Annotated in this window: 61 protein-coding genes and 6 tRNA genes (1 of these 67 running past the window's edge); 52 read left to right on the top strand and 15 right to left on the bottom strand. The window is 48.5% G+C overall.

From position 1 onward, the window contains the following. From AAHB90_RS25535 to AAHB90_RS25475, 13 genes are all read right to left on the bottom strand, one after another. Positions 1-196, bottom strand: partial view of a relaxase/mobilization nuclease domain-containing protein gene (locus tag AAHB90_RS25535; protein WP_342088059.1) — the 5' end (the start) only. 650 nt of this gene lie to the left of the window's left edge; the window shows 196 of its 846 coding nt (coding positions 1-196); the start codon lies at positions 194-196; the stop codon falls past the left edge of the window. Beyond that, complete coding sequence (locus AAHB90_RS25530; RefSeq protein WP_342088058.1) at positions 193-558, bottom strand: hypothetical protein; 366 nt, start codon at positions 556-558, stop codon at positions 193-195. The genes AAHB90_RS25535 and AAHB90_RS25530 overlap by 4 nt, the downstream gene beginning before the upstream one ends. Before the next feature lie 16 nt (positions 559-574). Continuing rightward, complete coding sequence (locus tag AAHB90_RS25525; RefSeq protein ID WP_342088057.1) at positions 575-1555, bottom strand: Arm DNA-binding domain-containing protein; 981 nt, start codon at positions 1553-1555, stop codon at positions 575-577. Between the two features lie 249 nt (positions 1556-1804). Further along, positions 1805-1891, bottom strand: a tRNA-Ser gene (locus AAHB90_RS25520). A 54-nt stretch (positions 1892-1945) separates the two neighbouring features. Beyond that, entirely contained in the window at positions 1946-3019 is a 1074-nt protein-coding gene (locus tag AAHB90_RS25515) for an asparaginase (RefSeq protein WP_342088056.1), read from the bottom strand. Then, on the bottom strand, positions 3019-3786 hold the full coding sequence (locus tag AAHB90_RS25510) for a TatD family hydrolase (RefSeq protein WP_342088055.1): 768 nt from the start codon (positions 3784-3786) through the stop codon (positions 3019-3021). Before AAHB90_RS25510 ends, AAHB90_RS25515 begins: the two co-directional genes overlap by 1 nt. Before the next feature lie 151 nt (positions 3787-3937). Then, positions 3938-4561 (bottom strand): polysaccharide deacetylase family protein, encoded by a 624-nt coding sequence (locus tag AAHB90_RS25505; RefSeq protein ID WP_342088054.1) that lies wholly within the window; start codon positions 4559-4561, stop codon positions 3938-3940. A gap of 111 nt (positions 4562-4672) precedes the next feature. After that, positions 4673-6181, bottom strand: a complete 1509-nt coding sequence (locus AAHB90_RS25500) for a glutamate synthase subunit beta (RefSeq protein ID WP_342088053.1) — start codon at positions 6179-6181, stop codon at positions 4673-4675. Positions 6182-6230: 49 nt separating this feature from the next. Beyond that, positions 6231-10811, bottom strand: a complete 4581-nt coding sequence (gene gltB / locus AAHB90_RS25495; RefSeq protein WP_342088052.1) for a glutamate synthase large subunit — start codon at positions 10809-10811, stop codon at positions 6231-6233. Between the two features lie 398 nt (positions 10812-11209). After that, complete coding sequence (locus AAHB90_RS25490; protein WP_342088051.1) at positions 11210-11632, bottom strand: STAS domain-containing protein; 423 nt, start codon at positions 11630-11632, stop codon at positions 11210-11212. Between the two features lie 50 nt (positions 11633-11682). Next, entirely contained in the window at positions 11683-12618 is a 936-nt protein-coding gene (locus AAHB90_RS25485) for a phosphoribosylaminoimidazolesuccinocarboxamide synthase (protein ID WP_342088050.1), read from the bottom strand. Between the two features lie 15 nt (positions 12619-12633). Beyond that, entirely contained in the window at positions 12634-13353 is a 720-nt protein-coding gene (locus AAHB90_RS25480) for a tetratricopeptide repeat protein (protein WP_342088049.1), read from the bottom strand. 39 nt (positions 13354-13392) lie between these two features. Further along, positions 13393-14355, bottom strand: a complete 963-nt coding sequence (locus tag AAHB90_RS25475; protein WP_342088048.1) for a vWA domain-containing protein — start codon at positions 14353-14355, stop codon at positions 13393-13395. A 132-nt stretch (positions 14356-14487) separates the two neighbouring features. Here AAHB90_RS25475 and AAHB90_RS25470 point away from each other — a divergent pair. From AAHB90_RS25470 to AAHB90_RS25460, 3 genes are all read left to right on the top strand, one after another. After that, a tRNA-Ser gene (locus tag AAHB90_RS25470) sits at positions 14488-14574 on the top strand. Positions 14575-14630: 56 nt separating this feature from the next. Further along, a tRNA-Pro gene (locus AAHB90_RS25465) sits at positions 14631-14704 on the top strand. Between the two features lie 107 nt (positions 14705-14811). Continuing rightward, positions 14812-14885, top strand: a tRNA-Arg gene (locus AAHB90_RS25460). Between the two features lie 136 nt (positions 14886-15021). Here the strand turns inward: AAHB90_RS25460 and AAHB90_RS25455 are convergent. Continuing rightward, positions 15022-15573, bottom strand: a complete 552-nt coding sequence (locus AAHB90_RS25455) for a hypothetical protein (protein ID WP_342088047.1) — start codon at positions 15571-15573, stop codon at positions 15022-15024. Positions 15574-15702: 129 nt separating this feature from the next. Continuing rightward, positions 15703-16212 (bottom strand): hypothetical protein, encoded by a 510-nt coding sequence (locus AAHB90_RS25450; RefSeq protein WP_342088046.1) that lies wholly within the window; start codon positions 16210-16212, stop codon positions 15703-15705. 258 nt (positions 16213-16470) lie between these two features. Between AAHB90_RS25450 and AAHB90_RS25445 the strand changes: the two genes are divergently transcribed. From AAHB90_RS25445 to AAHB90_RS25205, 49 genes are all read left to right on the top strand, one after another. Then, positions 16471-16779 carry a hypothetical protein gene (locus tag AAHB90_RS25445; protein ID WP_342088045.1) on the top strand — a complete coding sequence of 103 codons (309 nt, stop codon included), beginning with the start codon at positions 16471-16473 and terminating at the stop codon, positions 16777-16779. Positions 16780-17129: 350 nt separating this feature from the next. Further along, positions 17130-17203: transfer RNA gene (locus AAHB90_RS25440), tRNA-Pro, on the top strand. A gap of 144 nt (positions 17204-17347) precedes the next feature. Beyond that, positions 17348-17614: a hypothetical protein gene (locus AAHB90_RS25435; protein WP_342088044.1), complete on the top strand. Its 267-nt coding sequence runs from the start codon at positions 17348-17350 to the stop codon at positions 17612-17614. Further along, complete coding sequence (locus AAHB90_RS25430; RefSeq protein WP_342088043.1) at positions 17611-17817, top strand: hypothetical protein; 207 nt, start codon at positions 17611-17613, stop codon at positions 17815-17817. The genes AAHB90_RS25435 and AAHB90_RS25430 overlap by 4 nt, the downstream gene beginning before the upstream one ends. Then, entirely contained in the window at positions 17810-18106 is a 297-nt protein-coding gene (locus tag AAHB90_RS25425; protein WP_342088042.1) for a helix-turn-helix domain-containing protein, read from the top strand. Before AAHB90_RS25430 ends, AAHB90_RS25425 begins: the two co-directional genes overlap by 8 nt. A gap of 104 nt (positions 18107-18210) precedes the next feature. Next, a complete protein-coding gene (locus AAHB90_RS25420; RefSeq protein ID WP_342088041.1) occupies positions 18211-18471 on the top strand; it encodes an HNH endonuclease signature motif containing protein in 261 nt (86 codons plus the stop codon). 19 nt (positions 18472-18490) lie between these two features. Continuing rightward, a complete protein-coding gene (locus AAHB90_RS25415; protein ID WP_342088040.1) occupies positions 18491-19348 on the top strand; it encodes a DUF7833 domain-containing protein in 858 nt (285 codons plus the stop codon). Then, positions 19345-20262, top strand: a complete 918-nt coding sequence (locus tag AAHB90_RS25410) for a hypothetical protein (RefSeq protein WP_342088039.1) — start codon at positions 19345-19347, stop codon at positions 20260-20262. Before AAHB90_RS25415 ends, AAHB90_RS25410 begins: the two co-directional genes overlap by 4 nt. A 205-nt stretch (positions 20263-20467) precedes the next feature. Further along, entirely contained in the window at positions 20468-20722 is a 255-nt protein-coding gene (locus AAHB90_RS25405) for a hypothetical protein (RefSeq protein WP_342088038.1), read from the top strand. Then, positions 20691-21875, top strand: a complete 1185-nt coding sequence (locus AAHB90_RS25400; RefSeq protein WP_446717927.1) for a DNA cytosine methyltransferase — start codon at positions 20691-20693, stop codon at positions 21873-21875. Before AAHB90_RS25405 ends, AAHB90_RS25400 begins: the two co-directional genes overlap by 32 nt. 183 nt (positions 21876-22058) lie before the next feature. Next, entirely contained in the window at positions 22059-22436 is a 378-nt protein-coding gene (locus AAHB90_RS25395) for a hypothetical protein (protein WP_342088036.1), read from the top strand. A gap of 38 nt (positions 22437-22474) precedes the next feature. Continuing rightward, positions 22475-23227 carry a hypothetical protein gene (locus tag AAHB90_RS25390; RefSeq protein WP_342088035.1) on the top strand — a complete coding sequence of 251 codons (753 nt, stop codon included), beginning with the start codon at positions 22475-22477 and terminating at the stop codon, positions 23225-23227. Between the two features lie 446 nt (positions 23228-23673). Continuing rightward, positions 23674-23943: a hypothetical protein gene (locus AAHB90_RS25385; RefSeq protein WP_342088034.1), complete on the top strand. Its 270-nt coding sequence runs from the start codon at positions 23674-23676 to the stop codon at positions 23941-23943. Continuing rightward, positions 23940-24404 carry a hypothetical protein gene (locus AAHB90_RS25380; RefSeq protein ID WP_342088033.1) on the top strand — a complete coding sequence of 155 codons (465 nt, stop codon included), beginning with the start codon at positions 23940-23942 and terminating at the stop codon, positions 24402-24404. Before AAHB90_RS25385 ends, AAHB90_RS25380 begins: the two co-directional genes overlap by 4 nt. Beyond that, a complete protein-coding gene (locus tag AAHB90_RS25375) occupies positions 24401-24829 on the top strand; it encodes an ASCH domain-containing protein (RefSeq protein WP_342088032.1) in 429 nt (142 codons plus the stop codon). Before AAHB90_RS25380 ends, AAHB90_RS25375 begins: the two co-directional genes overlap by 4 nt. A gap of 249 nt (positions 24830-25078) precedes the next feature. Next, the gene (locus tag AAHB90_RS25370) at positions 25079-25360 is read left to right on the top strand and encodes a hypothetical protein (protein WP_342088031.1); all 282 of its coding nucleotides are present in this window, start codon (positions 25079-25081) and stop codon (positions 25358-25360) included. Next, positions 25357-25608: a hypothetical protein gene (locus AAHB90_RS25365; protein ID WP_342088030.1), complete on the top strand. Its 252-nt coding sequence runs from the start codon at positions 25357-25359 to the stop codon at positions 25606-25608. Before AAHB90_RS25370 ends, AAHB90_RS25365 begins: the two co-directional genes overlap by 4 nt. Positions 25609-25696: 88 nt before the next feature. After that, complete coding sequence (locus tag AAHB90_RS25360) at positions 25697-26146, top strand: hypothetical protein (RefSeq protein ID WP_342088029.1); 450 nt, start codon at positions 25697-25699, stop codon at positions 26144-26146. A gap of 7 nt (positions 26147-26153) precedes the next feature. Next, positions 26154-26229, top strand: a tRNA-Met gene (locus AAHB90_RS25355). Positions 26230-26317: 88 nt separating this feature from the next. Continuing rightward, positions 26318-26590: a hypothetical protein gene (locus AAHB90_RS25350; RefSeq protein WP_342088028.1), complete on the top strand. Its 273-nt coding sequence runs from the start codon at positions 26318-26320 to the stop codon at positions 26588-26590. Beyond that, complete coding sequence (locus tag AAHB90_RS25345) at positions 26587-26826, top strand: hypothetical protein (protein WP_342088027.1); 240 nt, start codon at positions 26587-26589, stop codon at positions 26824-26826. Before AAHB90_RS25350 ends, AAHB90_RS25345 begins: the two co-directional genes overlap by 4 nt. Positions 26827-26836: 10 nt before the next feature. After that, a complete protein-coding gene (locus tag AAHB90_RS25340; RefSeq protein ID WP_342088026.1) occupies positions 26837-27403 on the top strand; it encodes a terminase small subunit in 567 nt (188 codons plus the stop codon). Beyond that, complete coding sequence (locus AAHB90_RS25335; RefSeq protein WP_342088025.1) at positions 27378-28688, top strand: PBSX family phage terminase large subunit; 1311 nt, start codon at positions 27378-27380, stop codon at positions 28686-28688. The genes AAHB90_RS25340 and AAHB90_RS25335 overlap by 26 nt, the downstream gene beginning before the upstream one ends. Then, the gene (locus AAHB90_RS25330) at positions 28688-30118 is read left to right on the top strand and encodes a phage portal protein (RefSeq protein ID WP_342088024.1); all 1431 of its coding nucleotides are present in this window, start codon (positions 28688-28690) and stop codon (positions 30116-30118) included. The genes AAHB90_RS25335 and AAHB90_RS25330 overlap by 1 nt, the downstream gene beginning before the upstream one ends. A 211-nt stretch (positions 30119-30329) precedes the next feature. After that, entirely contained in the window at positions 30330-30761 is a 432-nt protein-coding gene (locus tag AAHB90_RS25325) for a hypothetical protein (protein ID WP_342088023.1), read from the top strand. After that, entirely contained in the window at positions 30758-31642 is an 885-nt protein-coding gene (locus AAHB90_RS25320; RefSeq protein ID WP_342088022.1) for a phage minor head protein, read from the top strand. The genes AAHB90_RS25325 and AAHB90_RS25320 overlap by 4 nt, the downstream gene beginning before the upstream one ends. 78 nt (positions 31643-31720) lie before the next feature. Further along, a complete protein-coding gene (locus tag AAHB90_RS25315) occupies positions 31721-32455 on the top strand; it encodes an HK97 family phage prohead protease (RefSeq protein ID WP_342088021.1) in 735 nt (244 codons plus the stop codon). Continuing rightward, positions 32442-33698 carry a phage major capsid protein gene (locus tag AAHB90_RS25310; protein WP_342088020.1) on the top strand — a complete coding sequence of 419 codons (1257 nt, stop codon included), beginning with the start codon at positions 32442-32444 and terminating at the stop codon, positions 33696-33698. The genes AAHB90_RS25315 and AAHB90_RS25310 overlap by 14 nt, the downstream gene beginning before the upstream one ends. 75 nt (positions 33699-33773) lie before the next feature. Then, positions 33774-34016 (top strand): hypothetical protein, encoded by a 243-nt coding sequence (locus tag AAHB90_RS25305; protein WP_342088019.1) that lies wholly within the window; start codon positions 33774-33776, stop codon positions 34014-34016. Between the two features lie 3 nt (positions 34017-34019). Next, the gene (locus tag AAHB90_RS25300) at positions 34020-34565 is read left to right on the top strand and encodes a head-tail connector protein (protein WP_342088018.1); all 546 of its coding nucleotides are present in this window, start codon (positions 34020-34022) and stop codon (positions 34563-34565) included. Beyond that, complete coding sequence (locus AAHB90_RS25295) at positions 34562-34891, top strand: head-tail adaptor protein (RefSeq protein ID WP_342088017.1); 330 nt, start codon at positions 34562-34564, stop codon at positions 34889-34891. Before AAHB90_RS25300 ends, AAHB90_RS25295 begins: the two co-directional genes overlap by 4 nt. Further along, the gene (locus AAHB90_RS25290) at positions 34888-35355 is read left to right on the top strand and encodes a hypothetical protein (protein WP_342088016.1); all 468 of its coding nucleotides are present in this window, start codon (positions 34888-34890) and stop codon (positions 35353-35355) included. Before AAHB90_RS25295 ends, AAHB90_RS25290 begins: the two co-directional genes overlap by 4 nt. Further along, positions 35355-35786 carry a hypothetical protein gene (locus tag AAHB90_RS25285; RefSeq protein ID WP_342088015.1) on the top strand — a complete coding sequence of 144 codons (432 nt, stop codon included), beginning with the start codon at positions 35355-35357 and terminating at the stop codon, positions 35784-35786. The genes AAHB90_RS25290 and AAHB90_RS25285 overlap by 1 nt, the downstream gene beginning before the upstream one ends. A 20-nt stretch (positions 35787-35806) precedes the next feature. Beyond that, the gene (locus AAHB90_RS25280) at positions 35807-36226 is read left to right on the top strand and encodes a hypothetical protein (protein ID WP_342088014.1); all 420 of its coding nucleotides are present in this window, start codon (positions 35807-35809) and stop codon (positions 36224-36226) included. Beyond that, a complete protein-coding gene (locus AAHB90_RS25275; RefSeq protein WP_342088013.1) occupies positions 36226-36720 on the top strand; it encodes a hypothetical protein in 495 nt (164 codons plus the stop codon). Before AAHB90_RS25280 ends, AAHB90_RS25275 begins: the two co-directional genes overlap by 1 nt. A gap of 2 nt (positions 36721-36722) precedes the next feature. After that, positions 36723-37019: a hypothetical protein gene (locus AAHB90_RS25270; RefSeq protein ID WP_342088012.1), complete on the top strand. Its 297-nt coding sequence runs from the start codon at positions 36723-36725 to the stop codon at positions 37017-37019. 1 nt (position 37020) lies between these two features. Continuing rightward, positions 37021-39201 (top strand): hypothetical protein, encoded by a 2181-nt coding sequence (locus AAHB90_RS25265; protein WP_342088011.1) that lies wholly within the window; start codon positions 37021-37023, stop codon positions 39199-39201. After that, positions 39201-44573, top strand: a complete 5373-nt coding sequence (locus tag AAHB90_RS25260) for a hypothetical protein (RefSeq protein ID WP_342088010.1) — start codon at positions 39201-39203, stop codon at positions 44571-44573. Before AAHB90_RS25265 ends, AAHB90_RS25260 begins: the two co-directional genes overlap by 1 nt. A gap of 91 nt (positions 44574-44664) precedes the next feature. Continuing rightward, positions 44665-45165 (top strand): hypothetical protein, encoded by a 501-nt coding sequence (locus AAHB90_RS25255; RefSeq protein ID WP_342088009.1) that lies wholly within the window; start codon positions 44665-44667, stop codon positions 45163-45165. A gap of 12 nt (positions 45166-45177) precedes the next feature. Beyond that, positions 45178-48459, top strand: a complete 3282-nt coding sequence (locus AAHB90_RS25250; protein WP_342088008.1) for a hypothetical protein — start codon at positions 45178-45180, stop codon at positions 48457-48459. Next, positions 48459-48608 carry a hypothetical protein gene (locus tag AAHB90_RS25245; protein WP_342088007.1) on the top strand — a complete coding sequence of 50 codons (150 nt, stop codon included), beginning with the start codon at positions 48459-48461 and terminating at the stop codon, positions 48606-48608. The genes AAHB90_RS25250 and AAHB90_RS25245 overlap by 1 nt, the downstream gene beginning before the upstream one ends. After that, a complete protein-coding gene (locus AAHB90_RS25240) occupies positions 48605-48871 on the top strand; it encodes a hypothetical protein (protein WP_342088006.1) in 267 nt (88 codons plus the stop codon). Before AAHB90_RS25245 ends, AAHB90_RS25240 begins: the two co-directional genes overlap by 4 nt. A gap of 37 nt (positions 48872-48908) precedes the next feature. Further along, on the top strand, positions 48909-51698 hold the full coding sequence (locus AAHB90_RS25235; RefSeq protein ID WP_342088005.1) for a serine hydrolase domain-containing protein: 2790 nt from the start codon (positions 48909-48911) through the stop codon (positions 51696-51698). A 162-nt stretch (positions 51699-51860) separates the two neighbouring features. Continuing rightward, a complete protein-coding gene (locus AAHB90_RS25230) occupies positions 51861-52274 on the top strand; it encodes a hypothetical protein (protein WP_342088004.1) in 414 nt (137 codons plus the stop codon). 7 nt (positions 52275-52281) lie between these two features. After that, positions 52282-52602: a hypothetical protein gene (locus AAHB90_RS25225; RefSeq protein WP_342088003.1), complete on the top strand. Its 321-nt coding sequence runs from the start codon at positions 52282-52284 to the stop codon at positions 52600-52602. 270 nt (positions 52603-52872) lie between these two features. Beyond that, positions 52873-53319 (top strand): M15 family metallopeptidase, encoded by a 447-nt coding sequence (locus tag AAHB90_RS25220; protein ID WP_342088002.1) that lies wholly within the window; start codon positions 52873-52875, stop codon positions 53317-53319. Positions 53320-53329: 10 nt separating this feature from the next. Then, complete coding sequence (locus tag AAHB90_RS25215; RefSeq protein WP_342088001.1) at positions 53330-54094, top strand: hypothetical protein; 765 nt, start codon at positions 53330-53332, stop codon at positions 54092-54094. Continuing rightward, entirely contained in the window at positions 54094-54942 is an 849-nt protein-coding gene (locus tag AAHB90_RS25210) for a hypothetical protein (RefSeq protein ID WP_342088000.1), read from the top strand. The genes AAHB90_RS25215 and AAHB90_RS25210 overlap by 1 nt, the downstream gene beginning before the upstream one ends. 1 nt (position 54943) lies before the next feature. Further along, positions 54944-56158, top strand: a complete 1215-nt coding sequence (locus AAHB90_RS25205) for a hypothetical protein (RefSeq protein WP_342087999.1) — start codon at positions 54944-54946, stop codon at positions 56156-56158. Positions 56159-56266: the final 108 nt, after the last annotated feature.

The raw sequence follows: 56266 nt of genomic DNA, 5'->3' as shown, positions 1-56266 counted from the left end.
ACTGCCGGGCAAGGTAATCCAGATCCAGCGTCCCATCGGGCCCTGTTTTAAGGGCAAGGTTCTGAATGTAAATCAGCTCCCCTCTGATGTTTTGTCCCTGGATTTGCTCGTCTGCCGTTGTTTGCTGACTTTTCTGATAATAGCAATACTCCAAAATTCCTTTGGCGTAACTGCCCAGTCCTGCTTTTCCGATCATCTGCTGGTTTGCTGGATGAATTCTTTGATGGCATTTTCAATCTCGTAGTGGACAGAGGCGATATCTGCCGCCTCGTTTTTCCAGGCAGGCGCAAGTTCCTCTAGGGGCCCTGCGTAGTAGCTTTCATATTTTGAAAGCAGCTCGCGCGCCGACCGGGACATGCCCAGGGCCTCCCTAAGAATTTGCTCTTTGCTTTCCCCGGCCCCAAGGACATGGCCCAGATAATCCGACAGAGAGGAAATCCATGCATCGATTTCAGTAAGCGTCTTTTGAAAGCTGCGGATCTCAAAGCTTTCAAAAACCCAGCGGGTAATAAGGTCAGCAAGCAGCCGTACCCGCTGGCTGCTTTGTTGCCACTGCATAGAGAGCATCTGAATACTACTCGGCCCCAAGCGGAACCAGCACACGTTTGCCCTGGGAGTCATAAATGTAGTGCTCACCGATCTGGACTTTCCCTTTTTTAGGCAAAGGCATTAGTTGCAGGTAGAGCATTTTGTCGTACTCGACGATTTTTCCTTGCTCCATGATCTGCTTGTAAGCCGGTGCAGTTTGGTACTCGTCCAAAATTCTTTGCCGCTCCGCATACTGCTGCCCATGGCGTATCAATACATAGAACAAGACGGCAATGATGATTCCTGCAACAGAGTAAGGAGCACTTACGCCCAAACCATAGAATAGCGCTTGGCTCCGGTCTTGAAACTGCAGGAAACGTTTCCTGCCTTTCAGCTCCAATGTAGCCCGGTCGATGGCTGCAATGGATTTACCGACTCTGATTTCCAGGCTTTGAAAATGCTCCTGGGTTTCGGTCAGAAACAGCGCCGACCAGTCATCGATCTCGTGGCCGTACGCATATTCTGATATGAAATCGTAGTCAAGCTTTGTGATATCAAATTCAGTCGTTTTATATTTCCACTCAATGAATGCCTTTGTGTGGTCGAACGAGGTTTTGTATCGTCCAAGCGTTCCCAAGGCATAGTCAGTGCCTACCATCCGCGCCAATTTCTCATTGTGATCCCGAAAAATTTCAAGGATATCTTTCGATTTGTCCGACACTCCATTAATTCTGTTCCGAAGTTTTTCAGCACTCAGATCGATGTTCGCTTCCAGCATCTGCTTTTGGATGTCATACACTTTGAGTTGCATGGCGTCAAGATAGCTATTCAAAACTCGTGCATCTTCCCTTGTCCCGTTTTTGCGCCCGGTAACCGAATTCCATTTTTCGGGCTCGCATTCTCTCTTTGTGGAAATCTCAAATCGTTCGCCATTGGTTGTTATCCGCAGATATATCGGTAACGGGCCCTTAACATAGCCGCTTCTTTTTTTTAGATAAAAGAGCGTTGTGAGGTTTCTAGATAACATAATGATAGTTTTAAGTGAATTAAATCTACTATCAATGCCGTCAAAAAATCAAGATGTTTCCTTCGTAAACAGGTTGTAATTCAGTGTGTTATATCGGTTCTGGTGAGCATATTTTTTACTTTGACAATGCTCACCAAATGCTCACCAGAATATTGCGAAAATTTGAATATTTTCGGTAACTCATGAAAAAGAAAAAGCCTGTAAATGAATCATTTACAGGCTTTTGTTGCTTTTTGTTACTCTTATCAGCAGAGAGGAAGAGATTCGAACTCTCGATGCAGTTACCCACATACTACCTTTCCAGGGTAGCCCCTTCAACCACTCGGGCACCTCTCTATCGGGCTGCAAATATAGTGAACAGATTGTGGTTTCCAAATGCTGCAGTGAAAATCAGATACTCATTTCGCCACGTAGCGGCCTGCCAAGCATTTCGATACAGGCGCCGCCGCGGCTTTCGCAGGCGAAGACATACATCATTTTGGTGATGGCCGCCTCGGCGGTGATGTCCGAGCCGCTGATCACGCCGATTTGTTGCAGGAATTTGCTGGTCTGGTACTGCCCCTGCGATACGCGGCCGCCGTCGCATTGAGATACGTTGAAAATGACAATATCTCGCTCGATGGCGTTGCTGATCGCATTCAGGAACCACGGATCGGTGGTGGCATTGCCCGCGCCGTAGGTTTCCAGCACGATGCCGCGCAGGCCTTCTATGTTCAGGATCGATTCCACGACTCGACTGCTAATGCCCGGAAACATTTTCAGGAATGCCACGTTTGTGTCCAGGCTTTGATGGACTTTCAGTTTCAGGCCGGGCTGGTAGGGCCGGATATATGGAAAGTTGTACTCGATATTCACGCCTGCATTCGCGAGTGCAGGGTAGTTTTCCGAGTGGAATGCGTTGAAATCCGAGCTTTCCTGCTTCTTGGAACGGTTGCCACGGAGCAAATTGGAATTAAAATAAATGCAAACCTCGGTGATAATGGGGTGTCCTTCGGCATTTTTCGCCGCGGCGAGCTCCAATGCGGTGATCACATTCTCACGCGCATCCGAGCGTGCTACGCCTATGGGCAATTGCGCACCTGTGAGGATGACTGGCTTGTTGAGGTTTTCGAGCAGGTAGCTTAAAGCCGAGGCGGTGTAGGCCATGGTATCAGTTCCATGCAGAATAACAAAGCTATCGAACTGTTCGTAATGTGCTTCAATAATGCCCGCCAGTTCGATCCAGATCGACGGGTGCATGTTTGAGGAGTCGATCGGTTCGGGAAGCGAGAGGAAGGTTATATCAAAATCCAGCCGGCTTATTTCCGGGACTTTCTCGATGATCTGCTGGAAATCGAATGGCACGAGCTGCTTGCCCTTGGTTTCGTAAACCATTCCCAGGGTTCCGCCCGTGTAGATGACGAGCACAGAGCCGGAGGTCGGTTCCGGGGAAATAGGGTTGATATGTATTTTGGTGTAATTCATCAGGATCGTTTGTTGAGCATGCTTTTCGCGTTGACCGTCGTTGCGGCGATGACATCGGCTTTGGTCATTTCTTTTAAATCGGCCACCCGTTGCGCCACGAGATCGATATAGGCTATCTCATTGCGTTTGCCGCGATAGGGGACAGGGGCCAGGTAAGGCGCATCCGTTTCAAGTACCAGATGTTCCAGGTCAACGTGTGGTATTACTTTGTCCAAACCGCCGTTTTTAAACGTTGCCACGCCGCCAATCCCAAGCTTAAAACCCAGTTCAATGGCTTTTTGCGCTTCTTCCAACGTTCCGGTGAAGCAATGGAAAATGCCGGTCAATGCCGGATCGGCAAAGGCTTCGATCAGCTTTACAGTTTCCCAAAACGCGCTGCGACTGTGAATGTCGATCCAGAGGTTGTGCTTGCGCGCGAGGCCGCATTGGTATAGAAATGCCTCTTCCTGCTGCGCTTTAAACCTAACATCCCAGAAAAGGTCCATCCCGATCTCACCAATAGCGATGAACTCGTATTTGCCCAGCCATTCTTCCATGACCTGCAATTCCTTTTCAAAATTCTCTTTTACATAAGTCGGGTGCAGTCCTATCATCGGGAGGCATTTGCCGGGATATTTTTCGGCAAGTTCGAGCATTCCGTTGATGGTTTCATGGTCGCAGTTGGGCATCCAGATCTGCTCAATGCCGGCATTCCAGGCACGGTCGAGCATGGCGGCACGGTCTTCGGTATAATCGTCGCTGTATATATGGGCGTGGGTGTCGATCATTGTTTTGCTTTAAGCGTTTTTATGCTTTAAGCTATAAGCCGTAAGCTTTAAGCTTCTTTGTTTGTGGTTTTAAAGTAATTGGTTGGGTTTTCAGCTGTCGGCTATCGGCTTTTGACTTTGAGCCTAGGGCTTTTAGCTTAAAGCTTACAGCCTAAAGCATCCCTATCGCTTCAAACCTGTAACCTCGTTCCGTAAAAGTTTCCAGGTATCTCGGCAATGTGTAAAGCATGTTTTTCGATGCTTTTATGCTGTCGTGAAAAAGTACAATGGAGCCGGGGCGGGTGTGTTGGATGGATTTTTTGAGACAAATTTCAGGGCCGATTTCAGGAGAGAAGTCGCCGCTGAGGACGTCCCACATAATGATCTGTTTGTCCTGCAAAACCACTCTGGACTGGCTTTTTTTAATACGTCCGTAAGGCGGACGGAAGAGCTTTGTTTTGAGGTTCAGTTGCACTTCGCATTGCCGGATGTTTTCCAGGTAAATGGCATCTTCGGTTTTCCAGCCGTTCATATGATTGAACGTGTGGTTACCAATGGAATGGCGGCCGTTTTTGACCATTTCGTATACGTCCGGATGTTTCAGTACATTATTTCCAATGCTGAAAAAAGTGGCCTGGGCTTTAAACTTAGCGAGTATTTCCAATACATTCTCGGTAATATCGGGAATCGGTCCATCGTCGAAAGTCAGGAAAATGATTTTTTCGTTCGTGGGAATATGCCAGGTAAAACCGGGGAAGAATGCTTTCAGCCAGAATGGAGAATGATGCAGGAACATGCCGTCGATGAAATTTTCCCTTCAAATATAAAGGGATATAAAACAAGAAGCTGCCGGGTGGGGCAGCTTTCTTGCAGTAACAATATATTGAGGTTTTGCTACCTTGTTCAATTACGCATGCGCGAATACTGGATTCAGCATCGATACAGCCTTAGCTTCGAGGAATGACTCGCCCATCAGATATTCGTCTACCGAACGAGCGGCTTCGCGGCCTTCGCTGATCGCCCACACTACGAGCGATTGTCCGCGGCGGCAGTCACCGGCTGCAAACACTTTCTCGTTGGAGGTCGATTGGTACCCGTTGGTTTTGATATTGCCGCGCTCGTCGAATTCCAGGTCGAGGTCGTTGAGGAGGCCTTCTTGCTGTGGATGCAGGAAGCCAGCCGCCAGGAAGGCCAGGTCGCAGGGAATGGTGCGCTCGCTGCCCTCTACCTCTCTCATCTGCATACGGCCCGTTTCAGGGTCTTTCTGCCAGTCGAGGTCAACGATCTTCAATGCGGTCAGGTTGCCGTTTTCGTCACCGATGAATTCTTTGGTATTGATCGACCAATGTCTGTCGCATCCTTCTTCGTGCGAAGTCGATGTGCGAAGCATCATAGGCCAGTTGGGCCATGGTGTGCTCGTATCACGCTCTTTCGGAGGAATAGGCATCAATTCGATCTGCGTTACGGATTTCGCTCCGTGACGGCCCGAAGTACCTACGCAGTCAGAACCTGTGTCACCTCCACCGATTACCACCACGTGCTTATCAGTAGCAAGGATTTCTCCGCCCGTGTAAGCCACGCCCCGGTGATCCACCACGCGGTCGATTCCGGCTACGCGTTTATTTTGCTGGCTCAGGAACTCCATCGCAAAGTGCACCCCTTTGAACTGACGACCGGTGATTTTCACGTCTCTTGGTACGGTCGATCCAACGGTCAGCAATACAGCGTCGAACTCGTTTTGCAGCTCTTCGGCCTTGATATCCACACCTACATTCACGCCGGTACGGAATTCAACGCCTTCCGCTTCCATGACCGCCAGACGGCGATCGATGATACCTTTGTCAAGTTTAAAATCGGGAATACCGTAACGTACCAGTCCGCCGATTTTATCCGCTCTTTCCAGCAATACTACCGAGTGGCCAGCCTGGTTGAGCTGGTTAGCCGCAGCTAATCCCGCAGGTCCGGAACCAACCACCGCCACTTTCTTACCCGTACGGGTCTTAGGAAGCTTTGGTTTTACCAGGTTCAGTTCGAATGCTTTCTCGATGATCGCTTTCTCGATGTACTCGATCGCTACCGGCGGCTTGTTGATACCCAGTACACAGGATGCCTCGCAGGGTGCGGGACAAATGCGGCCTGTAAATTCAGGGAAGTTGTTGGTAGACGCTAATATTTCGTAGGCCAGTCCCCAGTTTTCATCATACACCGCGTCGTTGAACTCGGGGATGATATTGCCCAGCGGACAACCATTATGGCAAAAAGGAATTCCGCAGTCCATACAACGGGCTGCCTGCTGTTTGGAATTAGAGTCGGTTGGTGCGGTTTCAATCTCACGGTAGTCTTTCAGACGCTCGTCTACTGCTCTCTTTTTTGGCAACTCCCTTTCAAACTCTAAAAATCCGGTTGGTTTTCCCATTCTTATTACTGATTTAAAAAATTCTGATAGTTGATCTTTAAACTGGAAATTACTGGTGTACCACGTCTACGACGATGTCCTTGTACACTACGTTCTTGTCTGCAATCTGCTGTGCGAGCGTGATACCGCGTCCTTCCAGCGCTTTGCGGAAGTCGGATGGCATTACTTTCACAAACTGTTTCACAGATTCTTCCCAGTTCTGGATCAATTGGAAAGCGATGTTGCTGGTGGTGTATTGGAAATGTTTATCCAAATACTCGCGGAGAATACCTTTGTCTTCGTCCGTCAATGCTTCCAGCGTCACCATTTCTTTATTTACTTTCTCTTCGAAGGTTCCGTTTTTGTCAAGCACGTAAGCTACGCCACCCGACATACCCGCCGCGAAGTTGCGGCCTGTTTCGCCGAGGATGATCGCCAGACCGCCCGTCATGTATTCGAGACCGTGGTCGCCCACACCTTCTACAACTACCTTCGCACCTGAGTTACGCACGCAGAAGCGCTCGCCCGCAGTTCCGCGGATGTAGGCATCACCCGAAGTAGCACCATAGAATGCCACGTTACCGATAATGATGTTCTCTTCCGGCTTGAACTTCGCGTCTCTGTCGGGGTACACGATCAGTTCGGCACCGCAGAGGCCTTTTCCGAAGTAGTCGTTCGCGTCTCCTTCCAGTTCGAGGCGTACACCCAGCGTGTTGAATGCACCGAAGCTCTGGCCCGCAGTACCGCGGAATTTGAAGTGGATGTTGCCGTTTGGCAGACCTGCGCCACCATATTTCTTCGAGATTTCGTTCGAAAGCATTGTTCCCACCGACCGGTTCAGGTTGTTGATCGGGAATTCTGCGTAAACTTCCTCCTTATTCTCCAATGCAGGCTCCGCCGAACGGATCAGGTCGAGGTCCAGAATGGCGTCGATACCGTGATCCTGCTCTTCCTGCTTGAATTGGGCTACCGAAAGGTCGCCTTCTTTGTACAGGATCGCGTCGAAGTTCAGGTTTTTGTATTTCCAATGTTTGATATCATTGCGCAGTTCGAGGTACTGAGCCTGACCAACCATTTCATTTACTGTTCTGAAACCAAGCTGTGCCATGATCTCACGAAGCTCTTCGGCCATGTAGGTAAACATGTTCACCACGTGCTCAGGTTTGCCCGAGAACAATGCGCGGAGTTCTTTGCGTTGCGTGGCCACACCCACAGGGCAGGTGTTCAGGTGGCATTTACGCATCATGATACAGCCGGCTGCAACCAATGCGGCGGTGGCTACACCCCATTCTTCGGCACCGAGCAATGCGGCGATCGCAAGGTCGCGGCCGGTACGGAGCTGTCCGTCGGCCTGAACGGTTACCCGTCCGCGCAATTTGTTTCTTACCAAAGTCTGATGGGTTTCAGCCAGGCCAAGCTCCCATGGCAGACCCGCGTGGCGGATCGAGCTCAATGGAGAGGCACCTGTTCCACCGTCGTAACCCGAGATCAGGATGTGGTCGGCGTGTGCTTTCGCTACACCCGATGCTACGGTACCTACGCCGGCTTCCGACACCAACTTCACGCTGATACGTGCCGCACGGTTGGCATTTTTAAGGTCAAAGATCAGCTGTGCCAAATCCTCGATCGAGTAAATATCGTGGTGAGGAGGAGGGGAGATCAGACCTACGCCCGGCGTCGAGTGACGGGTACGGCCGATCCAGTCGTCCACTTTGAAGCCCGGAAGCTGGCCACCTTCACCCGGTTTCGCACCTTGCGCAGTTTTGATTTGCAGCTCACCCGCATTGCTCAGGTAATGGCTCGTTACGCCGAAACGGCCCGATGCCACTTGCTTGATCTGCGAGTTCATGCTGTCGCCGTTTGGCAGGCGGTTGTAACGCAATTCGTCTTCACCACCTTCGCCGGAGTTGGATTTACCACCAATGCGGTTCATCGCAATCGCCAGCGTAGTGTGTGCTTCCCACGAAATCGATCCGAAGGACATCGCACCTGTGGCGAAGCGTTTGAAAATATTTTCAACCGGCTCCACCTCGTCCAACGGGATCGGGCTACCTTTTTTGAATCTCAATAATCCACGCAAAGTCAGCGCCTTGTGGCTCTGATCGTCGATCAGTTTAGAGTATTTCTTGAACTGTTCGTAGCTCGCATTGCGGGTAGATTGTTGCAGCAAATGCACCGACTGGGGATTAAAGATGTGTGCTTCACCACGTTGTTTCCATTGGTAAACACCACCTACTTCCAGTCTTGGCTTTTGCTCCGCGTTTTCGTGGTAGGCCACTTTATGACGCACCAGGATTTCGCGAGCGATCTCAGGGATGCCCATACCGCTGATCCGCGAGATGGTACCTGTGAAATATTTGTCGATTACATCCTTGTTCAAGCCCACGCATTCGAAGATCTGCGCACCCTGGTAGGATTGCAGCGTCGAGATTCCCATTTTAGAGAATATCTTCAAAAGCTCTTTGTTGACGGCCTTGATGTAATTGTAATGCAGTTTTTCGTCGGTGAACTCGCCTTCGATCATGCCCTTGCGGTTCATGTATGAAAGCGTTTCGAATGCCATGTAAGGGCAGATACCCGCCGCACCGTAGCCGATCAATGTCGCTACGTGGTGGGTTTCCCAAACGTCTCCCGCTTCCACGAGCAAACCTACCTTGCCACGTAATCCTTCGCGGATCAGGTGGTGGTGGATGGTTGCCGTTGCGAGCAATGATGGGATCGGCGCGTGGTCGGAGTCGATGGCGCGGTCGGAGAGGATCAGGATCTCAAATCCGTCTTCGATAGCGTCTACCGCGTAACGGCAGATTCTTTCCAAAGCCCTTTCCAGTGCTTTTCCGCCCTGGTCAGCGCGGAAGTAAGTATTGATGGTTTTAGCCTGGAAACCGTCTTTATCAACAAAACGTAGCTTGTCGAATTCTTGCACCGAAAGAATAGGGTGCGGCAATGCGATCTGGCGGCAATGCTTTGGTGTTTCTGTCAGAATGTTTTCTGTGCTGCCTACGAAAGAAATCAAAGACATGATCGCACGTTCACGGATCGAGTCGATCGGCGGGTTGGTTACCTGTGCGAAAAGCTGTTTGAAGTAGGTAGACAAATGCTGGCTTTGATCCGAAAGAACGGCAAGCGGGCTGTCCGTACCCATCGAACCGATCGCTTCCATGCCCGTCTGAGCCATTGGCCCCAGGATCATGCGAAGGTCTTCGGAAGTATAACCGAATGCTACCTGACGTTTCAGCAATGCATTCTCATCGTATGCGCGGTAGGTACGGATCGGGTGATCGAGCGCGTCTACGTGCAGCTTGTTATCATCCAGCCATTGCTGGTAAGGCTGCGCAGAGCAGATTTGTGATTTAATTTCTTCGTCGGGAACAATGCGGCCCTGCTCCATATCTACCACGAACATGCGTCCGGGTTGCAGGCGGCCTTTGGTCACAACACGTGCCTGATCTACCTCCAATACTCCCGCTTCCGATCCCATGATGATGGTGTCGTCGTCGAGTACCCAGTAGCGTGAAGGACGCAGACCGTTACGGTCGAGGGTAGCGCCCACCATTTTACCGTCGGTGAATGAGATCGACGCAGGACCGTCCCATGGCTCCATAATGGCAGCGTGGTATTCGTAGAATGCCTTGCGTTCGGGATCCATTTGTTCGTTGCCGTCCCATGCCTCCGGGATCAGCATCATCATTACGTGTGGCAGTGAGCGGCCCGAAAGGTGCAGCAATTCGATCGCATTGTCCAGGTTAGCGGAGTCGGATTGGTTCCTGTCGCAGATCGGCAGGAGCATATCCATTTCTTCTTTCGTAAAGAATTTAGACTCGAAGGATTTTTCTCCGGCGCGGATCCAGTTCACGTTACCTTTCACGGTGTTGATCTCCCCATTGTGCGCGATGTAGCGGAATGGCTGGGCGAGTTCCCATGAAGGGAAGGTGTTGGTAGAGAAGCGGGAGTGTACTACTGCCAATGCAGATACAACCGATTCGTTTTCCAGATCCGGGAAGTAATATTTCAACTGGGCAGTGGTAAGCTGTCCCTTATATGAGATCGTGCGGCATGAAAGCGAAGAGTAATAGAAATTCTTCGCGCCTTTTACCGTGTCTTTGATCAGTCGTGCAGATACCTGGCGGAGGATGAACAGTTTGCGTTCAAACGCCATATCGTCCGTAATGTCGTCCGGACGTTTAATGAAAACCTGCTCCACGTTGGGTTCAACGGAAAGCGATCCTTCACCCAGGGTGTTGTTCAGGGTAGGTACTTTTCGGTAGCCGAGCAATTGCAGGCCCAGCATCTTGATCTTTCGGTTCAGGATTTCCCTGCACTCTTCCCTTACGAGCTCATTGCCCGGGAAAAAGATCATCCCTACACCATACTCACCTGCCGGCGGCAAGTGGAAGCCCAACTTGGTAGATTCTTCTACAAAGAATTCGTGAGGGATCTGAATTAAAATACCAGCACCGTCACCGGTGTTAGGGTCAAAACCAGTAGCACCCCTATGCTCCATCCTTTCGAGCATATGAATGGCATCCGCCACGATCTGGTGCGACTTACGACCCTTGATGTTAGCCCGGAAACCGATTCCACATGCATCATGCTCAAATTCCGGGCGGTACAGTCCCTGATTTTCTACCATTTGTTCAGACATTTGCGACATTTATCGAATTGTAGGTAATTAACAAATTCGTAATTAGAATCTGTTTAAATAAGCACTTTAAAAGGAAAGCGAAAACGCCAGTGTGTGATGTTTTGGGTAAAGCCACGCAATATACCCATAAAAAATATTTGGCTTATTATGGGAATGGCAAAATTTTCTATCACCATTATGCATTTGGCCGATTAATTACAATTATTATCAAAATATTGATAATCGTGTAACGAATGCCCGTATTGGTTACCATTTTGATAACCCGGAAACGCCATTTTCGACTCCTTGGAGGATTACAAAAAGCGCCTAAGGAAAATATAAAAATGGTTGGATTAACCTCAAAAAAACGTCCCACCTGGGTTCGGCGGGACGTTCTCAAAATGACTGAAAATTATACTATTCAAATATCAGGGCTCTTTTGATTCGCTTACGCCTTCGTAGTCTTCGTCGTCGTAATCATCATCGCCCGCACCGAACTCATTTTCAAGACTGTGCATAAAAACAGCGTCGATCGCCTCTTCTTTCGTAGGCAAAACGGTGAGATCGGGGATGCGCAGATCTTCCAGCGTATCAATAAAATCGTCGTCGCGCGTGACGATCGCCAGCATGCCGAGGTCGTTTGCGCAGAGGCGGTTTACTTTTTTCAAAATTGTGATTCCGGCCGCGTCAAGTGATTTTACCGTTTGCATATTCACGATCAGGCTGTGATAGCCCTCCCTGAAAAGCGAGCGGGCTGTTTCTTCGAAAGACGCTGGTACATCACCGGCGAATGCGGCTGCATCCGTTTCGATATAGACGTATTGTTCTTTCTTTTCCAGTTTAAAATCCATTTCGGTTGTCGTTTTTGTCGAACAAATATTTGTTAAGTGAGTAGTTCGCCTCAGGCCATCGCACGCAGAATGGCTTTTTCGATTCTTTCCAACGGGTGGTCCATATTGTTTTTCTGGAATTTCATACCCGTAACCTTCTCGAAAAGCTCGATATACCGTTCCGAGATAGAGGTTACTTTTTCGTCGGTCATTTCGGGTACTGTCTGCCCGTCCTTGCCCTGGAAGCCATTCTCAATGAGCCATTCTCTTACAAATTCCTTACTAAGCTGTTTTTGGGCCACTCCGGCGCGTTGATTTTCCTCATAAGTATCTTTATAGAAGTATCTTGAGGAATCAGGCGTGTGGATTTCGTCGATCAAATAAATCGTGCCATCCAGTTGTCCAAACTCGTATTTTGTGTCTACCAGGATTAGTCCCTGATCGGCGGCCATCTCGGTGCCTCTTGCAAACAATGCGAGCGTGTACCGTTCGAGGTGCTCGTACTCGTCCTCGCTCACGAGCCCTTGCGCCAGGATCTGCTCGCGGGAAATGTCCTCATCGTGGCCTTCATGCGCCTTGGTGGTCGGGGTAATGATAGGCTGGGGGAGTCTGTCGTTCTCTTTCAGTCCTTCGGGCAATGCCACACCGCATACTTCGCGTTTTCCGGCCTTGTACTCGCGCCATGCGTGGCCGGCCAAATAACCCCTTACCACCATTTCCACCGGGTAAGCCTGACATTTAATACCAATGCTCACATTCGGATCAGGCACTTCTTCCAGCCAGTTGGGTACAATATCGGACGTGGCGTTGAGGAAGTGGGCGGCGATCTGGTTCAAAACCTGGCCTTTGTAGGGGATAGCACGTGGAAGGATCACGTCGAATGCCGAAATACGGTCGGTGGCGATCATTACCAGACGTTTTTCGAAGGAGTAAACGTCACGTACTTTCCCTTTGTAGAAGGCTGTCTGGCCGGGGAACTGGAAGTTGGTTGCTGGTATGCTGTTCATTAGATTATGGGAAAATTACCACTCGATTTCGCTCTTTTGTCCGGGCTTATTATTGTACTGTTTACGCCGGAGCTGGTAAATATATTGGGATTCGTTCGATTTCATGGCATCGAGAATGGCTCGTGCCTGCTCTTCCGACATGTTCATCGCTTTCAGGCTTTTCAGCAATTCCTCTTTTTTGAAATCCTCCGTCACTTCCCGCGATTCCTGAGGCGGCTCAGGCGGTGTCGCAGGCTGGCTTTGGGCCGTCTGCTGCTGGTTCGACCTCCTTTTTTGAGTAGTGAGGTCCGATGGCTGCTCCACGCCCGAGAAGCTCTTTTTCAGGATAATATAGTTGGTCCTCGCAAGTGCATTGCCCGGTTCTAAGCGTATTGCCGCCCTCAGGTTCGTCAGCGCGCCGGCTGTGTCTTTTTTGTTAACCAGGATCAATGCGATTTGTGCGTTGGCCACCGATGCAATGCTGTTATTTTCAATGTCGCTAAGTAACCGGTAATGTTTCAAAGCCTGTTTGTAGTCCCCCGCTTTGTACAGAGAGTGAGCCAGGTTCAGCCTTGCGGCGGGGTCGGAAAAGAGCGAGCCATAGGTGATTTGCTGGTACAGTTCGGCCGATTTTTTAAACTCGTTTTTTCGGAAAGCCTGTTCTGCGTCCAGTTTTCTCTGGTTTGCCTTGGTAATGGAATCAAACGTACGGTTATCCCAAAGCCAAAGCAGGACATAAAGGATCAGAGACGTCATATTGGTTCACATTTGGGTGCAAAAATAGGAAATTGCTGCTTACAGTCGAAACGTTCCAATGGTAATTAGTACGTCCAGCAGGATCAGCACCAGCGCCGCCCCCAGGAAATAATAGTACTTGTTTGAAACAACGGTAATCGTCCGCGAATCCACCAATGCGCCTTCCGCCTGGTTGATATCGCTGATCAGCTTTTGGATGTCGTTCTTTGAATTGTTGAGCTCATAATAGGTCCCGCGCGACGAATTCGCGATGCTGTGCAGAAAGTTTTCGTCCAGTTTGCTGATCACCAGTTTATCGTTTTTGTCCATAAGGGGCTTTCCGTTCTCCTGAATGCTGATGCCCACCTTAGTGCCCACCGCCACAGAATAAACCCCTATGCCGAAGCGCCGGAGGTTATTGAATAATGCATTGCTGCAACTTGAACTGTTTTCCCCGTCCGTAAAAAGTACCATCATCTTAGCACGGCTGGTCGGATCGGCCGAGTTCATGAGCTTGTTGTAAGCCATTTCGACGGCCCCGCATATATTGGTACCATTCGTCGGCAGCAAATCGGTTTGCAGCGACTGGATGAAAAGCTCGAGTGCGGCCACGTCGTATGTGAGTGGTACATGTACGTACGCGTCGTTCGAAAAAATAATGATCCCGATCCGGTTTGCCCGCTCGTTCTCGACAAACCGGTTCAGTTCAAACTTCACCTTTTCCAGGCGCGAAGGCGTGACATCCGCCGCATCCATCGACTTCGAAAGATCGACCACCATGAATATGTCCTTTCCTTTAGCCTGAATATCGCGCTCGGCCTCCCCAAACGACGGTCCGAGCAGACTGATGATCAAAAGCGAGAAGGTAATACTGCGTAAAAAGAGTTTGATGATGAGTGTCCGGGCAGTCGTTTGAAGCTGTCGGGCGACCCGGACAGTGCGTATGATGTAGGCTGTGTAGGCGACTATGAAAAAAAATATGAAAAAATATTCAGTGCTCTCAAAGGGGTAATTCCAGTTCATAATGAACGTATTGTGTAATTTAAACTTTGCCAAAAATAGGCATTTCAGGCTTCTGGTGAAGTTTTTTTTCTTGAAATGTTTGCTTTTCTGAAAACGAACCCGCTATATTTGCAACCCAGAACGACGGACGAAGGAGGGATGGGTGAGTGGCTGAAACCAGTAGTTTGCTAAACTGCCGTACTCGCAAGGGTACCGCGGGTTCGAATCCCGCTTCCTCCACGCGGTTTCTGAACGTTCAAAAAAGGGGTCTTTCTTAAAGTAGAAAGATAAAATCTCGGGGAGTGGCGCAGCCCGGTAGCGCATCTGGTTTGGGACCAGAGGGTCGCAGGTTCGAATCCTGTCTCCCCGACAAAAGCAAAAAGGCAGTAAGCCGTATGCAGTAAACCTGCACTGCTGACTGCCTTTTTTTATGACCAAAAGACCAGCAGTTTAGGCAGCACGTCATTTCAAAGTTTAGGTCCCGTAGCTCAGCTGGATAGAGCAACTGCCTTCTAAGCAGTAGGTCTTGTGTTCGAATCACAACGGGATCACTTGAAAATCAAGCACTTAGATTAATTTCTAAGTGCTTTTTTGTTGGACTAACAGTGAAACTATCAATGATAGTCAGGACGAAACAATAAAAAAGCCCGGTTGAGGCCGGGCTAATATTTGTATGTTCAGTCCAAACTATCGTTTGCCAAGGAATTGATCAGGGCGGAAACTGACAGAAGCAGACGAGTAGTCTGTATTTGAATGCTCTTCTCTCACCATAAGTCCGTTGACGAAGGCTTTAACATGTACAGGCCCGTTGTCTGTTCTAGCAAATACGCTTACGTGTGTATCCTGCTTTACGGAAATTGACTTTGACCATTCGTAACTCGGCGGGGATGGCTCTATCTCTATTTCATTTTCTCCGCCTGAATCGTTGATATAGGTAACTGTGCATTTGGCGCATATCACCTCGTATTTTACATCACAAGTAGATACTTCCGTTGTTGGACTAGATGGTTGTTCGGCCTTCAAAAGAAGTGAAATAGTGTACGCGGAGATGAGGCATGCAATTATGGGAAGTAATACATGTTTGTCTTTGAAGAAAGCTAGGAGTATAAAAACCGCGGTTGCAATCAGAACTAGCGAGACGAACAATTTGGGAACAAAAAGGCTACCAATAGACAATACCAGAGCTACCAATCCGAAGGTATTTGATTTTTGAGTTTGATCTGGTTGTGTTATATCCATTGATATGTTATTTATAATTTTTATAAATATAGTAATATGTTGTAGAGTATTTGCTACAAGCTTGACAATTTAGTAACTTCATTTGCACAAGTGATTAATATGGGATAAATGTTGAGTCGTAACACCCAATCATATATTTTTTACCGCTTCATTTTGTGTCCGCCACGTCCGTATTTCCTCAGAAAGCGCTTGGTTTTCTTTGGTAAGTGCATCAACCTTGAATTTCAGTGCCTCGATGTAGCCCTTCTGCATTTCGATGATCTCCTTCTCGCTCATGTCCATCTCTGTTTCTTTGATAGGTTTGGGATTGACGGGCTCTAACTTACCGCCGTACATTACACCAGTAAAGTCGCCGGTCGATGAATTTTCCTTATGTTTTTCTGACCGTTTAATCATTTCCCCCTTTCCCGCTATCAGCCATTCTAAATTTAAATCAGGATATTTGTCGAAAATTTTTCCTATTGAATCGCTGCCAATCGTTCTATTATTTTTGATCGGGGTCATTATTGAGCCCTTTGAGACGCCGATTACCTTCTCAAATGAATAAATTGTTATACCTAAGCCGCTGATAAACAGCGACAAACGTTCTGCTAGCGTAGATGTGTCGAAAATTTTTCCTTCCAATTGTTGTTTGTACAAAATTTTCACGTATTATTGCATTGTCCTTACAACATTACGGAAAATACGAGCATCAGGAAAGGAAATTGAGGGGTATACTGATTATTTGGGGCTGAACGGTATAGTATACGTGATGATTGGTATGGGGCAAAAACACGTTTTAAGAATTAAGAGGAGGGTTTACAGGGTCTGGCGGCAGGCGTTTGCTTGCTGCCAGCTTAAAGAATCGGACTACATTTCATCAACAAACTTGTCATATCAACTTTAAACAAATTTCTCATGAGCGAATTTGCTACTTCTAAACATATGATGGATGAGGTTCGACAGGACAATCCAGGTATGGAACTTCCAGAGCTTGAAGTGTGTCTAAAAATTCTTAACGACGAAATCGCTAATAATGCGGAGCTGGTCGCTATGTTTCGACATCATGTGTGCCTGCTTGCTCCGATGATAGCTGAGAAACAAGTAGATCACGGAGAAATAAAACCAGATGGAGCCATTGCGGTTCTACGCGAAAGGATTTCAATGCTGTCACGCCAAAACCTCGAATTGAAATCGATTCTAAATCATTTCCGGAGGCTGGTATAAAAGAGCAAGTCCTTTGCATGCCGGAGACGGAGATTGCAAAGGCGATCAAGAACAGTTTTGGAGCGGGATAAAAATTTCACATCGTAGCTCAGGGTTTGGCCTCAGGTTGACTTTGTTTGTGGTTCTGTTCTTGATTACAACAGTGCATAAGAAAGAGATTGATCCAGGCTGCTGGATTACTTGCGAGGTGGGTCGGCCTGAAGGTGGGTTCTTGTCGGAATCCGATAAGTGAACAATAAGTTTTGGGAGTACCTCATAACAAATATGCTTCCAGGATGGAGTGCAGTGCCGATTGTAAAGACCATAACTGCATTGTTCAAAAGACTGACTGCCGGGAAAGACCCGCACACATGGTAATAGCGCAGCTCGGTAGCGCATCTGGTTTGGGACCAGAGGGTCGCAGGTTCGAATCCTGCTTACCATACAACATCATGGCACTAACAACGAGGATGATGATTCGTGCGCGCGTGCGCACAAACAAGGGATGAGGGAATTGATCAACCCGAACCGACGCAAGACGTTTTCCGGTGGACGGTACCACCGGGCATGCAAATTAATTTTATCGAATATGGAAGAACTTACTTTCAAGGAAGAGGCTTTGGCGCGAAAGAATGGGCTTATAGCTCGTTTTGTTACGGCCAGGGAGAAGCTCGGGCGTCAGTGGCGGAAGCGGTTGGCAGAATCGGATCCGCTGTTCAACACAAACGTTGGGTATGATATGATGGTGAACGCTTCGGGTGCATTGTCTGACCCTACCCGGATTGGGATCGATCGCTTGAACAGCGTGGTAGTTGCTATGGAGAAGATTATCAACGAGCAACCGGCAGAGGTATGAAACTGTTGATTATGATTTTCGGGGGATTGGTGTTTTCCATTCCGGTCCTGGCTTTGGTTTGTGCTGAGGCTATCTGCGGATATCTGGCGGCAAATGTGAACTGGCCTCTTGTGTTCATTGTGGGCTTTTCGATCCTGATCGTGTATACGTTCCGTCGTATGGGTAAAGACGAAGAATCCAAAACGTATAAGCATCATGGTTAGTATCGATTTTAGCGATCTTATCGAGGCGCTTACCGAGAAGTTTCGGACCATCGTCAAGGAGGAATTACGGAACCTGCATGTGGACAAAAACGGGGTTGATACCGAGAAGTATCTGACGGTGGAGCAGACTGCACAGTTTTTGAATTGCTCTGTTCCTCATGTGTACAAGCTGAAAGACCGGATGCCTCATATCAAGAAGGGGGCAAAGCTGTACTACAAGGTAGAGGATTTGAACAATTACCTTGATTCCGGACGAAGCGTTCCTAACAAGCTAAGGAAGGTAGCCTGATGCCTAAAACCTGCGTCGTTGATGGATGCCCGAATAATGTGTTTTCAAAGAAGCATTGCCTTCGGCATCAGTATATCGTAAACCCGCCGAAGCGGATCAGTCCTGTGAGTAAGAACAGGGCCCGGAAGCTGCGCGAGTACACGGATTTGAAAAAGAAGTTTCTCGAAGAGAACAGGAAGTGCCAGGCGAATCTACCTGATTGTGAAGTAACGGTTACTGACCTTCACCATAAGGAAGGCAGGGGCAAGAACCTGAACGAGGTATCAACGTGGATGGCATTATGCCGGAAGTGTCACGACAAAATCCATAACAGCATGAGCATGGAAGAGGCGATAAAGAGAAAGCTGAGGATTAAAAGAATTTGAATGAATAGCCTACCCTCGTATGAATTACATCAAGGAAGTGAGCCAATTTTGGGACGATGCGCCGCACATGGATGGATATAAATCCGATTTCGGCCTACTGTATCTGGCTTTGATTGATTCCGTAAACCGGAACTTTTGGAGGGATACGGAGATCGAGTACGACAGGCTGATCAACAAAACCAAACTCAGTAAGCGGGTTTATTTGGAAGGTAGGGCTTGGTTGTTAGCAAACGGATTCATCATTTTCACTCCTGGAAAGAATGATTACGCGAAGGCAAAATTTAATATAGCGGTGCGAAACTGCACCGCTACTGATACCACAAGTGATACTGCTACTGATACCGCTAACAGCACCGCTACTGACACTGCTACCGATACCACAACTGAAACCGCTACTGTATCTTCTACTGCACCCATTTATAATAAAACAAAAAACAATAAAACAATAAACAAGGAAGAAGAAGAAGCGCGCGAAAATTTTTCGCCGTCGCCGATTGAGGTTCTTGTCGAAGATTTTAAAAATTCAAGAAAAGGGGATCCCCCCGAGTTGCGCGGCTCCCCCCTTACGCTGGACGAATACGAAGTTTTGCTCGGGGATAACCGTTTGCTCCTGGAAACATCCTGCAAGAACCGGAAGCTGTCCGAGCAACAGTACCGCAGGGCTTTGGCTTTTTTCTTCGCCGATAAGCGGGCGGTAGGTCATCAGCCGAAATCACAACAGGATGTGACACAGCATTTTTTGAACTGGTTACCGAAGTGGAAGGAGTCAGAGCAAACTAAAACAGTCAAGGGGAAGCTGACCCAAACCGTTGAGGCGGTAACCGAGGCGGCGGCAGAATCCGAGTATTTCACCTTCAATGATTTGAACAACCGATGAGCAACATCACAATCCAACAGCAAGCCAGTGACCTGCGAGATATCGCGGCCGGTAAACTTACCAGGACCGAAAGCGGAGTTGCGGCTGTTGCCATTCCGGCAGAGAACAATCCACGAATTTCCGACATGGGAGGCGCTCAGATTTCCCGCATCATTGCCGCCATCACTTTGAAAGCTGCTGTCCGCCTTGGAAGCAAGGCCCGCGATGCCGAGGAGCAGAAGATTATTAACCGGGAATTGAATAACGACCTGATGAAATTTCCGATGATGACAGAGCGTGAGATTATGGCGGCATTGGAAAACGGATTGGATGGGATGTACCTGAAAAAGCCAGAGGATCCAGTGATATTCTCCCCATCGAATTTTGTGCAGTGGATACGTGCATACATCGAGCAAACCAAAAAGCCGGTTATGAAAAAAGTAGCTCAGTTGGTACAGCAGCAGAACAGTGAGGAATGGGATGCGCCTGAAAGCGAGAAACTGAAAATGTCACATGATTTCTTTTTAACGATCATGAAGCGGGTTTTGGATGGCGAAGCCTACGAGGATTACGGCAATGTAGTTTACTCGTTTCTGGAAAAAATCGGATTTCTGCCGTTGAGCGCTGAGGACAAATGGAAGGCAATGGACATGGCAAAGCTGAAAATCATTGCCGAGGCAAGAGAAATAAAGGATCCGATCGTTCAGCGGACGTCGGTAAAAAATGCGATGGAGCTCATCGAGAAAGCGCAGACGGAAAAGCCGGATGATGCTATCATTTCGATGGCGAAGCGGATTTTGATAAGCAACAAATTGGCTTCATTCAAGAACATGCCGGTTGAGGAACAGACTGATCTTTTGGAGGCGATTCAGACCCGCGTGGAGTATTTGTGCATAGAATTGAAGAACCCCGAGCAGTACGGAAATCCTGGGTAATATCTCTACCTGAAAACTGGCATTACCTCAAATATTACCCAATCCTAAAAATCTACTTCTATGTGGTTAAAAGTCATTTGTTCGGCCGTGATGGGCTTCAATTCGATGTGTATAGCCCTGTTGGTTTTGGAAGTAGGCAAGGACGGAATCGATTCTATTCGGACGATGAGGAGAATAGTTTCAAAACCTTAAACGAGTCGAACCTATGTCAACTCAAAATGACCAATTCGTAAAGTATCCCGCTGACGGCGGCACCATCTATGAGTGCAGAAGACCGGAAGCCGATGGCAAGTGGACCGTTTTCCGCGTTGCCGTCCCAAATCCTGGGCCTGGTGAAATAAAGACTTTGCACACGCAAACCCTTCACCTGGATACAGTCGAAAGTAGCGAAGACGAATGGGAACTCGAATACATGAAAGTTCTGCACAGTGCAATGGAAGGCGAATTCATTGACGATTAACCACCTTAAACGAGTCGAACCCCTACCATTTTACGATGTGGATTTTACCAAACAATCACCCGTTGCACTCTCAGTTTGCCCAGGATTACGCGGACTCGAACGAGGACTTGAACGAATACTTCCAGAGCTCCGAACCTGTGCTTATGTGGAAATCGAAGCCTTTATCGTGGAAAACCTTCTGTCTGCAATGGAAGCGGGTTTGGTGGCTCCGGCACCTATCTGGTCGAATCTTAAAACCTTCAACCCAAAACCGTTTCGCGGAGTCGTTGACATCATACTTGGCGGATACCCATGTCAACCATTTTCGTATGCCGGAAACCGTGCCGGCACAGAAGATCCCCGACACCTTTGGTCGTATCTATACAAAATTGTTGACACAGTTAGACCTGTTCAGTGTTTCTTCGAAAACGTCGCCGGGCACCTTTCAATGGGATTCCCGGAAGTTTACCGAGGCCTTCGAGATTTGGGTTACCGAGTTGAGAGCGGAATCTACACAGCGTCAGAAGTTGGCGCACCGCATGAACGAGAACGCCTTTTCATACTTGCCATCTTGGAAAACGCCGGTGAGCTCGGAGCACGAGGGCGGGATAATGGAAGTACGCAGCGGCATGGATGCCAGGCTGAAACTACGCGACCAGGCGGTGAATTGGCGAACGCCAATGTCTCAGGACTTCGGCGGGACAACAAGGGCAGATTTCAGCCCAAAATTATCCGAACAGATACAAAAGTGGCCGACTCCGATCACGACGCGCGGAGACTATCAGAAGCAGCAGGACGGGACCAGGGCCCCAAAGCTCAGCGGCGCGGTACGGAATTGGCCAACGCCGACCACCATGGACAAGATGGATCCGAAATCCGACAAAGCCATTTTGCGAGAGGTTACGGAGGTACGGCCAGGGCGAAAGACATTCGCGAATCTCAGAGACTCCGTAGTTCGGGGCCCGGCGATCGATTTCCGGCTGGACAGGGCGCTTTCCAATTCGAATGGGAAGAACCGCGCACGATTGAATCCAGCCTGGTCTATACAATTGATGGGTACAACTTTACAGAAGACCTTCACCGTGCCATTGGCAATTCAGTGGTTGAACAGACCGCCGAACTCGCTTACATCGACCTCATGCGAAAACACTTCCCAGCTTGGGGCCCTTTCTGAATTGTAAACTTTAACAGCGTCGAACCCATATGATCTCTATCGCAAAATTCATTCTGATATCCTTATGGCTTTTAGCCTTTGTGCTGACTGTGATTATTGCTTCTCCTTTCCTGCTGGTTGATTTTGCTGTGCGGGTTCGTGCGTATTTCAAGACTATTTAATAACCATAAATTTTCAATCATCATGTCAGAATACTTTTCGGAGGCTGATTTCGAGCTTCCTATTCAACTCACTGAGGAGGAGATACAGCAGAAGTCTGCTGAGTACTTCGCAAATCAGAAGAAGATGAACCGGGCCAGCATGGCATTGGTCAATGCGAAGCACGTCTTCAAGTCCACAACGGATCCATTGAAGAAGCGGAACGCTGTTCTCGAACAGCAGATTGATGACGGTTTTGAGATGAGGAAATTCCGGGCAATTGAAATGGTCAATGAGGACCGGGCGACTATGGAGTACTACGATGCAGAGCATCACGACGTGCTCGTACATAGCAGACCGTTAACGCCTACTGAGAAGGTTCAGTTTAAGATCAAGTTCAGCAGGTCGAAGCAAGAAGCGTAATCCATCAAATCATTTTCCCACAATAACCAACAGTAATAATGGCAGACAATAACATGAATTTTGAATTTGGCGTCGTGGATGAAAAGGCGACGCTGACAGTACTTACCGGGCAGGCCGCAAAGATTTACGATCCTGAGAAAGTACAGCTTGACGGGATTATCACGGCGCCTTCGGAGTATTTTTCAAAGAGACGATTTGCTCATGTGGAAGATGCCCGCCTCGTGGATGTAGGCTTTACACTGCATTCGACCCATGTAATTTTCAATAAGGAACAACGCAAGATTGTCCTGACTGTGAATGAGCACGACAAATTTGCTACGGTTGTGATCGGTTCATTGAAGTTCAATAAATTCCTTGACTCGCTTGAAATTAATTCCCCGCAGTCTTATTCGATTGCCCAACTTGAAAAGGCTTTCCGGTTCGAACGCCGCTGGTTTGCGGATCCATCCAAACACAAGGACCTAATTTTAAAGCTGAGGAATTTCACCGCGAAAATTACGACCACAAGCCAGCAGGAAAACGACTTGCAGGGCAATAAGAAAGCCTTTTTTGAATCGAAGGTTTCGGAATTCACAAAGTCTACCGACCTGGGCTTTGTGCTGAGCCTGCCTGTGTTCGACGGATTGGAAAAGCGTCAGATACCTATCTCGGTTGAAATAGATGTTGTGGGCGGCTCGGTTGCGTTGTTCCTCGTTTGCTATGAGCTCGATGAGATCATTGATGAAATCGTAACGAGCATATTCGACCGCGAGAAAGAGATTTTCAAAGACATCGTAATTATCGAACAATAAGCCAAAGCCGGGGAGTGATCCTCCCCGCATCTTTAAATGCTATGGCAACAATAAGCAAGTTATTTAAATGTGACAAGTGCGAGGCTGGTATTGTCAGGGTAACGTATAAAGTTGGAAAGAATGGTGCATCAATAACAGTCGGAGACTGTAACAGATGCGGACATTCATTTGGGATTAAATCTGCTTCAAGTCTGAAACAAATCGAATAGTAATGCCAACAACTGGTAAGACCTGGAAGAGTAAGAATAGATACAACAGGGGGTCTTCACATCCAAGATCAGTACTGACAGAGGCTGATATCCATATAATCCGAGAATTGCTAAAATCTGGCCGTAGTTACCAGCAAATAGGAATCCGTTATGGCGTAGGCAAGCAGGCTATTTACTTAATAGCAAAGGGGATCAACTGGACACATGTTTAATAAAAACTTCAAGCCGTAAAAAAATATGAAAGTATTCGAAATTGAATTAAACAATTATACCCAATGGGTTGCAGCGCCCAACATGTGGGCCGCACTTGCTTTTATTCATAGCTGCACGCCGCTGGATGACAGCGATGAGCCTGCGGAAAATCTATCAGTGGAAATCATTCCCGAAAGCGGATGGGACGAAGAATGGATTGGTGACGAAGACAAGCCAGGTGAACATTATTCGATTCGTAAGGCATTGGAAGGGAATGTAGGCCATGAAGCATTTATAATCGCTGCTGAGCAATGAAAAAAGAACTGAACGATTCGCTCCGGTTGGCATTTCTTGCTCAATACCTTAATTGCTGTGAATGTGGTAATCCTGGGTGGAGCTGGCGAGCTCAATGGAATGAGGCATCCCTGATAATCCTGTTTGAGTCGAAGCAGAAAGAAGGATTCCTGTATCTGCGTCCGCTTTCAAGCATTACCGACGATGAGGCTCTTTTGCTTTGCCAAGTAATGGATCCAGATGTTGAGGATCGTTTTGCTGTGGCTGACTACAAAAAGCAGTTGATCAGATCCTTTCTGGAAGTTGACTACGAAGCTCATAGCCATGATATTAACCCTGTTAGGATTGCATGGGCTATGGAGTTTCTTCGTTCCCTGGGCTTTGCGGTCCCGTACATGGGCCATTCAGTAGGCGATCTGGTGAAAGTTGGATGGATTAAAGTTGTTGAATCTTCCACATTGCCCAAAGCTCGCAAAAAATGAAAGCAATCAGTGTACAACAGCCTTGGGCGGGCTTGCTCGTCCTTGGCATAAAGAAATGCGAGACTCGCAGCTGGAATACTAAGTTTAGGGGAAAGATAGCTATCCATGCTTCTGCAAAGATGCCTAAGGAAGGAGAGGCTTTATTGAAAGAGTTGTGTGAGCTTTTGCCTGATACCTTTTTCAAGGGGAGCCGGGCGTACAACATGTGTACAGTTCTGGGCTGTGTTCTCGGGCGGGTTCAGGTTGAGGATTGCAGATCGACAAACGATATGAAGCCGGTGAATGCCGGCGAAAAGATGCTCGGGGATTTCTCTGCGAACCGGTACTACTGGTGGTGCATTAATCCGGAAGCTTATTTAACGCCTATCCCTGCGGTAGGTCAACTCAGCATTTGGGAATGGGAGGATAATCAGGAACGTGTTTAACGATGAGGAAGCTTAACCGAGAATTCAGGATAGTTTTTCAGCCGAAAGACCGGAGCTTGTTCAGGGACCGGAGACGCTTCGCTGTTGGCGCTTACAGTTTATGGAAGTATGTAGGCAAGTACCACGCAAAAATCGCTTTGGAGCGGGCAAAAGATTGCTACCTAGACAAGTGTACGGTTAACGTAAGAACACGCGGCAGGGTTGATTTTTACTTTAAATAACTAACAGTGTTAGATTTTGAAAATTACTATGAATAGTTTCGAAGAATGCAAAAAACAGGTGGCCGATAAGCATGGGTTTAGGGACTGGAACCGGTTAATTATATTTAGTGATGGTTTGCCTGACTTATATTATACCGAAGCCGCCGAACTGTACGCCCGTCACAAGACGAACGAGGCAGTGAAGGAGGATCGGGAAGACATTATTAAGAAAGAAGGTATTATGACTGATTTGGGTGATTTTGAAAGAGAATGGTACCTGAATCACGACGCTGTAAGAAATCGACCACTTCCATACCCCGACGAGAAATGAATTTAAAAGAGAATTGGAAACCGTTTTCTACGGCCTTCCTTCAAGTGATGTTTGTTTGTTCTAATACCGTTATGGTCGCAAAGGAAAACTATGCCGGGATTGTGACGTGCAGTTTTCTAATCAGTTTGCTGTGGACGATGAACGTGCGTGCTGCCCTTGGCAGTTGGCAGTCCCGTTTGTTCTATTGTGCCGGCGCTTCCCTTGGCGCGATCGTCGGCGTGTTTATTTCGCAGGCTATTACAAAATAGATGAAACTGATAATTTGGTTGTAATCATAGTTTTTATCTATATTTGAGTCTCATCACAAATTTCATCAACAAACAATCTTTCCAAGAAATGAAAAAGTTCATTTTCCTCACATTGCTTGCATTCGCAACGATGCAGGTGGGTTATGCCCAATTATCGAAGGCAGTTTCCGACTTTAAGTCTGAGACGACCGGTAAGACGCTGGATACTTTGGTTAATGCGACAACCAAAAACCAGCAGGTAAAGGTTACAAAGTCCGCGAGCGCCGTTTACATCCAGGCTACGGCTACGAAGATTTCCGGTACCACTGCTGGCGTTATCCGGCTGTTCGGCAGTAATGATGGCATAGCCTGGAAGCGGGTAACTGCGACGGGAACGCTGTCGGCGGCGGATTCATTAAACCTTGCCAACGTTGCTACTCCTCAGACGATTTTCTTCAAGGATGCCCCGAGTCAGTATCTTTTCTATCGTGTAGCCGCTGCGGGGAGTGGTACGGCTTCTACTCAATTACGAGCGGTCGCAGTAGCAGACCAGAAATAAAAGCTACCGTGGGGTGGAGCAATTGGCAGCTCGTTGGGCTCATAACCCAAAGGTTCCGGGTTCGAGTCCCGGTCCCGCTACCAAGTTTCATGGCTTGATGAAGTAACATTTCCAGTGCAATACGGAGCGGGTTTCTCGCTCCAATATTGTTTACAGTAACCAAAGAAATTTATGGCGAAAAGCACAACGTTTAAAGGTAGACGTTCGAAGAAAACGGAGCTTGTCCGGTATGTTGAAGATGACAAACCTGATGAGCCTGTTCAGAGTACTGAGGTTGCTATCTTGAAAAATCTGAAAGTGGGTCATCGGGTTCTGTTAGAGCTTGAAGTAACTACGAAGGAGTACAAGGATGGGCCGGTTGTGTCGCTGATCGCTAAGGAGGGACCGCGCGAGATTATGGGCGCTATCCAGTTGTTGAAAATCAATTCAATTGAAACCTTATGAGCTGGCTTGAAATTACGCTACTAATTTTGGTTTACCTGATGTCTTCGGGATTTATCGCTGTTGCGTTGGCTGTGGCCGACAATATGAACCCGGTGTTTCATCGGGTTTTGACGTTTACGTGCTTTGTGCCTGGTGTGAACCTGGTCATGGCGCTGATTGTGATTTACGTGTTTATTCAACTCCTCATCTTGAATGGCAAGGCCGAAGCAGAAAAAGCCAGAGATACCCGCAGGTAGTCCCGGACTTATGGAAAATCTAACCCCAAAGCAGCGCCGCTTTGTCGAAGAATACACCAAGGATTGGAATGCATCCGGGGCTGCGTTTCGCGCGGGATACTCAGAAAAGACCTGTGGAGTAATTGGTTATGAGAACCTTAAAAAACCTGAAATTAAAAAAGCCATTGATGATCGGGTTGAAGCGCACTGTATGTCAGCTAATGAGGCGCTGATTCGGATGTCGGACTTTGGGCGAGGCAAGATGACGCCGTTTCTGGGAATTGATGATCAGAGCAATGTTGTGGTGGATTTGGCCTCACTTCCTGCTCAGGAGAATCTGCATTTGATCAAGAAGTTGAAGCAGACCAGGAGGACGATTATGGGAGATCCTAAAAAAGGGGTGCCAAATATCACCGAGGTTTACACTGAGATCGAGATCCACGATTCGAAAGATGCGGTTGCCAAGGTACTGCAAATGCATGGTAAGCTGATTGATCGGAAAACCATTGATCATACTTCGGGTGGGTTGCCGGTAGAGTCTACGACGATCGTATTTGGAAAGGGAATTCAGGATGTCGAGAACTCTGAAAATCAGTGAGAAGTATGAACCTTTATTTGCCTGGCTGAGTGCGAAGAAGAGCTCCCCGCTGTATGGTGTAGATACGGTTGTGATGACTGGCGGGCGGCATTCTCAAAAGTCATTTGCTACGGGGCTTTGGTCCTGTGTTGCTGCGAAGGACTATAACCACAGGATTCTGTATACGCGCTATACGCTGACAGCTGCACAGGATTCAATTGTGCCTGAGTTTGAGGAGAAGATAGATTTATTGAATTGCGCTTCGTCTTTCATTGTCAAGAATGGCCGGATAGACGGGACGACCAATAGGAGTAAAATAGTTTTCAAGGGTCATAAGACCAGCTCGGGCAACCAGACGGCTAGCCTTAAATCCTTGAAGGACTTTTCGATTTTCATCACTGAGGAGGCTGAGGAGGTTCCGACGTTTCAGGATTGGGATAAGATTCGAAAGTCAATACGGGCTGTGGATGTACGGAACTTGAACATCCTCATCCTTAACCCGGCGACCAAAGAACATTGGGTCTTTGAGGAGTTCTTTGAAGATAGGGGTGTGCCCGAAGGGTTTAATGGCGTAAAGGACAATGTGCTTTACATCCATGCTTCGTATCTGGATATGGAGCGGGAGCATATTGCAGACGCTATTTGGTTTGACTTTGAGGACAAGCGTAAGGCTTACGAGCTCTACGAGAAGATGACGCCGGAGCAGCGTCAGCGTGCCGACCGGGCGACGGTGAAGAAGTGGAGCTACTTCAAGCATGTTGTATTGGGCGGATGGCTTGACCGGGCTGAGGGTGTTATCTATGACAACTGGACGATCGATGATTTTCGTGAGATCGGCGTTCCGGTGTACGGCCAGGATTACGGGTTCAGTGTGGATCCGACGACGCTTGTCCGTGTATCGATCGACAGGGCTCAGAAGAAAATCTACCTCAAAGAGCAGCTTTATAAGCCTTTGATGGTAACCAGCGAGATTATCCGCAAGAACAAGGAGATTGCTGGAAACCATTTGATTATCGCTGATAGTGCAGAGCCGCGCCTGATCGCTGAGATCAAGAAAGGCGGGGTAAATATCCGGGAGGCATTTAAGCCGCCTGGTTCTATTACTGCCGGTATTGCGATGATGCAGGATTATGAATTGGTTATCGACCCTTCGAGCATCAACCTGATCAAGGAATTGAATAATTACGTGTGGCATGACAAGAAGTCAAAAACACCCGTTGACGCGTGGAATCACCTTTTGGATGCTGCCCGCTATGTAGTTTTCACATTGTTAAGCAAAGTTGTAGTACAAAACAGAGGAGGATAATGGGACTTTTCAATATTGGGCAGATGCCTAAACCGCCGCAGATTAAGCCGAAGCGGAGCAACCCTACACCGCAAGAGGTGCTTTTCCGTTACACTATGGGAGGGCAAGTACTTTGGTATAATGGCGCGGGTAAACAGTTTTTGGATGAGGGATTCAAGGGTAACAATGCTGTTTTCACTGTTATGGATTGGGTTGGCAAGAAGATTGCCCAGGCGCCACTTGTGCTTTATACAGTGAAGGACACGAAAGCGCTGTCAAAGTATAAATCACTTATTCAGCAGCCTGGCCGGCTACTGACTGAGGCAATGATAGAGAAGAGAAAAGCGCTTTCGGAGGTTGAAGACCCGAACCACGAAATCATGCGGGTGTTGAAGCGGCCCAACGAAATGATGCCTTCGTGGTCGGAGTTTGCCTACGGGTCGTTTATTTTCAAGTCTTCGAACGGGTCTTACTATTGGATGGGCACCAGAAGCGGTAGCGTGATGGATCCGACAAAAGGCAAGATAGGAAAGCTTACCCTACTACCCTCTCATTACGTCGGCATCCGGTCGGGTGGTATGATGCAGCCCATTGAATCGTATTTTTTGCAGCACAATGAGCAGGTTAAGATTCCTGCGGCCAACGTTGGGCAGGGCCGTAATTTCTCGCCTGATTACGAAAATGAAATTGATTGGCTCAGAGGGATGCCGACGCTTTATCCACTGCGTAAGATCGTGCAGAAGTACAACGAGGGCAACGAGGCAGAAACTGATTTGTTTCAAAAGAAGGGTATCCGTGATATCGTCTTTAACACCAACACGCCGGACAACAGCGAGGTTAATTTTGAGCAGTTTCAGAAGACCCGCGATATCTGGGATAAGAAAATCAATAATTCTGGGCCTGGAAGTATTCTGATTAATTCAGACCCGCTTGGCGTTATCCGTGTTGGTTTCAGTCCGCAGGATCTTGGCATTGCTGAGAGTCAAAAGATTTCCAAGGCTGATATCTGTGCAGCCTTCCATGTTCAGTCGATCATTTTTAACTGGTCAGACCAGACTACTTACAACAACATGGAATCGGCAACTAAAATGTCGCTGACCGACGCTGTACTTCCCGAGTTGCGCACGATGGCTGAAACGCTTAATACATGGTTTCTACCCTCCTATGATGCTGCCGGCAAATATTATCTTGACTTTGATTTGGATGTATTTCCCGAGCTGCAAGAAAAACTTGTGGATAAGGTGAAGTATCTGGAAAAGATCCCGCTTTCGTCAAACGAGTTCCGCGCTGCATGCGGATGGGATGAGGACACTGAGCATGAGAACATGGACGAACCTCTGATCCCTTCCGGGAAGCAAATGGTATCTAAAATGGGTCTTGACCCTATCGGCCCTCAGGTTGATGCAAGCATGTATGAACAAGATGAGGAGGATAAGGAACCTAAACAATAATTCATATGACTGGCACTGAGTTTATTAACAAATTCTTTTTGCAGTTTTTATTTGTTCGACTCACAAAGTGGATGACAAAAGACCGCAAAGGCAACTACACCATTGTTTCTCGATGGGGTTTCATGTATTGGGTTAAACCTTTAACAGGGTGGAAATCAGATTTTAAATACTTGGGAGGAAAACAAAGAACTATCTGGTTACCTAAATTGAAATGACAGAGCGTGAGCAAAACCTTTTGATTGATCTGGGCTTGCAAAGCAAGATGCTTGCAGATATGGCCCAGGAACTGATACGCCTCAGGGAATTGTCCGGTAACGATTCTGTTCAGGCGATCTTGGGTATTATTTCGGATGGGATATTGAATGTCCCTTACGTACAGGCTACCCCGTGCATGCAGCCAATGCAAATGGAGGATCCCGATATGGTCTTCAAAGGCGATGGAGGATTGGTTTCAGACCTGCATGCGATGATCGACGGAGGTAGTTACAGTACGGTATGGAAAACGGACGATTTCATGCATAGGTTGAATTTCCTTCGACATGGATGCATCAATCTGGTTATCCACGGAAACCGGATTCCTCCGCTGTCAATCCGGAATGATATCGATGGCCGGTTTACTTTCACCAACAACGAGAAGAAATGAACGCTGCGGAAAGGAAGCGGTATTGGTTCCGGTATGCGAAGGAGAATGCCCGTTACGAGCGTAGTGGTGTTGCTCATTTTCGAAAGGCGATTTTGAGCACTATTGCGCCGGTAATGACGTATGCGGCAGCGCATGGTCCTCAGGCTGCATTGTCGAATCTGGATACATTGGTTGACCGTAGGATTATTGAGCGGGCTTTCATTGACTTTTACCTTTACGTGGGCAAGGTTCATTACATTTGGGCTGAGAAAGATATCAAGACCAGACTTCCGAAGGAGCGGCAGAAACGCGGACGTATAACTGTCGATGTGGGTTCTGCTGACTCTGGCTTTGGGGCGAACTTCTTTAATCCGGATTGGCTCCGGCGTTTAAAGAACCTGGTTTATTCGCTCAATGTGGCAAGGCGAGTAACGAGTGTTTCCAATACCATCAAGAAAAAGCTACGCGCGGTCCTGGGCCAGGCTGTGAAGGAGGAAGTAAGGCCGAGCGCCATCGCGCGCCGTATGCACCAGGAAATGGACGGCCAGTGGAGCGAGGAGCGTGCAAAGCTGATTGCCCGGACTGAGACAACCTACATCGCCAACGCGGCGGCAAAAGAATCGGCTTATGAGTCTATTAAGGGCATGGGGATTAAGCTGGATAAAATCTGGATTCATACTCAGGACGAACGGGTTCGGGATACGCACTGGAAGAACCCAGATCCGATCGGTGCAGATGAGAAGTTTACGGTAGGTGAATCGCGGATGGATTTCCCTGGCGATCCCGCGGGCGGCGCAGCTGAGTGCTGCAACTGCCGGTGTACGGTGGCTTACCTTCCGAGCGGCGACCGTGAGGATATTTTCCCTGATCCATATTTGTTGAACCCGCTTCCAAAAATTTGATTATAAATATCTTCAATGAAATTTATAATTGAATAGATATTATCTATATTTGTCAAAATTGATTCTTCTCAGGTCCAAATGGATATCTTCAAAGGCGTAGGTCAGGCGTACAAGGATGGTACAACCTTTCGGGATGTTGACGTTAAAGGCGGCAAGGTTGAAGGTTACTTTTCGTCGTTTGGTTTTGCAGACGATGACGGAGATATCATCCATCCCGGATCCTACAAAAAGACCATTGCTGAGATAGGGCCAAAGTCATCCTTCCCGCGCATTAAGCACGTGATTGATCACGAAGAGAAGCGGCCGTTTACCCGGTTGCTTGAATTGGAGGAGGATAGTTTCGGACTTCGTTATGTGGGGTTGGTAGGTCCGCACGCTGATGCGCAGGATTTCCTTTTGAAGTGTCATCACGGATTGATTACAGAACACTCTATCCGTATCGTTCCTACACAGCAGAAGCCGGATGCAATTGCGAAGGTCAATAACATTTACGAGTGCAAAATGAAGGAAGGTTCGAGCCTTCACTTCTGGGGCGCGAACAAGCATACCCCTCTTATTTCAATTTCCAAATCCATTGACGATCTGCATGCGATGTACGGGCGCTTGAAAAAGGCGCTTACAGACGGAACGTATACAGATAAGAGTATGGAGGAATTTCAAACTGTTTACAACCAAATCGGCGAACTACTGAAATCGATTCAACAGCCGGACCCAAAAGGCCAGGGCACCACTGCGGATGAGGATCTAAGCCAGGCGTCACTCATAAATATCATCGACAAATTTAAAAACGCAGTTCAAAATGGCACTAACTGAGGCAGAAATTGTCAAGAAGGTGGAGGACCTTGGTGCGGATCTTCATAAGGCTATCAAAGGTCTGGAAGAAAGCATCAAAGAGAATAAATCCGGACTTGATAAGGTTAAAGAGCTGGAAGGGCAGCTTGAAACCCTGAAAGATAACCCTGATAAAATCAAAGGTTTGTCCGAACAGGTGGAGGAAGTTGTTATGAAACTGAACACACCTAATTTCGGTCAGCAACAGGTAAGCAAGTCTTTCAAAGACCGCTTAGGCGAAGGCTTGACCGAGGCGTTGAAAGGTGAATCGTTCACCAACCAGAGTGCGAAAGCTTCGTTTAAAATGGATAAAATCCAGGAAGAACTTTCAGAGCGCTCCAAAGCGGCAGGTCTGATGACGACCGCAGTTACTTTGGTTGATGGCGGTGGTAATCCTATCAGTGCAAATCCCGAGTATCGTCAGAATCCGTATTTGGGCCCGCAGCGACTGGTCCACTTTCGCGACCTGGTTGCAAACTCTCCTATGGGATCAGATATTATTTTCTATCCGCAATGGTTGAGCAGCGAGGGTGATTTCGCAGTGCAGGTAAACGAGGGCGATACCAAGGCGCAACTGCAAGAAAAATTCAAGATGGAGCAGGCTGTTGCCTACACCATTGCGGGTTGGTACCTGGTATCAAAGCAGAACCTGAAAAATATCCCTTGGTTGCAGGATTCCATTCTTTCGAAAGGAACCGAGCGTTTCTACAAGGCGGAGGACAGGTATATGTTCTACGGTAGCGGAGTCAACGAGATTAAGGGATTGAAAGAGGTGGCACCGGAGTTCACGGGTGCAATGCCGAATATGTATGAGGCAATCCTGAATACGGTTTTTGATCTTCTTGACAAGGATTACAATCCGACTGGCGCGGTTCTTCGGCCGTTGAACTATGCGGAATTGCTGAAATACAAGACGACTACCGGCGAATATTCATTCCCGATGTTGTTCTTGCCAAATCAACAGTTCCCGATGGCGATCGCCGGCGTTCCTCTGGTAATGAGCACGGCGGTAAATCAGAATGATTTGTTTGTCGGGGATTGGGCTGGCGACAAAATCCGTATGCTGACCCGTGAATCACTCAATATCGAGTTTAGCTACGAGGATGTCGACAACTTCCGGAAAAACTTGGTAACCATTCGTCTTGAAGCAGAAGAAGGCTTGGAGATCGATGAACCGCTCGCGTTCCGTTACGTTGACCTGGCTAACGTCGCAACGACAATCTAAGCATTTCATCAGCAAATAAGTAGAAACCAGAAAGGGTACCGGGCTCACCCTGTGCCCTTTTTTAACTTCGTTCGTATGAAAAATTACATCGTTCTTAAACCTGTTTCGGACAGTAAAGACAATCACAAATATTACGGCACGGATTCGACGATCAAGCTCGATAAAGCCCGCGCAGATGTTCTTTTGGCGAGCGGTACGATCCGTGAGCTTGATGAGGAGACTGCAAATCCTGCCGAAGAGTCGAAGGAGAGCAAAGAGAAGTCTGTTACCAAGGAGGCCAAGGAAACGGGCAAAACCAAAGCTCAGACCGAACAGTAACCTATGCCAACACGCGGATTCGATATCATCAAGACTGAAACTAGCGCGACGGAGCCGGTTAGTTTGGATATGCTTAAAACGTATGTCCAGGTTCGCTCTGTTGGGCATGATTCGGTCTTGGAAAGTCTTCTCAGGGCTGCTCGCATTCACATTGAGGGTTTCCTTTGCATTAGCCTGGTGCCGACTGATATCGTTGTTCGTTGGGAGGAAGTGGATTGCACCTACGGGGCTGAGGAGTTACCCTATGGGCCGGTAAACGAGATTTCCAGTGTTGCCGACGATGAAGCCGAAGCTGTTGACTACAAACGTGAGGGGCTTATGGGCTCATTCGTCAGCATCAATGTTACCAGGACCGAGCCGACTGTGATCAGCTACAAGGCTGGTTATGCAGACGATAAGATTCCGGAAGATATCAAGCTGGCGATTATGAAGCATGCCTTGGATAGTTTTGAGCAGCGCCCCGGCGTGTCTTTCGAGGTTGTACAGAAGCTGCCTAATGATTGGAAAGCAACCTGCCGGCGTTACCGGCGAATCCCTTGGACGGCATGAATCCCGGAGAATTAAGAGATGCTATTGGGTTTTACAGCTTGACGCGTACGCGGACTTCACGTGGCGGCAGTTCTGGCGCGTACGAGTTTGTATTCGAATTGATGGCAAAAGTTGTCCCAGGCAAGACGCTAACTAGCGTTGAGAATGGCAAAATGACTGTTATTCAGCTCTACAATGTAACCGTTCGCTACGAGGATGGTATGATTCCCAAGGAGGATATGCAGGTGGTTTTTGAGGGTGAGAAATACCTGATCAAAAACATCAAGCAGGTCGATACCCGTAACCGGGTGGTTTTTTTTATGATGACCAAAGTGAAGCAGGGATGAAGATTGAAGTCGGTGGTGTTGAATCTTTCATTGCGAGAATCAACAATTGGGAAAAGGATCTGATACTGAAAGCAAATCAGGAAGTACTCGGCACCGCGCTGCGGACTGAGGCTATGGCGAAGCGGCGTTGTCAGCCTTTTCAGGACGACGATGCTGAGACTGCTTCCGACATTGCTGCTGTTCGTTCAAGCATCAACATGAAACATGACCGTGAGAAGCTTACGGCATGGGTGTTTGCGGGCAATACGCAGAAGGATCACTTTGCGGCATACGTGGAGTTTGGTACGGGTCCTTTCGCCGCTGTACGCGTGAAGCAATTACCGTTCGAATGGGAGGCGGTTGCATGGCAATTCTACAAAAACGGAAAAGGGACAATGAAGGCTCACCCGTATTTGGTGGATACCTACATTGAAGAGGGTAATCGGTTCATCGAAAATATGAGGAAGCTTAACCCGCGTGGCTAATGAAAGACATTATTGGGCCGCTGACGATAGGCTATTGCAGTTTGCTGGACGGAATGGTTGTCAATGGCAAGACGATTCGGTTTTATGAGTTGACTGCCGATTACGACACGCTCGAACCTTATATACTTCTGACTTCAATCGGGACCAGCAACACGAATACCCGGGATTCCTTTGACGGAAAGGTAATTGTTCATCTGACTGTTTTTACTGCATTCGACGGTGACTTTGGCGACGGATTATTGGCCGACGCTATTGGTAATGAAATACTTGAACGGGTAATACCGCTACCGGGGACTACCAACATTCAGGCAGAGGGCTTTAATATCATGGGTGCTAAGCTGGCAGATAACCGACCATACAAAACCGATCTGCCTGACAGACGGATATACGAAAAGGTGCTCGTTATCGAGCATTTGACAGAACAACTTTAACACTTCAACAACAGACGACAATGAAGGTAAATGGAACCGCGCAGAAAATCTTTGTGAAGGGTACGCCCAACAAGGAGATTCAACATACAATGGATATATCCCTGTCGCTGAATGTGGCGGATATTCCATCAACCGACCGCGATTCTGGCGGTTACGAGGAGATCATTCACGGTTTGCGGTCGTACTCGGCTAAGGGAACCGGGCGCACAAACTACGCTACCACTGCCGGAAAGACTGGTATTGGTGATTTGGTGGATGCGTATCTTAACCGTGCTTTCCTGACGATCGTGTTTACTACGGCGCTCACTGGTGATTTGGCGTTCGAAGCTCAATTTATGCTCACTCAGTTTACGCCATTTTCTGCTGCTGCGGAAGGTGAAATGACCTATTCAGTGGATTTGAAAGGCAACGGCCCGATTACTAAAACTGTGATCGCGTAATGGCCCAACAGATTAACAAGCTGATCGGTTACTGCACGCTGACGCTGGAAAGTGGCGAAGTGATCCCGATGAAATTCGGGTTTGCTGCTATTACTGATTTCTGCGAACATTTTCAAATCAAGTCCTCCGAAATCTATACGAAGCTTTTTGATTTCGTGGATCAGGAAACGGAAGTTGAGCAGGATGGGCAGATGGTGAAAGTCACTGAGAAATTTCCTGTTGTCAAACAGCCTGGCAGATTCCTGCCGGCAGTCCTATGGTGCGGGGCCAACTACGTCAACCAGTTTGAAGGTGGCCCAGGATACCGCCTGATAGATGCCGCTAACTGGATTGATGAGATAGGCGGGCCCGGATCTGATCAGCTGAACAATGTGTATGTGGCTTTTTTCAAGGCTATCCGCAATGGCGGGTCGCCTCCGAAGGAATCTAACCTACCGCCTGAAATCAAGGAGCAGCAGAAAAAAAAAGAGAATCAGAGCGAAGAGAGCCACTGACAATGGATGAGCTCGGCCGAATTGCCGTCCGAGACTTGAATATTTCCTACATGGAGCTTTGCGACAGGACGCTTTTTGAGCTTTCTATCGAGCTGGAAGGGTACAATGGAAGATGGGAGGAGTCATGGCGCCATACCCGCCTTCTGGGTACCCTTCTTTACAATCCGACAGTTGCCAAGGAGGACCGGGTTGAGGTTTACCAGTTCATGCCACTCTCTGAGGATATGGACCGGATTGCATTAAATGAATTTTTCGATGGCATGATGGCTGAGAAGAGCCTGTCAAAATTCACTGAGTAAGATGGCTAACGAGAACGGACCTGAATTACAGGTAAAATATAGCGTTGCCGGGATGGATGAGGTCGAGCAGGCCAACCAGAAGGTAATTGAAAGCGCGAAGAAGACCGAGAGCCAGGTTAAGCAAACCGGTTCTACGTTTGAGAAGTATAAGGACATCATCGGCAAGGTTTCCGCTATTGCCGGTGGTGCGTTCGTTACGACCGCTCTGGCAATGGGTAAAGCCATCTACAATGCCAACGAGCAGGTAAGTGCACTGGATAAGAGCCTGCGGGTTGCAAGCGGCACCATGCAAAATTACGAGCGCAACCAAAAGGCGCTGCAAGATGTGGCCGACAAGTACCACAAGAGCATCTTCATGATTGCCGAGGGGTACAATACGCTTACCCGCGAGACCCGTGGGACGATCAATGAGGGGGCCAGGACACAACAGATGTTCGATGACCTCACTGTTTCCTCGGGTAAAATCGGCTACTCTCTCACTGATACGACGGATAGATTAGGCGGCTTTGTCGATAAGATGAAGCAGGGCACAGTCGATTCGACAAATCTATCCGACGAGCTCGATAAGCGCCTTTACGAGGCATTTGTAAAAGTGGCCCAGGGAATGAACCTGACGGCTGCTGAGCTTAATGCAGTTTTGAAGGAAAGCGATGATGCGGTTTCGACGGTGCTGCCAAAACTTACCGCTGAATTAAAGAATGCGCTCGGCGATGTGCCGCAGAATGACGCTAAGGACCTGGGCGACCGGATCGAATACGCGCATAGCAAGCTGACGCTGTTGCTGGATGGTTTGTTTGATACATCCGGTGGAAAAACAGCTTTGGCGACTGCTGCTGATGATGCTGGCGGGTTGCTGGACATTCTCAATAAAATCAACCGGGAGCATGGCATTATGGCCGCAGGCGGCGCGGCTATTTCAATGGCTGCGGTTAAAGCTTCCAGCGGGCTCTTTGGTGTTGACTATGAACTTGACCCGTTTGGATACAAGGGGCAGATTGATACTGAGAACCAGCGCAAAGTCCTTAATAAAGCCACTTCTTACGGTAATGGAATGCCGATTGGTTGGGCGCAGTCTGGCGCTCGTGGAGGCAAGATGCCTTCTGAATACGCGCAAGCTGATTTTGATATTTCCGCGGCTGCGGCACAGAACCGGGCTGAGGCTGAGGAAAAGGCTAATCAGAAGATTATTGCGGCGATGAAAAAAGCCGCTGCCGAGCGGAAGCGCGCACTTGATGAAATCACAAGGCAAGAGATTGCGGACTCTGATCAGCGGATCCGTGACGGTATAGCTGCTGCCGAGGAGGCGGTTCGGAAGCACTATGCAGAGCGCCCGAGTTCTAATATTTCCGGGCCGTTGATGAGCAATACGGGTACCGTCCGCAAGTTCAACGATGGTTCATTCACAAAGTCCCACGAGGAATTCAGCAGTCCTGTGTCAATGGGAGGCGATCTGAACTATGATCATATTACGGATCAGATCAACAAAATGACTCAGGCATGGTGGAGTAACAAACTTGCCCAAGACGCCGCATCCGATTCATCAAATGACCTATCTATTGCTACTCAGAATCTCGATGAGCAATTAAGCAAGGCAATTAATAGCATACTGACAAATGGCAGTGTTGAAGTGCTTTCTGGTCTCGCGGAGGGATTGGGGGAAATTGCGGCGGGCACGGGGGGCATAGAGGACGTAGGTGCAAAAGTAGCCGCAGCTTTTGGCGACATGATTCAGCAAATAGGCAAAGCATTAATAACCTACGGAATTCTGAAAGCAGGGCTTAAAGCGGCCTTAGAGGCTAGTATTACTACTCCTGGTGCGGCAGTAGCGGCAATTGCGATCGGGGCAGCGGCAGTAGCTGCGGGAGCGGCTCTAAAAGCAAGCGCAACCAAGAGCCAAAATCAAGGAATGTCCCGTATGTGGGATGGCGGCATTGCTGAGCCAATGGGTACCGACCGGATTCCTGTGATGCTTACCCCTGGTGAAATGGTTTTCCCGGTTCGTGAACAGCAGCAGCTTTCTGCGATGATCAAGCGGACCAATACCGGTTCGATCAATTCGCCTGCCGTGGGCGTGGGGGCATATAACCCAAATATGAAAGTTTCATTTGAAGGAGAGTTGAGAGGAACTACTATTCACCTGGCAAACAACCGGGCTGGATTGGAGGCGAACTATTATAGATAATGGCATACGGTGTAAGGTGGTATTCTTACTTTTCTGACCTGCGCGATGCGGGGGAGGGTAACTTTTTGGTTGAGGTTTTGGAGCGGGATTATGCGGGCACTTCCGTCCGCGTGAAATCTTATGGCGATCCTTGCGCTGTCGAGATGCAGGATTTTTCGGATCCCTTCGAGCCGGTCCGCTCATTGAAATATACTTTTAACTGGATTGCCGAGGATGGGATTGATTTTGATGTTACCCAACTGTATATCACTGATGACTTTAAATACAGGATCCGGCTTAGCAAGCTGGATGAGTCTGACAATGCAACTGTTCTTTTTCATGGGTATGTTTCCCCGATAAATGCCGAGCAGCCTTTTCTGCCAAAGCGTTACAGTGTTTCCTTCTCCGGCACATGTGGCTTACCGTTGCTACGTGACAGTTACTATCTGGATGCGTTCGGTTCGTTCGTGGAAGGAGAGCTTTCGCTGATCAAGATTATTGCAAACTGCCTTTCTACGACTGAGCTTGAATTGCCTATCCATACAACTATTAATTTGTATGAGCAGGGCATGTCACTGGGTAGTAGCCCGCTTTCACAGGCAATAATCGATGCAGACGGCCTTCGGGGGATGAAGGCTTATGATGTTCTATCTCAAACATTGAGCAGCCTACGTGCTTTTGTTGTACAGACTAATGGCGCGTGGGAGATTATACGCGTGAAAGAGCAGGCGTCATATTCGGGCAAGGTTTGGAAATTCAATGCCAGCGGCGACCCGATCGGCAGTGAGATGCGGGTTCAGGCTGCGGCATTTGGAAGAGAGGAATATACGCCCGATGTGCCGCGTGTTTCCCCTACCCGTAAGACCGTGAAGCAGAGCATTGCCATGCGGAATAGTGTTGTGACAGCAACAGTAAATCCGGGAATTCCAGTTAACCGCCTTTCAAACGGAACGTTTTCCGGACCTGTGTTCGGAACTGTGCCGGGCTGGAATAATCATATTGGTTCTGTTGACTGGCAACGTGGAGGCGCCGGACGTCCGGATGATCCATACCGTATAGAATTTACCGAGCATATCGAGTTTGACCCGAAAAAAAAGAAGCGTGCCTTTAAGCCGTTTGTTTATTTCGATTCGGGTCCTATTGAGTTGAACCTGGGTGATTTCGATATCCCGACAGATTACCGTAAGCCGACCAAAATTGTGCTTCGTGGGGCTTTCAAAGCACTCAATGCACTGTCATGCACCTTCATGCTGTCAATCAATGAGACAGAGCGCGAATTCAATGATTATCTGGACGATAACGGGGACTGGTTTTACTCCAAGAAAGAGGACCGAACTTACAGTGTCAGGTCCAGTCAATCGCAATACGACCCTGAATCAAAGAGTTATCACGACCTTGAATTGCAGGAATTCGAGATTGAGAGCAAGAAAATCACCAACTACCTTGACCGTCCGGAAGGGGCGATAGTAGTATTACGCTTACGGATATTCCCGGGCATTCAGGGACCCGGTTACAACGGAGGCAATGTTTTCCTTTCATTGGAAGACTTAATGTTGTACGTGGTTGAGGATACCGTTTACGAGGGGCAGCATAAATATCAGATCGATACTAAATCGAAAATCAGAAACCCGAACCCTGCTGATTTTCAGATGAGTATTGCTGATAAAATCGACATTACCACGCCTGAGCAGAGCAGGGAGGTTAACCGGGTAATGACTGGTTATATGACGCTTCCAGGCGGCGCACTTACCCAGGCATGGAGTGGACTGGTGAACGGCGCGGTAGACCCGACCGATTCGATAACAGAGCCCATCCAGAAAAAGGCACTACGCGAAACCGTGAGGCTTTTGTGTGGAAGAAGAGATATTTATGAAGGTGTGTTCAAGGGATACGGTTTGCTTCCAATCCATTCGGTTTATAGTGGCTACGATGAGCCGGTTAACCCTACTACCTTCTTTACGATCACTCAGTGGAAGTGGAAGCCGAAGGAAATGGAGTATACGATTAAGCTCAGTGAGCTTAACTTTGAGGCGCTGCCGGATGAGGATATTTATCTGACTGACGACAACGGCGGGTTTAACCGGATGTACCGCGGCTCTTCGTCTTCCTCCGGTGCTGGCGGTCCGGCTAATACCAAGGTCGAGGAAATCGTTCTTGATGATATCGAGCCATTTGAATACGAAATCCTTGTAGAGGATGAGGATTACCGCGTGCTTGATTTCGCGCCGCTGATCATGTCCTCGCATACGCCTAATACTTTGGAAGCTCAGCTGTTGTCGTGGCCGGCGTGGATCAGTGAGATTTTCATTTACCGGGGCGAGGATCTGGAAGAGGAAGAGATTCCGGATGATGGTATTTTACAGGTGCAGTGGATTGGCAAGCCTACTACTTCGGGCCCTCATTTTATTTTGATGGAATTGGTTGGGCCTGATGGAGAGGATTTGATGCTGAAAATCCCGATAGAAGTCGAGCCTTCGGAGGATTTCATTGAAAGCTGGCCTCCCAAGTTCCTGCCGTTCCCTAATTTGATTTTTGTCAAGGGTAAGCAGCAGACGAAGCATTTGCAGCTTGCTGACTACCTTGACCCATATGGGGACCACACAGGCAAGGGTTTGTTGTACCGGGTACTTGACCGGCCTTCATGGGTTTCCAATCAGACGATTGTTTTCAATGATCTGGCGGTTACCGGCAAACCTACCCAGGTTGGTATTGATAAAATGCTCATTGAGGTTTACGATGCTATCGACCGTACGATGTTGATACAGGTGAACCTGCAAGTGGTTGAGCCGACTTTGATTAAATACTTTCTGCGCGACCTATCGACAGGCGCGCCGGTGGTTGTCGGGGAGATCGTTCAGGGTTCTGGCTTTGAGAAACCGGAAAGCGCGTTTGATATTTTGGTTCAGGTTACCGGGGCTCATCAGGGATGGTATTCGCGCCTTGTGGGTATGGGGCTGGATATTAAGCCGACCGCCGACCCGTACGACCTTGTGAGTAGCGATGGCAGCGCAACGTATACTATTGGTAGTTATCTGCCTTCCCAGGTTGGTTTTTACGATATCACGGCGGCTACCTACCGGGTTGAAGGAGAGCCGGATAATCTGGTACTGGATACGCGGGAAGAGATCCGGTTTACGCTCTTTGATGAGGCATATCTTGCCAAGGCGCAGTTTGAGCTATGGGATGCGGATAGCGACACGCTATTGGGCCCGATCAATCCGGACGGCTCTTCCATGTTCGACGCAAAGGGCGCGGTCGAGGTCAAGATGATCATCGACGGGGTGCTGCATGATCTGGCTACCGCGATTTTGACCTCGGGCGGCTCGGATGTACATATCAACGTTTACACGCAGGATCCGGCTGTTGAGGATGTTACCTATGAGCTGTTTGGCGGAGCGGGGCAGGTCCTGGCTCCTGCGCTGTATGATCTGCTTTTGACGCTTGAACATGAGAGCGCTGAGCAGTATGACCGCTCTATCAGTTTTTCCATTAACAAGCGCAACCCGCAGCCCACGGCAGTCGGCTTAAAGTTGGGCACCCGCCCGGCCAATACGACGAATTTCAACCTGATTACCGAGCTTGCGCCATCGGGCAATTCCATTACGCCGATGCCGGCCAACTGGACGGTATTGAACGATGGCACGTCTGAACCTTTCAACAGGGAGACAAAGCGGCTATTCGAGCTGAAAAACGGTGGGCTAGTTCAGCAGGATATTGCTTTGTACACGCGTTTACCTCAGTTTCGGGAATACGCCGAGGCTGTAACCACTTCGGATTACTACCTGTTTGACAACCTTGATTCAACTGAAATCGGCAAAGTACACCACTTCCCGAGCACGTTCCGCGTGATCTATGAGCGGTTCTTGGATGATGAAATGGTGGCCCAATACCAGGCAGATTTCTCGTTTGGTCCTGTCGTTGATATCGATGACGCACCAGTTGAGGAGCCGGGCGGCGGGCTGGTCGACTATGTGGCTGATGATGAGTCATTGGAGCAGGAAGATGCAGATGGAGTCCGGACATTCAGCATCAAGGCCAAGGGAGTGACTTTTGTTGAAATGCTGGACATCCCTACCCTTTCGCTGATCGGTAGGCTTACAGCGGGAACGGGGCAACCTTACGCGGTTCCTGTGCTGAATGGCGCTTCTGCTGCGGCTGCTTCGGATACTACGATAGGAACGACGCTGTGGGTTAAGAATCAGTTGGGCACTACTACCGGACCTGGTCTTGCCGACCGGCTTGCCAAGTACGCGACGAATACCACCTTGACATACAGTATACTGGAAGAGGATGGCATTAACCTGGTTGCCCAAGGCGGTCAGTTCCTTGCGAACGTGGCCGTTAATTCCAACGTGCGCGGCTTTGGTTTGCAGACGGGAGGCGGTAACCGGTGGACGTTTGGTAAAATCGGCGCGACGGATGACTTTGCATGGTGGAGGTTTAGCGATGCTGGCGCGGTGCTCGGTACGCCGATATTCATCGAGCGGGCTACCGGCAAAGTGACCCTTGAAACGCAGCTGACAATTCTGGGCAGCGTCCTTCCACCGCTCGTAGTGAATTCAACTGCATGGGTTGAAAAGCTGAACGTCGATTTGTTGGATGATCATCACGGATCCTATTACCTGGATTGGGATAACTTCACAAACTATAAATCTGTTATAGCGGGCAACGGTTTGACGGACGGGGGGGTGCTGGACGAAAGCGTGACTATCAACATGGGCACGCCTTCGACGATTACCAACGCCACTACCAATAGCGTAAGCGCGGATTCCCATACGCACGATATTGAGACAGCCAACCTGGTAGCGGGTTCAAATATCACCTTTTCTTCGCCGGGCACCAACGTTATTTTAGGCAGTACCAACATTACCATTAATGCCGTATCGATGCCTTGGACGGGTGTTACCGGCAAGCCTATTACCATTGCTGATTTCGGCATAGTAGACGGGGTTACTTTTGATTATCTGGATTTTCAGCTTTTGGGCAAGGAGGATAATTTTTCTAAGGGAACCTTGGTAGAGGGAGCCGGAATTGACCTTTCCGGCACCTTAACCGACAGGCTTGTGGGTTCTGGAAATGTAACAATATCGTTAGGTTCTGTTCCGTGGGCATCACTGACGGGGGTACCTACTGACATCGTACATGGTACAGGTATTTTTCCACAAGTTGCCGTGTGGGATGCGGGGGGCGGCTTGGTAGGTAGTGCCATTATGTTTGAAACCGGTACCCAAATCTCGGTTGTCGGCAATATGGTTGTAAATGGAGAATTCATAGCAGGAACGGGAACGCTTCCTGCCAGCGGTTCGTCGCCCGGAGTTTTATGGTATAACGATCCCGACAACCGGTACTATTTCTGGAATGGCACTGCGTGGAAGAAGATCGAAGTCTTGTGAGGTCAGGCATTCATATTTATATAGATAAAATCTATAATGATCTAATTTTAATAAGTATTTTTGATATAATTCATCAACTACTAAATCGATAATGAAGACCACTATTTCCATGAGCGAGTTGCTTGTGCTGAAATCTCAGTGTGAGGTAATCAGTTGCGAGGGGCTTTTCGGGTTCAACACTGATTTGAAAATATCCGCGCTTGGAGCCCGCGCGAGAAAGGCGATTGAATACACCATCGGCAAGGACCTGGACCGGATAGAAGGTAAGAAGAAACAGATTTTTGAAAGGCACCGGATCCCGTTCAATGGGAAACCCGAGACCGAGCAGGCCAACAGGGAATATAACCGGGCTGTTACTTCTGATCAGGAATATAAAGACCTGCTAGAAGAAGAACAGGATCTGTGGGCGAAGACTATGCCGGATTTCATCGTGACGCCGATAAAAGTCAAGGTTACTGATGAGCTGTCCGGCAAAGTGAAAGAGCGAACCAAGTCCATAACATGGCGCTCGATGAAGACCCACGTCGATGTTTACGGTGCAATCCTGAGCCTGGTCGATGAGGAAGAAGGATACTTTATTATCGAAGAATAAACAGATTTTTCAATGGCGAGCAGCAGCAACCAGCCGAATCAGCTACGGGACGTAAAGGTTTTCACTGAGAATCCTTGGGTGCGGGTAATACCGTTTCTCCCTGAGGTGGATATTACCGGGCCGGTAACCGCCGAAGTATGGGACAATAACGGGGTTAATATGCCGACCATTGTCCCTGTTGTCGACGTTGACGGCCAAACCGTTACCCTTAGTTTGACGGTCGAACAAAACAGGCTCCTGCCTGTCAAGGGAGCATATGTCAACCTTAAATTTGGAGACAGCTACGTCATTCAGCAAAAGCTTACACCTACCAAGATCGGGGCCATTCCCGAGGACGTGGTTGAAGAGTATGATACGCCCGGCCTGGGAGTTTTCCGGGTATCGTATTTCACTGACGTGACCAATGCGAAGCTCGCCGCGACCAGTGAGCGCCTGGCTTTGGAATATGCCGAGCGGGCGGAACGCGCAGCGGCGAGCGCCACGACGATGTACTACCAGTGGGGTACATGGAATGTGGCAACCGATACACCGGATTTACCAGCCAACCCGAATACATTGGTAGTGGATGGGAAATATCCTTATGTTGTTATTACCACACCTGGCAACCTGCCTATCAGCACGGTTCAGGACTACGTACTTGGGCAAGCGATTGATCAGGGGTTCCTATATGGGCAACCGTCAGGGAAATGGGCGTATGTATCTGCCGATTCAGCTGCTAACCAACAGTTTCAAAAGAACCACGTTAAGTTTCAGATCGGGCCATCAGAAAGTTTTGATATCACTCAGAACAACATAGATGCTACTGTTGAAATTGTAGCCACAGCAACCGTTTTTGATGAATTCTTTGGGTTTCGTGTTGTTCAGCCGACCACTATTACGGTTGCCAATAATCAGGTACTTGTACTTTCTGGTTCACCCAGCGCTTATACCTCTCCGGGATTACAAACCAAAGGTACAGGCGAAGAAATCTATTTGCGTGCCGTTACATTCAACTCCCTAAGTAATGTCCTGGATGGACTGGCAGAGATAGCATCTGTACAAAGCTTTGTCTGGAACCCGCGCTTTCCTTCGCTTCAATCCAGACTTTTCGAGAAAAATAACTCGCAGTTTGAAATCGGCCCTCCTGCTAACATTGTGATTACGGAAGGAGGTACTACCACTACGATTACCGTTTCGGGCGGCGTAACGGTGCGCGATGCGCTAAGTGGCTACCGAACCATTGCTAGCGGCCAGACCATTACAGTTGGTAACAATGAAACGGCGGTGCTCTCTGCTTCAAGCAGCAGCTATGTTGATCCACAGCTTTACAAGCGCGGTAACGGGGAGAGCCTTTATTTTTATAAGTTCTCGTTGCTTGCCCTGAATAGGCCTCTCAAAGGCTATGCCGTACTGGGCAATGTATCTAGCTTCAAGTGGACTACCAAGTGGGCGTTCATGACAGACAAGACCCCTGTAACTTCCCTGCAGACCCGCGCCACAACGCTGGAATCATTCCAGGCCCGCAGGCCGGAAGCGTACCTGGGGGAAAGGAGTAAAGTAAAAATTGGGACTATTGACGGCGGTACTACCTATAAGGTAGAGATACTTTCCAGTATGGCTATTAGGGATGAAAAGTCAGGATATTGGTCAATCCCTGCACAGTCAATCACCCTTACTAACAATCAAGTACTTTGCCTGGCACAAAATGCCTATCCTGCGGCATATGTACCCCCAGGGCTTGACACAAAGGGCACGGGCGGTACTATCAATTTGTACAAGTACAACCTAAACGATCTTTCGTCAAAGTATCCGGGAACTATCATTCTTGGTAATCTTGTGAGCGGCGTTTGGATAGGTCAGCACCCGTCTTTTATGGGAGACTACATTGACCGTATGACAGATTTGCAGGCGAAGGGCTTGGTACCTCAAATCACCAGCGCAATTAATGCACAGGCGCAAGAGTACCTAGCACCAATTGCAAAGCTGATGCGTGTGAAGGATCGGGATGTTGTAATAAGGTGGATCAATGGCTCGATCGATACGGATTTTTACTGTACTCAACGTCCTGACTGGCTTTATCGTTTCCCATGCACCAGCGATTATAGCTTCATTTCTCACGTAGCAGACGAGATTATGAAGCATTGGTCGATGCAGAAGCTTCGCCTTCCCGGCTCAATGCTGGAAGGCTATGGTGGCGCGACTCCTATGTTTACCGAATCCGCCACAACTGCAACGGACAAATACTATGATCCTGATTGGGATTTGGTTTATGCCTCTCCCCCGGCACAGACCGCACAGCGTATCCTGACCCGAAAACTGGAAGGGGCGGTCGTTTCACTTTCTTACCCATTCCCTAACGGCGAACAATCCAGTCATTTCATGCACCGAACTGGTAGCACGCACTCGGATGAGATACGCATTAAAATTGGGGATGGTTCATCAGGCAATAACGGAAAGATTCAGGTACTTGACGAAACGGACGACACATGGAAAGAGGCCAACGGACACTTGTGGAGTCAACAGGCATCCGCAACAGTGCATGCGGCATGGGGTACGGCCACGGGCTTGAAAGAGTCGATCGTTCAGAAACGGTTGAAGATGAGACGTACGCCTGGGCAAACGGTATTTCTGACTTACACGGTCACTCATACAACCGAGGACGGCAAACCTCTTTGCTATAACGGGGTTTCCTATTCTAGCAAGTTGTATCAGTGCATTTTTGTAAATGAATCCAAAGGCTCCCACGGCATCAATGAATTGAAAGCGTATACGTGGCGCAATGCCTATTGGAAAGAGCATTTGCTTTGGTACGGGGCAAACACGATCAACATGCTGGCGGTATATACAGCAAGTTTTGACCCGGTCGATTTCGGGCAGGTGTTTGTCGATTTCGTGAACGAGTTAAAGAGCAATGTATACACCCGGACAGAGGGCAGTTTCACGGAAACATTTTCGCCGAAAGTGATAATGACAGTAGATTTCTGTTCGCGGGCACAGCAGCCATTTAGCACGACCGACACGACTCCCTATAACGTCTTCACCGACTACGGAACGGCGTCATTACGGGATTTTATCGACATGATGGTGCAAATGGTTTCCGAGCAGTGTGAGATTCCTGTTTCCAATGCGTTCCCTGTGTTCCTTGAAATGCTCGACCGGTGGGCGTCCGCGACAGGAGATACCCGGTATCGAATCGCTCATCAATATTCCGGGGCGACAAGTAACAGCTTCACCACAGACACAACCCATAATAATGATTTGGGCAACCGGATTAAAATAGGCGCGCATTCAAGCTATGTAAATGCATTAAGATAATGGATACACTACAAGACAAGAAAACGCTCGAAGCTGTTTTGAAGCTTCACGAGCTGACGCTCGAAGACCCAAGTCTGCTTCCAGAACAGGTTAAGTGGTTGGAGGATGAAATCAAGCAAGTAAAAACCAAACTGAAAAAAGCCAAATGACCAACGAACTGATATTTACCTCGGAAAGCGGAAGACAGTATAGGCTTACACTGGCCGACGTATGGGTGAAGCTTTCATCCTGGATACAGGTGGTTGATATCACTGACGGGGAAGGCGCAGAGCCGCAGCACATCAACATCATCGATGAGGACCAGCGGGATTTCCGGGATGGTACCGGCTTTGATGAGTTCCTTGAAAGCAACCCAGCGATGGAGACGCTTCTTGCGGGTGCCCTGCAAAATGCCGCTGAGCAGTTACCATAGTACGAATACCATTTTCATCAACAACTAAAAATAATAAATGAAAAACCTGCTCATTGCGGTACTGCTGGCTTGCTGCCAGGCTGTCTCCGCGCAGTCGATTGATCAGATCATCGACTCGAAGATTAGAAGCGCTGAGGCACGGCAAAAAGCCTATGTTGACAGCCTGTTTAAAGTAAAGGCACCGGAAGAACCGAAACCAGAGGAACCGAAGTTAGACAGCTGCAAGCGCGGCCCGATACCTGAACGTATTTTCAACATCACTCAGAGCGGCGCTACCATTGTATTTGACGGGGATGGTGTATTCGGATGGAATTATTCTATCTACCAAGGAGAATTGAAGAAAGCGGGCGGCAATTCGGGCGATAAGGATCTGGAAAGCAATACCGTTCCGATCACATTCTCGCTCGAATCTGGCGACTATACTTTGAAGCTCACGGGTAAGACCTGTAAGAGCAAAGTGTATAGCAAGTCGTTTACGGTTCCAAGGCCGACCGGCGAGAATGGGAATCCGGGACAGCCGAACGGCCCGCCAGTCATCGATAAAGACGCCAAGTACGAATTCATATTGGGCACCACTGGCGGCGGGTTCGATCCTGACGCTAGGTACGGCATTAAGGAAGGTAGTCTGGAATCGGAGGATAAAGAAAGCTGGCTGGAAAGGATTAATGCATTTAAATACGATTGGGGGTGGGGGATTACCGGAATTGCGCTGTGGATTCATTGGGATGGATATGAGCCCCAAAAAGGCAAGTATCAGACAGAAGCGTTAAAAAGAACCATTCAATTTTGCCGAGAGCGCGGATTATCGCTGAGTATTGCCTTCCTAGCTAAGCGGAAGAGAAACGATGGATTCATCCGGGAGGAAGAAATCGTAAAATTCTCCAATGGTGAGCTTTACATGGAAGGCCCCAGGGATCAACCCAACGTCGGAGTTTGGGCGGGATATGGATGCGACCGGGTAAACAAGCTTATGGAGGGCGCTATCAAGGATATCGCCGCCACGCTAGCAACCTACGAAAAGGCAGGCTACATGAGCCTTTTCGGGGGGCATACAGGCGAGCTGGTAAACCATGTTAGTAACTTCAATGGTATATGGACTGCCGGGGATTTTTCGGATGACAACCTTTCGGAATTTAACGAGTTTGTTAAACGTCGTGGTCTCGCGAATCCTGGCCGCCCTCCAATGATAGAGGGGCCTGGTATTGATTGGCCTCACCCTGACTTTAATAACCCATTGGGGCTTGAATTTGCTAGGTTCCAGACCTACAACATAGCTAAACAATATACCTTCTTTGTTAAAGCGGTAAAGTCCGTTTCTAATCTTCCATGTATTTATCCTTACGCGGCGGCTTCAAACAGGCAACTCAGGTCAACGGCCAATGCACCAATCCGATATATCGCTGGGGCTGGCGATGGCGCGTATGGATCGGAAGGTGACGGGGTATCGGATTTTGTCGCAAAATTCAGATGCAACTCTGTCAATTTGGGTAATTTCCCCAATGGTATAAGCGCGGCAGAGGTCGATCCTAGTGATACAAGCCACGAAAGAGAAACGACCGGACGTGATCCGAGTTATGGGAAAGCCAATCCTGATTACAATGCTGTTAAACAGGCCTTGGAGCAATTGTATGCTCATGGTCTGCGTTTCGGGCATACCGCAATGGCCTTTTCGGTTCGGGAGATACTCAATTGGGGGCCAACGCTTAAAGACCTGCATGTAAGCTGGATAGGCAAACCATATCTGAGACCACAGATAGATGACTCCAATACCGTATCGGTCGAGGTTACTCAGAAAGTTCGTAACAGTCAGGACTTAATGGAGGGAATCAACCCTTACGAGAAGTACACCAAATACACACATAACGATTATTGGGGCGGTGTAAGCCCGGAGGTAGGTGACGGCGGCGGCCCGGCTCCGCAACCGTCAAAGGACTATTCGCCGGTTAAATCGATCCTGGAAGGCAATGCGGCCAAATACAATTGGAGCTACGTATTTGAACTGAAATCACCTACTGGCACGCTCTACTCGCTGCAAGTGGGGCAGTACAACAAGGATTCCAGGTTGAAGGTAATGTCGCACTCGAAGTTCACAACGGGTGTTATCATCTCCTACCTGATTGACAAAGGACTCCTCTCTCTGGATACTCGCGTTGGCGATGTGATCAAATCGTGGGATCTGCCAGATCGCGCCGGGATCACGATCCGGCAGATAATGGGCCACCTGTCTGGCATACCCGATAATACGGATAACGAAGGGAAGAAGTCACTCGAATTTTACGTCGATGAACTGGCTAAGAAACCCGGATTTACTAAGCCCGGTGAGAAATTTATCTATTCGACATCCTCTTATCAAGTGGTTGCTAGGATGGCCGAGATCGTCACTGGCAAAAAGTGGAAAGACCTATTCGAGGAAATCCTGCGCGCTCCCTGCGAAATGGGCAGCGCGCAGTACAATCCATATCAGGAAGGACCTCCGGCGCAAGATCCAGACAATCCGCTTGCTGGCTACGGCCTGATATGCTCGGAAAGCGAGTGGATGAACTTTATTTCCATGATCCGGGACGGTGGGGTTTTCAAAGGCCGACGCGTGCTATCCGAGAATGTTTTCAATATCCTGAAAACGAAATGCTCACCCGGTTGGAGCGATTGGTGTGTGGGCGTAATGTTCACAGATGGGCAGTATATCAGCGAGGCCGCATCTGGCGTCGGCACGTTCATCCTGCCATTCAAATACGCCGGGACGATCTTCACGCAATCCACTCATGCGGATACATATTGGCCGAATCGGTGGGTGCGAGATAAGGTACTGGAAATCTATCAGCAATAGCTATGAAAATCGATATACATAGGGTAGTCGCAGTATTCGCAGTTATGACACTGGTCGGGGCGGTTTTGTGGTGGATATCGTGGCGTAAGAGAGATACTGAGATCCTGACCAAAAAAAAGCTAATGGATAGTGTCAACCTACATGTTCAACAGGCCGAAAACCATGCAGACATCGCAAGAAAATATCTCGAAGAGGCTGAAAAATACGCGAAGGTGTACAATGATACTCTCATTGATTCTACTGAGCGCACCCGCCTGGGCGCAGAAATCTGGGCTAACGCCGTCCGAAAAGCAGACAGCATACGCAAACGCTCTCCTTGATAGTGCCTACCGGTACGAACTATTAAAGCCCACTTTTATCAGTTTAAGATCAGCCTATGAATACCAAGGAAAGGAAGTCTCAGAATTACGAAACGCATTGCGGTTGTCAGGCTTGCAGATTGAGCTGCAAAAACAAAGTCTTGATGCCGCGCGCCGCCAGGAAAGCAAAGTTGCAAAAACCCGTTTCTGGAAAGGTTTCCGGATAGGTTTGAGTATCGGCGTGGCTGGTGGTTTATTGATAGGCTTGAAAATTTGAATAGCTCATGGAAGAATTATTTAAACGGTTAGGAGTCCCCCCGGAAATGTGGATTGTGTCATTTTTTTCCGCAACGCTATTTACGCTGTACCGGATCTATGAAACCGAAGTCGCGCCCTCGAAGAGGAAGGTTATCTCGATGCTGATCATGGGTTTGGTAAGCGCCTTGATTGTTCCGGGTGTTGTCCTGCATTGGCTCGGTGTAACAAATCCGTCGATCGCCGCGATGATCACAGGTACAGTAGTTTACAGCTTCGAACAAGTGATACACGCGTTCCGTGGGAAGCTTCTCAAAAAAATTGACAACGAAAATGGAAATCCTGCTTAATGTGGTGACGATAGCAGTTTGCTTGTTCATCCTGGTACTGACACTTGTTTCACATAAGACGCTTAACAGGCGCAGAACCGATACCCTAGGGCGGAAGCTTTACAGGTATCTGGTTGTTTTGTTCTGCGCTGCTGGCATTTGGTACGGGCCTCAGGCTGCAACTTTCATATTCCTTTTTGCTGCGCTGCTTACTGAGCGCCTGATTGTGTATAAGGGATGCCGCGCGAAAAAGGATTGGCTCGGGAGATTACTTTTTAAAATCGGGTGGTAATGAAAACACAGGCGCAGCTGATTGCCAAATTTGGCGATCCGTATAAAGACAGGCTCGGCTTTGAAAGGAAGTGGATGAAGCTTTGGATTGTTCCGGCAGACATCCGCGAAGCAATCCCGGCGATGCCCGCGAAAATCTATCTGAACAAGCTCATTCAGGTGCCGCTGGAAAGAACCCTACGGGAACTGATTGAACTCGGCCTGCACGTCGAAATCGTGAGTTGTGACGGTGTATTCAATATCAGAACGAAACGCGGCAGCTCTGGAATATCTCTGCATTCGTGGGGTATCGCCATAGATTTGAACGCCGCGCTCAATCCGTTCCGCGGAAAGGTTACCTGGTCCGCGGAATTCTTACAGGTGTGGCGAGATATCGGGTGGATATGCGGGGCTGATTGGTCAGCAGCGTCAAAGGACGGCATGCACTTTCAATGGGAAAACTTTTAATTAATCGACGATGAACAACTTACCACGCAACATGCGCCGGCATACGGTATTCCGGGATAATCCGTATACGCATACTGTTGTTTTCCCTGATAGCTACCCGCTACCGGCAACGGATAAGATCAAGATGCAGGTAAGGCGCGACAGAAGTATCATTGTCGGCATCGATCCAGAAATCTCAGTTACCGGAAAACGGGTTACGTACACATACAGCCCAGCGTTACTCGCAAAATTACCGCAGATTGTTGATCAGTATTTGGTTTTGGATGGCGACACGATCTTAGGCGGGCAACTCGGGGTATTGATTGGGTACGGCGAGCAAGAGGAATCAGAAACGCACGTGACGATAGCTGACGGCGAGGTAACCGTGGTTGAGGTAATGGGCTTAGAACTTGTTGAGGCGCAAGTCGATATTGCTACTCAAAAAGCTGCGCAAACCGCTGAGGATGCTGTGCAGACTGCCGGCGACCGGGCGGCTACTGCGGCAGATCGGATTCAGACCGGTCAGGATGCAAATACAGCAACGGAAAAGGCGGGAGAGGCTGCAAATAGCGCATCGATCGCCGTCGATGCTATGAACGTCGCCATTGAGAATTCGCCAGAGCGAATTGACGTCGCGACATACGCAGCAGCAGTGCCGTACTTCTCAGGATCCCGGGCGAGAGAAATTTACGTAGCGGCCGACGAAGCATATTATGAAGGCGAAGATTCGTGGTACAGGTATGTTCCGGGCAAGGGGGAAGCATTGTTAGGTATGGACTTTAACTACAAAGCGTAATGGCACTAAATACGAATGATAGGCAAATTGCCGGGGTTCTAGATGACGGCACCAATGAAGGCGTTATAAGGGCCAAGATCGTAACCGGCGATTTGGTGAAAATCCCAATGGCGTCGCTCGACTACTCAACAGTTTTGTCAGGCACCGGTGCGGCGATCACTGATCTTTACAATATTTTTACCAATGGCGATGGTACCGGGCAGATTGTGAATATGTCTACTGTTGCTGGACTTACTAACGGGTGCGCTTTAAGGACTACGATTTTCGGCCGCGTCGTTGGTATCCGGTACCGACGAAACTCGCAAACCCCTCCCTTCTCTGTCTGGATTGATGGTGTGCCGCGTGATATTCCAACTATCAGCCTTGCGCCTCGATTCACTAACGTTGCAGGTCCCGCTGATCGCGAAGGACTTTTTATTATTGCCGATGACCTACCCGACACGGCGCACAGCGTTGAAGTGATACTATTTCCCGATGCAACTGTGGCGAAAACTCTAATACTTTACGGTTTTTTGGGCGAGGCGCGCGCGGGGTATGCACCGGCTACCCGTCTTGATGTGGCGTTTGCGCAGGGAGTGCTTACAAATGTTTCGGCACCTATTTCTTTTTCAGCCAGTGTTCGCGGGTTTAAATCAGTCTTTTACCAAAACACTGATCTAGCGAATCCGCACCGGGTAACTTTGAGAAACAACAGCCTTGTCGTGTGGTCTGAAATGATACCAGCGGATAAAACAATAAGGGTCGTGGTATCTGAAATAGGCACGGCGCTAAGCGGTAATAGCACGACTTGGAGCCATTTTGCCGACGCCGGATCAGTTATTAATTATTCATGTTTTGGAAACGGATAAAATGAGAAAGCAACAAACTAATCCCGCTCGAAAAAACATCTATCCCATTTTAGCGATAGGTCACAGCCAATCCGATCCGCGCGCCATTTACGGCGTGTCGCCAGGGCGAATGTGGTATTCGCTTTTGTCTGAACAATTGAACCGGTTGGGCGCGTTGACTTTTCCGCGAGTATTCGCTATTTCAGGGCAAACCGCAGCGCAGTTCTTGGGCCGATCGGATGTATTTTTTATGTACGAAAGACCTGCAATAATTTGTATTGACGGCGATGTGAATGGACCGGCCGACACGGAAACAGGGACGGCGCAGGCGGGTGCATCCAACACAATAACTCTTCGCGCTGCGGCAACAACAGTATTGAACTCGTTTGTGGGTAGCGTTATTTCCATTACGTCAGGAACAGGATCCGGGCAAAGCAAAACGATCACCGGGTATTCAGGAACAGGCCAGATTGCGACAGTAGATAGCAATTGGTCGGTAAACCCGAACAACACATCAGTATATTCGATCGCCGCACCTACCCAGGCTGCAATGCAGGCTACTCAGCAAGCGCTTATTAAAGTTGCTAAATATGCGGTTGTAGGGTATGGCGCGGGTCTCGGCCTGGGAGTTTCGCTTTGGAATCAATCTCAACTACCAGCAAACGGCTTCCCTGGGCAGCGGTTTGTGATCATGCAGGACAATCATACAAGTTCGGGAGCGGCCAAAACATTGTCGACGCAGCACGATAATGTGGCCGGGAATAACTCGGCAAGTCCTATCCAATCTGTTTGGGAATATCGAAATCCGCAGGCCGGTGTATCTGGCTGGGCTCGGGTTGCTGTCAACACAACGCCTGTATTCTCTGAGGGTGTTTCCAAGGTAGTGATCTCGGGCAGCAATTACCTGAATTATTCAACCGGTGGCGACAACTGGAATCCAAACACGTTAGGCGGGAATCAGTACGCTCCTTATGTTTCGGTTCGAGCGGCAAGTCAGGCGGCCGCAGCGGCAGAGGGGGTCGTTTACTGCGATGACTACGATTACTATGCAAAACTTATTTGGGGAGGTATTTACGAAGGGCAAACAGTTTCCGTTGAGACGACGCAAGGGTCAAACTCCTGGCATTATACAGCTGGTAATCAACATCACAATCAGTACGGCCATGAAGTGAAGTCTCGGGCGATGCTTTTCAAGATAATGAGCCAATCGGGATGGGTCTCCGATTTGAGCAAATAGCCATTCGATTTAGTTCAGGTGTTGTACATAAAAAAGGGGCTTATGGCCCCTGATTTATAGAATTTGGTTTTGATAGTATCTGAATTATTGATACTATTGGAGTCAAAT

This window comes from Dyadobacter sp. OTU695 (assembly GCF_038440355.1).
In the GTDB taxonomy this organism is placed as follows: Bacteria; Bacteroidota; Bacteroidia; order Cytophagales; family Spirosomataceae; genus Dyadobacter.
The sequence above is the reverse complement of the archived record's forward strand: the minus strand, read 5'-3'. Positions and strand labels throughout refer to the sequence as shown.

What these genes read in the sequence shown, in the direction of transcription:
- AAHB90_RS25405 (WP_342088038.1), top strand. Translation starts at nt 20,468, where the DNA reads ATGTCAACTCAAAATGACCAATTCGTAAAGTATCCCGCTGACGGCGGC.
- AAHB90_RS25235 (WP_342088005.1), top strand. Translation starts at nt 48,909, where the DNA reads ATGAAAAACCTGCTCATTGCGGTACTGCTGGCTTGCTGCCAGGCTGTC.
- AAHB90_RS25220 (WP_342088002.1), top strand. Translation starts at nt 52,873, where the DNA reads ATGAAAACACAGGCGCAGCTGATTGCCAAATTTGGCGATCCGTATAAA.
- AAHB90_RS25230 (WP_342088004.1), top strand. Translation starts at nt 51,861, where the DNA reads ATGCAGACATCGCAAGAAAATATCTCGAAGAGGCTGAAAAATACGCGA.
- AAHB90_RS25225 (WP_342088003.1), top strand. Translation starts at nt 52,282, where the DNA reads ATGGAAGAATTATTTAAACGGTTAGGAGTCCCCCCGGAAATGTGGATT.
- AAHB90_RS25385 (WP_342088034.1), top strand. Translation starts at nt 23,674, where the DNA reads ATGAAAGTATTCGAAATTGAATTAAACAATTATACCCAATGGGTTGCA.
- AAHB90_RS25285 (WP_342088015.1), top strand. Translation starts at nt 35,355, where the DNA reads ATGAAAGACATTATTGGGCCGCTGACGATAGGCTATTGCAGTTTGCTG.
- AAHB90_RS25410 (WP_342088039.1), top strand. Translation starts at nt 19,345, where the DNA reads ATGAGCAACATCACAATCCAACAGCAAGCCAGTGACCTGCGAGATATC.
- AAHB90_RS25380 (WP_342088033.1), top strand. Translation starts at nt 23,940, where the DNA reads ATGAAAAAAGAACTGAACGATTCGCTCCGGTTGGCATTTCTTGCTCAA.
- AAHB90_RS25500 (WP_342088053.1), bottom strand. Translation starts at nt 6,181, where the DNA reads ATGGGAAAACCAACCGGATTTTTAGAGTTTGAAAGGGAGTTGCCAAAA.
- AAHB90_RS25335 (WP_342088025.1), top strand. Translation starts at nt 27,378, where the DNA reads ATGTCGAGAACTCTGAAAATCAGTGAGAAGTATGAACCTTTATTTGCC.
- AAHB90_RS25240 (WP_342088006.1), top strand. Translation starts at nt 48,605, where the DNA reads ATGACCAACGAACTGATATTTACCTCGGAAAGCGGAAGACAGTATAGG.
- gltB (WP_342088052.1), bottom strand. Translation starts at nt 10,811, where the DNA reads ATGTCGCAAATGTCTGAACAAATGGTAGAAAATCAGGGACTGTACCGC.
- AAHB90_RS25315 (WP_342088021.1), top strand. Translation starts at nt 31,721, where the DNA reads ATGGATATCTTCAAAGGCGTAGGTCAGGCGTACAAGGATGGTACAACC.
- AAHB90_RS25435 (WP_342088044.1), top strand. Translation starts at nt 17,348, where the DNA reads ATGGAAGAACTTACTTTCAAGGAAGAGGCTTTGGCGCGAAAGAATGGG.
- AAHB90_RS25490 (WP_342088051.1), bottom strand. Translation starts at nt 11,632, where the DNA reads ATGGATTTTAAACTGGAAAAGAAAGAACAATACGTCTATATCGAAACG.
- AAHB90_RS25215 (WP_342088001.1), top strand. Translation starts at nt 53,330, where the DNA reads ATGAACAACTTACCACGCAACATGCGCCGGCATACGGTATTCCGGGAT.
- AAHB90_RS25210 (WP_342088000.1), top strand. Translation starts at nt 54,094, where the DNA reads ATGGCACTAAATACGAATGATAGGCAAATTGCCGGGGTTCTAGATGAC.
- AAHB90_RS25395 (WP_342088036.1), top strand. Translation starts at nt 22,059, where the DNA reads ATGTCAGAATACTTTTCGGAGGCTGATTTCGAGCTTCCTATTCAACTC.
- AAHB90_RS25375 (WP_342088032.1), top strand. Translation starts at nt 24,401, where the DNA reads ATGAAAGCAATCAGTGTACAACAGCCTTGGGCGGGCTTGCTCGTCCTT.
- AAHB90_RS25360 (WP_342088029.1), top strand. Translation starts at nt 25,697, where the DNA reads ATGAAAAAGTTCATTTTCCTCACATTGCTTGCATTCGCAACGATGCAG.
- AAHB90_RS25445 (WP_342088045.1), top strand. Translation starts at nt 16,471, where the DNA reads ATGAGCGAATTTGCTACTTCTAAACATATGATGGATGAGGTTCGACAG.
- AAHB90_RS25415 (WP_342088040.1), top strand. Translation starts at nt 18,491, where the DNA reads ATGAATTACATCAAGGAAGTGAGCCAATTTTGGGACGATGCGCCGCAC.
- AAHB90_RS25455 (WP_342088047.1), bottom strand. Translation starts at nt 15,573, where the DNA reads ATGGATATAACACAACCAGATCAAACTCAAAAATCAAATACCTTCGGA.
- AAHB90_RS25245 (WP_342088007.1), top strand. Translation starts at nt 48,459, where the DNA reads ATGGATACACTACAAGACAAGAAAACGCTCGAAGCTGTTTTGAAGCTT.
- AAHB90_RS25350 (WP_342088028.1), top strand. Translation starts at nt 26,318, where the DNA reads ATGGCGAAAAGCACAACGTTTAAAGGTAGACGTTCGAAGAAAACGGAG.
- AAHB90_RS25255 (WP_342088009.1), top strand. Translation starts at nt 44,665, where the DNA reads ATGAAGACCACTATTTCCATGAGCGAGTTGCTTGTGCTGAAATCTCAG.
- AAHB90_RS25330 (WP_342088024.1), top strand. Translation starts at nt 28,688, where the DNA reads ATGGGACTTTTCAATATTGGGCAGATGCCTAAACCGCCGCAGATTAAG.
- AAHB90_RS25485 (WP_342088050.1), bottom strand. Translation starts at nt 12,618, where the DNA reads ATGAACAGCATACCAGCAACCAACTTCCAGTTCCCCGGCCAGACAGCC.
- AAHB90_RS25510 (WP_342088055.1), bottom strand. Translation starts at nt 3,786, where the DNA reads ATGATCGACACCCACGCCCATATATACAGCGACGATTATACCGAAGAC.
- AAHB90_RS25430 (WP_342088043.1), top strand. Translation starts at nt 17,611, where the DNA reads ATGAAACTGTTGATTATGATTTTCGGGGGATTGGTGTTTTCCATTCCG.
- AAHB90_RS25370 (WP_342088031.1), top strand. Translation starts at nt 25,079, where the DNA reads ATGAATAGTTTCGAAGAATGCAAAAAACAGGTGGCCGATAAGCATGGG.
- AAHB90_RS25260 (WP_342088010.1), top strand. Translation starts at nt 39,201, where the DNA reads ATGGCATACGGTGTAAGGTGGTATTCTTACTTTTCTGACCTGCGCGAT.
- AAHB90_RS25480 (WP_342088049.1), bottom strand. Translation starts at nt 13,353, where the DNA reads ATGACGTCTCTGATCCTTTATGTCCTGCTTTGGCTTTGGGATAACCGT.
- AAHB90_RS25345 (WP_342088027.1), top strand. Translation starts at nt 26,587, where the DNA reads ATGAGCTGGCTTGAAATTACGCTACTAATTTTGGTTTACCTGATGTCT.
- AAHB90_RS25325 (WP_342088023.1), top strand. Translation starts at nt 30,330, where the DNA reads ATGACAGAGCGTGAGCAAAACCTTTTGATTGATCTGGGCTTGCAAAGC.
- AAHB90_RS25290 (WP_342088016.1), top strand. Translation starts at nt 34,888, where the DNA reads ATGAAGATTGAAGTCGGTGGTGTTGAATCTTTCATTGCGAGAATCAAC.
- AAHB90_RS25280 (WP_342088014.1), top strand. Translation starts at nt 35,807, where the DNA reads ATGAAGGTAAATGGAACCGCGCAGAAAATCTTTGTGAAGGGTACGCCC.
- AAHB90_RS25390 (WP_342088035.1), top strand. Translation starts at nt 22,475, where the DNA reads ATGGCAGACAATAACATGAATTTTGAATTTGGCGTCGTGGATGAAAAG.
- AAHB90_RS25205 (WP_342087999.1), top strand. Translation starts at nt 54,944, where the DNA reads ATGAGAAAGCAACAAACTAATCCCGCTCGAAAAAACATCTATCCCATT.
- AAHB90_RS25275 (WP_342088013.1), top strand. Translation starts at nt 36,226, where the DNA reads ATGGCCCAACAGATTAACAAGCTGATCGGTTACTGCACGCTGACGCTG.
- AAHB90_RS25365 (WP_342088030.1), top strand. Translation starts at nt 25,357, where the DNA reads ATGAATTTAAAAGAGAATTGGAAACCGTTTTCTACGGCCTTCCTTCAA.
- AAHB90_RS25305 (WP_342088019.1), top strand. Translation starts at nt 33,774, where the DNA reads ATGAAAAATTACATCGTTCTTAAACCTGTTTCGGACAGTAAAGACAAT.
- AAHB90_RS25320 (WP_342088022.1), top strand. Translation starts at nt 30,758, where the DNA reads ATGAACGCTGCGGAAAGGAAGCGGTATTGGTTCCGGTATGCGAAGGAG.
- AAHB90_RS25505 (WP_342088054.1), bottom strand. Translation starts at nt 4,561, where the DNA reads ATGTTCCTGCATCATTCTCCATTCTGGCTGAAAGCATTCTTCCCCGGT.
- AAHB90_RS25300 (WP_342088018.1), top strand. Translation starts at nt 34,020, where the DNA reads ATGCCAACACGCGGATTCGATATCATCAAGACTGAAACTAGCGCGACG.
- AAHB90_RS25530 (WP_342088058.1), bottom strand. Translation starts at nt 558, where the DNA reads ATGCAGTGGCAACAAAGCAGCCAGCGGGTACGGCTGCTTGCTGACCTT.
- AAHB90_RS25270 (WP_342088012.1), top strand. Translation starts at nt 36,723, where the DNA reads ATGGATGAGCTCGGCCGAATTGCCGTCCGAGACTTGAATATTTCCTAC.
- AAHB90_RS25310 (WP_342088020.1), top strand. Translation starts at nt 32,442, where the DNA reads ATGGCACTAACTGAGGCAGAAATTGTCAAGAAGGTGGAGGACCTTGGT.
- AAHB90_RS25525 (WP_342088057.1), bottom strand. Translation starts at nt 1,555, where the DNA reads ATGTTATCTAGAAACCTCACAACGCTCTTTTATCTAAAAAAAAGAAGC.
- AAHB90_RS25295 (WP_342088017.1), top strand. Translation starts at nt 34,562, where the DNA reads ATGAATCCCGGAGAATTAAGAGATGCTATTGGGTTTTACAGCTTGACG.
- AAHB90_RS25425 (WP_342088042.1), top strand. Translation starts at nt 17,810, where the DNA reads ATGGTTAGTATCGATTTTAGCGATCTTATCGAGGCGCTTACCGAGAAG.
- AAHB90_RS25475 (WP_342088048.1), bottom strand. Translation starts at nt 14,355, where the DNA reads ATGAACTGGAATTACCCCTTTGAGAGCACTGAATATTTTTTCATATTT.
- AAHB90_RS25265 (WP_342088011.1), top strand. Translation starts at nt 37,021, where the DNA reads ATGGCTAACGAGAACGGACCTGAATTACAGGTAAAATATAGCGTTGCC.
- AAHB90_RS25250 (WP_342088008.1), top strand. Translation starts at nt 45,178, where the DNA reads ATGGCGAGCAGCAGCAACCAGCCGAATCAGCTACGGGACGTAAAGGTT.
- AAHB90_RS25340 (WP_342088026.1), top strand. Translation starts at nt 26,837, where the DNA reads ATGGAAAATCTAACCCCAAAGCAGCGCCGCTTTGTCGAAGAATACACC.
- AAHB90_RS25515 (WP_342088056.1), bottom strand. Translation starts at nt 3,019, where the DNA reads ATGAATTACACCAAAATACATATCAACCCTATTTCCCCGGAACCGACC.